The 57,671-nt window shown below is 36.9% G+C and carries 58 protein-coding genes and 1 other annotated feature (2 of these 59 cut by a window edge); of the genes, 6 read left to right on the top strand and 52 right to left on the bottom strand.

Translation table 11 applies throughout. The features are described from left to right. On the top strand, positions 1 to 225 hold the 3' end of the coding sequence (locus ACTWQB_RS08810; protein WP_443138815.1) for a hypothetical protein. 489 nt of this gene lie to the left of the window's left edge; 225 of the gene's 714 nt are visible here — the last part of the coding sequence; its start codon lies off the left edge, out of view; the stop codon is at positions 223 to 225. Between the two features lie 76 nt (positions 226 to 301). Here ACTWQB_RS08810 and ACTWQB_RS08805 read toward each other — a convergent pair whose 3' ends face one another. The 11 genes from ACTWQB_RS08805 to smc form a co-directional block, all read right to left on the bottom strand. After that, complete coding sequence (locus ACTWQB_RS08805) at positions 302 to 1,297, bottom strand: tyrosine-type recombinase/integrase (protein WP_443138814.1); 996 nt, start codon at positions 1,295 to 1,297, stop codon at positions 302 to 304. 166 nt (positions 1,298 to 1,463) lie between these two features. Next, positions 1,464 to 1,808, bottom strand: coding sequence for a 50S ribosomal protein L19 (gene rplS, locus ACTWQB_RS08800; protein ID WP_443138813.1), 345 nt, complete (start codon positions 1,806 to 1,808; stop codon positions 1,464 to 1,466). A gap of 100 nt (positions 1,809 to 1,908) precedes the next feature. After that, entirely contained in the window at positions 1,909 to 2,658 is a 750-nt protein-coding gene (gene trmD / locus ACTWQB_RS08795) for a tRNA (guanosine(37)-N1)-methyltransferase TrmD (RefSeq protein ID WP_443138812.1), read from the bottom strand. After that, positions 2,655 to 3,170: a ribosome maturation factor RimM gene (rimM, locus tag ACTWQB_RS08790; protein WP_443138811.1), complete on the bottom strand. Its 516-nt coding sequence runs from the start codon at positions 3,168 to 3,170 to the stop codon at positions 2,655 to 2,657. Before rimM ends, trmD begins: the two co-directional genes overlap by 4 nt. An 11-nt stretch (positions 3,171 to 3,181) precedes the next feature. Continuing rightward, positions 3,182 to 3,568 (bottom strand): YlqD family protein, encoded by a 387-nt coding sequence (locus ACTWQB_RS08785; RefSeq protein ID WP_443138810.1) that lies wholly within the window; start codon positions 3,566 to 3,568, stop codon positions 3,182 to 3,184. A gap of 155 nt (positions 3,569 to 3,723) precedes the next feature. Next, complete coding sequence (locus ACTWQB_RS08780) at positions 3,724 to 3,951, bottom strand: KH domain-containing protein (RefSeq protein WP_443138809.1); 228 nt, start codon at positions 3,949 to 3,951, stop codon at positions 3,724 to 3,726. A gap of 17 nt (positions 3,952 to 3,968) precedes the next feature. Beyond that, the gene (gene rpsP / locus ACTWQB_RS08775; protein WP_443138808.1) at positions 3,969 to 4,238 is read right to left on the bottom strand and encodes a 30S ribosomal protein S16; all 270 of its coding nucleotides are present in this window, start codon (positions 4,236 to 4,238) and stop codon (positions 3,969 to 3,971) included. Between the two features lie 79 nt (positions 4,239 to 4,317). After that, positions 4,318 to 5,661, bottom strand: a complete 1,344-nt coding sequence (gene ffh / locus ACTWQB_RS08770) for a signal recognition particle protein (RefSeq protein ID WP_443138807.1) — start codon at positions 5,659 to 5,661, stop codon at positions 4,318 to 4,320. Between the two features lie 12 nt (positions 5,662 to 5,673). Next, a complete protein-coding gene (locus ACTWQB_RS08765) occupies positions 5,674 to 6,000 on the bottom strand; it encodes a putative DNA-binding protein (protein ID WP_443138806.1) in 327 nt (108 codons plus the stop codon). A 12-nt stretch (positions 6,001 to 6,012) separates the two neighbouring features. Continuing rightward, a complete protein-coding gene (ftsY, locus tag ACTWQB_RS08760; protein WP_443138805.1) occupies positions 6,013 to 7,008 on the bottom strand; it encodes a signal recognition particle-docking protein FtsY in 996 nt (331 codons plus the stop codon). A gap of 19 nt (positions 7,009 to 7,027) precedes the next feature. Then, positions 7,028 to 10,597: a chromosome segregation protein SMC gene (gene smc, locus ACTWQB_RS08755; RefSeq protein WP_443138804.1), complete on the bottom strand. Its 3,570-nt coding sequence runs from the start codon at positions 10,595 to 10,597 to the stop codon at positions 7,028 to 7,030. Positions 10,598 to 10,709: 112 nt separating this feature from the next. On the opposite strand from smc, the gene ACTWQB_RS08750 reads away from it, so the two are divergent. Continuing rightward, complete coding sequence (locus tag ACTWQB_RS08750) at positions 10,710 to 10,931, top strand: DUF1128 domain-containing protein (RefSeq protein WP_443138827.1); 222 nt, start codon at positions 10,710 to 10,712, stop codon at positions 10,929 to 10,931. Between the two features lie 436 nt (positions 10,932 to 11,367). On the opposite strand, the gene rnc is transcribed toward ACTWQB_RS08750, so the two are convergent. From rnc to sdaAB, 9 genes are all read right to left on the bottom strand, one after another. After that, positions 11,368 to 12,042: a ribonuclease III gene (gene rnc / locus ACTWQB_RS08745; protein WP_443138803.1), complete on the bottom strand. Its 675-nt coding sequence runs from the start codon at positions 12,040 to 12,042 to the stop codon at positions 11,368 to 11,370. A gap of 66 nt (positions 12,043 to 12,108) precedes the next feature. After that, on the bottom strand, positions 12,109 to 12,342 hold the full coding sequence (gene acpP / locus ACTWQB_RS08740; protein ID WP_443138802.1) for an acyl carrier protein: 234 nt from the start codon (positions 12,340 to 12,342) through the stop codon (positions 12,109 to 12,111). A 51-nt stretch (positions 12,343 to 12,393) separates the two neighbouring features. Continuing rightward, entirely contained in the window at positions 12,394 to 13,134 is a 741-nt protein-coding gene (fabG, locus tag ACTWQB_RS08735; RefSeq protein WP_443138801.1) for a 3-oxoacyl-[acyl-carrier-protein] reductase, read from the bottom strand. Position 13,135: 1 nt separating this feature from the next. Beyond that, positions 13,136 to 14,080 carry an ACP S-malonyltransferase gene (gene fabD / locus ACTWQB_RS08730; protein ID WP_443138800.1) on the bottom strand — a complete coding sequence of 315 codons (945 nt, stop codon included), beginning with the start codon at positions 14,078 to 14,080 and terminating at the stop codon, positions 13,136 to 13,138. Continuing rightward, entirely contained in the window at positions 14,080 to 15,084 is a 1,005-nt protein-coding gene (gene plsX, locus ACTWQB_RS08725; protein WP_443138826.1) for a phosphate acyltransferase PlsX, read from the bottom strand. Before plsX ends, fabD begins: the two co-directional genes overlap by 1 nt. 15 nt (positions 15,085 to 15,099) lie before the next feature. Then, positions 15,100 to 15,660, bottom strand: coding sequence for a transcription factor FapR (gene fapR, locus ACTWQB_RS08720; RefSeq protein WP_443138799.1), 561 nt, complete (start codon positions 15,658 to 15,660; stop codon positions 15,100 to 15,102). Positions 15,661 to 15,732: 72 nt separating this feature from the next. Next, positions 15,733 to 17,769, bottom strand: a complete 2,037-nt coding sequence (gene recG / locus ACTWQB_RS08715) for an ATP-dependent DNA helicase RecG (protein ID WP_443138825.1) — start codon at positions 17,767 to 17,769, stop codon at positions 15,733 to 15,735. A gap of 21 nt (positions 17,770 to 17,790) precedes the next feature. After that, the gene (gene sdaAA, locus ACTWQB_RS08710) at positions 17,791 to 18,669 is read right to left on the bottom strand and encodes an L-serine ammonia-lyase, iron-sulfur-dependent, subunit alpha (RefSeq protein WP_443138798.1); all 879 of its coding nucleotides are present in this window, start codon (positions 18,667 to 18,669) and stop codon (positions 17,791 to 17,793) included. 15 nt (positions 18,670 to 18,684) lie between these two features. Continuing rightward, positions 18,685 to 19,347 carry an L-serine ammonia-lyase, iron-sulfur-dependent subunit beta gene (gene sdaAB, locus ACTWQB_RS08705; RefSeq protein WP_443138797.1) on the bottom strand — a complete coding sequence of 221 codons (663 nt, stop codon included), beginning with the start codon at positions 19,345 to 19,347 and terminating at the stop codon, positions 18,685 to 18,687. A 157-nt stretch (positions 19,348 to 19,504) separates the two neighbouring features. Here sdaAB and ACTWQB_RS08700 point away from each other — a divergent pair, with 157 nt between their 5' ends. Continuing rightward, a complete protein-coding gene (locus ACTWQB_RS08700; protein WP_443138796.1) occupies positions 19,505 to 20,770 on the top strand; it encodes an NCS2 family permease in 1,266 nt (421 codons plus the stop codon). A gap of 80 nt (positions 20,771 to 20,850) precedes the next feature. Here the strand turns inward: ACTWQB_RS08700 and ACTWQB_RS08695 are convergent, their stop codons facing one another. The 4 genes from ACTWQB_RS08695 to ACTWQB_RS08680 all read right to left on the bottom strand — a co-directional run bounded on the left by ACTWQB_RS08695 (position 20,851) and on the right by ACTWQB_RS08680 (position 24,436). Then, positions 20,851 to 21,036, bottom strand: coding sequence for a hypothetical protein (locus tag ACTWQB_RS08695; protein WP_443138795.1), 186 nt, complete (start codon positions 21,034 to 21,036; stop codon positions 20,851 to 20,853). A 47-nt stretch (positions 21,037 to 21,083) separates the two neighbouring features. Beyond that, positions 21,084 to 21,935 carry an alpha/beta fold hydrolase gene (locus ACTWQB_RS08690; protein WP_443138794.1) on the bottom strand — a complete coding sequence of 284 codons (852 nt, stop codon included), beginning with the start codon at positions 21,933 to 21,935 and terminating at the stop codon, positions 21,084 to 21,086. A gap of 428 nt (positions 21,936 to 22,363) precedes the next feature. Further along, entirely contained in the window at positions 22,364 to 24,043 is a 1,680-nt protein-coding gene (locus tag ACTWQB_RS08685) for a DAK2 domain-containing protein (protein ID WP_443138793.1), read from the bottom strand. 33 nt (positions 24,044 to 24,076) lie between these two features. Continuing rightward, complete coding sequence (locus tag ACTWQB_RS08680; protein WP_443138792.1) at positions 24,077 to 24,436, bottom strand: Asp23/Gls24 family envelope stress response protein; 360 nt, start codon at positions 24,434 to 24,436, stop codon at positions 24,077 to 24,079. 188 nt (positions 24,437 to 24,624) lie between these two features. Here ACTWQB_RS08680 and rpmB point away from each other — a divergent pair, with 188 nt between their 5' ends. Beyond that, positions 24,625 to 24,813, top strand: a complete 189-nt coding sequence (gene rpmB / locus ACTWQB_RS08675; RefSeq protein WP_377327872.1) for a 50S ribosomal protein L28 — start codon at positions 24,625 to 24,627, stop codon at positions 24,811 to 24,813. A 56-nt stretch (positions 24,814 to 24,869) separates the two neighbouring features. On the opposite strand, the gene spoVM is transcribed toward rpmB, so the two are convergent. The 14 genes from spoVM to ACTWQB_RS08605 form a co-directional block, all read right to left on the bottom strand. Then, on the bottom strand, positions 24,870 to 24,947 hold the full coding sequence (spoVM, locus tag ACTWQB_RS08670; RefSeq protein ID WP_443138824.1) for a stage V sporulation protein SpoVM: 78 nt from the start codon (positions 24,945 to 24,947) through the stop codon (positions 24,870 to 24,872). 37 nt (positions 24,948 to 24,984) lie between these two features. Beyond that, positions 24,985 to 25,623 carry a thiamine diphosphokinase gene (locus tag ACTWQB_RS08665; RefSeq protein WP_443138791.1) on the bottom strand — a complete coding sequence of 213 codons (639 nt, stop codon included), beginning with the start codon at positions 25,621 to 25,623 and terminating at the stop codon, positions 24,985 to 24,987. Between the two features lie 15 nt (positions 25,624 to 25,638). Next, entirely contained in the window at positions 25,639 to 26,289 is a 651-nt protein-coding gene (gene rpe, locus ACTWQB_RS08660; RefSeq protein ID WP_443138790.1) for a ribulose-phosphate 3-epimerase, read from the bottom strand. Between the two features lie 2 nt (positions 26,290 to 26,291). Continuing rightward, complete coding sequence (gene rsgA, locus ACTWQB_RS08655; protein ID WP_443138789.1) at positions 26,292 to 27,173, bottom strand: ribosome small subunit-dependent GTPase A; 882 nt, start codon at positions 27,171 to 27,173, stop codon at positions 26,292 to 26,294. Further along, entirely contained in the window at positions 27,174 to 29,234 is a 2,061-nt protein-coding gene (gene pknB / locus ACTWQB_RS08650) for a Stk1 family PASTA domain-containing Ser/Thr kinase (RefSeq protein WP_443138788.1), read from the bottom strand. It lies immediately after the preceding gene. Then, on the bottom strand, positions 29,231 to 29,977 hold the full coding sequence (locus tag ACTWQB_RS08645; protein WP_443138787.1) for a Stp1/IreP family PP2C-type Ser/Thr phosphatase: 747 nt from the start codon (positions 29,975 to 29,977) through the stop codon (positions 29,231 to 29,233). Before ACTWQB_RS08645 ends, pknB begins: the two co-directional genes overlap by 4 nt. Before the next feature lie 26 nt (positions 29,978 to 30,003). After that, a complete protein-coding gene (rsmB, locus tag ACTWQB_RS08640) occupies positions 30,004 to 31,341 on the bottom strand; it encodes a 16S rRNA (cytosine(967)-C(5))-methyltransferase RsmB (RefSeq protein WP_443138786.1) in 1,338 nt (445 codons plus the stop codon). Positions 31,342 to 31,345: 4 nt separating this feature from the next. Beyond that, positions 31,346 to 32,284 carry a methionyl-tRNA formyltransferase gene (gene fmt / locus ACTWQB_RS08635; RefSeq protein ID WP_443138785.1) on the bottom strand — a complete coding sequence of 313 codons (939 nt, stop codon included), beginning with the start codon at positions 32,282 to 32,284 and terminating at the stop codon, positions 31,346 to 31,348. A 12-nt stretch (positions 32,285 to 32,296) separates the two neighbouring features. Next, positions 32,297 to 34,708 (bottom strand): primosomal protein N', encoded by a 2,412-nt coding sequence (gene priA, locus ACTWQB_RS08630; RefSeq protein WP_443138784.1) that lies wholly within the window; start codon positions 34,706 to 34,708, stop codon positions 32,297 to 32,299. Continuing rightward, a complete protein-coding gene (coaBC, locus tag ACTWQB_RS08625; protein ID WP_443138783.1) occupies positions 34,705 to 35,910 on the bottom strand; it encodes a bifunctional phosphopantothenoylcysteine decarboxylase/phosphopantothenate--cysteine ligase CoaBC in 1,206 nt (401 codons plus the stop codon). Before coaBC ends, priA begins: the two co-directional genes overlap by 4 nt. 111 nt (positions 35,911 to 36,021) lie before the next feature. Then, positions 36,022 to 36,225, bottom strand: coding sequence for a DNA-directed RNA polymerase subunit omega (rpoZ, locus tag ACTWQB_RS08620; RefSeq protein ID WP_443138782.1), 204 nt, complete (start codon positions 36,223 to 36,225; stop codon positions 36,022 to 36,024). Continuing rightward, entirely contained in the window at positions 36,222 to 36,842 is a 621-nt protein-coding gene (gene gmk / locus ACTWQB_RS08615) for a guanylate kinase (RefSeq protein ID WP_443138781.1), read from the bottom strand. The genes rpoZ and gmk overlap by 4 nt, the downstream gene beginning before the upstream one ends. A gap of 11 nt (positions 36,843 to 36,853) precedes the next feature. Next, positions 36,854 to 37,114 carry an extracellular matrix/biofilm regulator RemA gene (gene remA / locus ACTWQB_RS08610; RefSeq protein ID WP_054751566.1) on the bottom strand — a complete coding sequence of 87 codons (261 nt, stop codon included), beginning with the start codon at positions 37,112 to 37,114 and terminating at the stop codon, positions 36,854 to 36,856. Positions 37,115 to 37,211: 97 nt separating this feature from the next. Then, positions 37,212 to 38,108, bottom strand: a complete 897-nt coding sequence (locus tag ACTWQB_RS08605) for a YicC/YloC family endoribonuclease (protein ID WP_443138780.1) — start codon at positions 38,106 to 38,108, stop codon at positions 37,212 to 37,214. Positions 38,109 to 38,236: 128 nt separating this feature from the next. On the opposite strand from ACTWQB_RS08605, the gene ACTWQB_RS08600 reads away from it, so the two are divergent. Continuing rightward, on the top strand, positions 38,237 to 39,943 hold the full coding sequence (locus ACTWQB_RS08600) for an Rqc2 family fibronectin-binding protein (protein ID WP_443138779.1): 1,707 nt from the start codon (positions 38,237 to 38,239) through the stop codon (positions 39,941 to 39,943). Between the two features lie 305 nt (positions 39,944 to 40,248). Further along, positions 40,249 to 40,641: a hypothetical protein gene (locus tag ACTWQB_RS08595; RefSeq protein WP_443138778.1), complete on the top strand. Its 393-nt coding sequence runs from the start codon at positions 40,249 to 40,251 to the stop codon at positions 40,639 to 40,641. A gap of 293 nt (positions 40,642 to 40,934) precedes the next feature. On the opposite strand, the gene pyrE is transcribed toward ACTWQB_RS08595, so the two are convergent. The 14 genes from pyrE to ACTWQB_RS08525 form a co-directional block, all read right to left on the bottom strand. Then, positions 40,935 to 41,537 carry an orotate phosphoribosyltransferase gene (pyrE, locus tag ACTWQB_RS08590; protein WP_443138777.1) on the bottom strand — a complete coding sequence of 201 codons (603 nt, stop codon included), beginning with the start codon at positions 41,535 to 41,537 and terminating at the stop codon, positions 40,935 to 40,937. Then, positions 41,512 to 42,228 (bottom strand): orotidine-5'-phosphate decarboxylase, encoded by a 717-nt coding sequence (gene pyrF, locus ACTWQB_RS08585; RefSeq protein ID WP_443138776.1) that lies wholly within the window; start codon positions 42,226 to 42,228, stop codon positions 41,512 to 41,514. Before pyrF ends, pyrE begins: the two co-directional genes overlap by 26 nt. Continuing rightward, a complete protein-coding gene (locus tag ACTWQB_RS08580) occupies positions 42,225 to 43,133 on the bottom strand; it encodes a dihydroorotate dehydrogenase (RefSeq protein WP_443138775.1) in 909 nt (302 codons plus the stop codon). The genes pyrF and ACTWQB_RS08580 overlap by 4 nt, the downstream gene beginning before the upstream one ends. Continuing rightward, positions 43,130 to 43,891: a dihydroorotate dehydrogenase electron transfer subunit gene (locus tag ACTWQB_RS08575; protein ID WP_443138774.1), complete on the bottom strand. Its 762-nt coding sequence runs from the start codon at positions 43,889 to 43,891 to the stop codon at positions 43,130 to 43,132. Before ACTWQB_RS08575 ends, ACTWQB_RS08580 begins: the two co-directional genes overlap by 4 nt. Then, positions 43,892 to 47,092: a carbamoyl-phosphate synthase large subunit gene (carB, locus tag ACTWQB_RS08570; RefSeq protein ID WP_443138773.1), complete on the bottom strand. Its 3,201-nt coding sequence runs from the start codon at positions 47,090 to 47,092 to the stop codon at positions 43,892 to 43,894. Beyond that, complete coding sequence (locus ACTWQB_RS08565; RefSeq protein ID WP_443138772.1) at positions 47,085 to 48,170, bottom strand: carbamoyl phosphate synthase small subunit; 1,086 nt, start codon at positions 48,168 to 48,170, stop codon at positions 47,085 to 47,087. Before ACTWQB_RS08565 ends, carB begins: the two co-directional genes overlap by 8 nt. Next, positions 48,163 to 49,437: a dihydroorotase gene (locus ACTWQB_RS08560; RefSeq protein WP_443138771.1), complete on the bottom strand. Its 1,275-nt coding sequence runs from the start codon at positions 49,435 to 49,437 to the stop codon at positions 48,163 to 48,165. Before ACTWQB_RS08560 ends, ACTWQB_RS08565 begins: the two co-directional genes overlap by 8 nt. Next, positions 49,421 to 50,311 (bottom strand): aspartate carbamoyltransferase catalytic subunit, encoded by an 891-nt coding sequence (locus ACTWQB_RS08555; protein WP_443138770.1) that lies wholly within the window; start codon positions 50,309 to 50,311, stop codon positions 49,421 to 49,423. Before ACTWQB_RS08555 ends, ACTWQB_RS08560 begins: the two co-directional genes overlap by 17 nt. Before the next feature lie 18 nt (positions 50,312 to 50,329). Continuing rightward, positions 50,330 to 51,706 carry a uracil-xanthine permease family protein gene (locus tag ACTWQB_RS08550; RefSeq protein ID WP_443138769.1) on the bottom strand — a complete coding sequence of 459 codons (1,377 nt, stop codon included), beginning with the start codon at positions 51,704 to 51,706 and terminating at the stop codon, positions 50,330 to 50,332. A gap of 356 nt (positions 51,707 to 52,062) precedes the next feature. Then, the gene (pyrR, locus tag ACTWQB_RS08545; protein WP_443138768.1) at positions 52,063 to 52,602 is read right to left on the bottom strand and encodes a bifunctional pyr operon transcriptional regulator/uracil phosphoribosyltransferase PyrR; all 540 of its coding nucleotides are present in this window, start codon (positions 52,600 to 52,602) and stop codon (positions 52,063 to 52,065) included. A gap of 172 nt (positions 52,603 to 52,774) precedes the next feature. Continuing rightward, positions 52,775 to 53,686, bottom strand: coding sequence for an RluA family pseudouridine synthase (locus ACTWQB_RS08540; RefSeq protein WP_443138767.1), 912 nt, complete (start codon positions 53,684 to 53,686; stop codon positions 52,775 to 52,777). After that, complete coding sequence (gene lspA / locus ACTWQB_RS08535; RefSeq protein ID WP_443138766.1) at positions 53,679 to 54,152, bottom strand: signal peptidase II; 474 nt, start codon at positions 54,150 to 54,152, stop codon at positions 53,679 to 53,681. Before lspA ends, ACTWQB_RS08540 begins: the two co-directional genes overlap by 8 nt. 116 nt (positions 54,153 to 54,268) lie before the next feature. Then, the gene (gene ileS / locus ACTWQB_RS08530; protein ID WP_443138765.1) at positions 54,269 to 57,010 is read right to left on the bottom strand and encodes an isoleucine--tRNA ligase; all 2,742 of its coding nucleotides are present in this window, start codon (positions 57,008 to 57,010) and stop codon (positions 54,269 to 54,271) included. 93 nt (positions 57,011 to 57,103) lie between these two features. Beyond that, positions 57,104 to 57,318: a binding site (T-box leader), on the bottom strand. 61 nt (positions 57,319 to 57,379) lie between these two features. Beyond that, positions 57,380 to 57,671 carry the 3' portion of a DivIVA domain-containing protein gene (locus ACTWQB_RS08525; RefSeq protein WP_443138764.1) on the bottom strand. It continues 224 nt past the right edge of the window, so only the last 292 of its 516 coding nucleotides appear in the window; its start codon lies off the right edge, out of view — the gene reads right to left on this strand; the stop codon is at positions 57,380 to 57,382.

Here is a 57,671-nt window from a genome sequence, read left to right as displayed (position 1 = left end):
TTAGGGATGATCGGCGAAAAAGAAATTAAAAAAATAATTAGTAAAATATCCAAAATAAACGATTCTAACAAAATCAAATATGCCTGTATTGTTGCTGAAAAATTCCCAATGCGAGCCGAAGTTATAAGAAATCAATTACAAAATAAACTTGGTTTGAAAGTGATGTTTGTACATAAATATCAAATAATTGAGTCAGGTTCAAAGTATAAAAGGACTATAAAATAACAATTCCATTATAGTAGCAAGTACAATAAAGAGAGCATCGAATTATTATTTAATTCAATGCTCTAAAATATATAAATTAATCCCAATCGATACCGAACTCTACACCCTTACGTAAATCTTCGCTATATAACATGACATATTGTCGTAGTTGGTCTAGGGAAGAATGCCCCATTAACGCTTGAACAGTAAATACGTCTACACCGCTTTGTATCTTCAATTTCGCAAAAGTTCGTCTAAAAGCGTGAGGACTCACGGAAACCTCTTCCTCTACTCGCGTTTGCCTCGCGTATTGTTTTAGTCTCTTTTGCATTTGCCTTGCGTCCATACGCTTGTCAAGTTGCGTAATGAATAGTGCCTCCGTTTCTAAGTCTAAACCACGGACCTTAAACCACGTCTGCATGGCTTTGCTAAGTTGTTTAGTCATTGGTATTCGTCTCACGTTGCCGTTTTTCGTCCTTGTGAACGTGATTGCATTCTCTTCAAAATTAACGGCTTGAATCGTCAAGTCAGCAACCTCATTAACCCTAGCGCCTGTGTGAGCGAAAGTAAGCATGAGGACATAATCACGTAAGCCTATGAACGTTGAAAGATCAGGTGCGTCGAGAAGACGTTTTAACTGACTTTTCGTCAAGGTGGCGCCGACTTGGTGTTTGATACGTGGAAGTCCGATGTCCTCCATAGGTGACTTAGCTAAAAGATTTTTACGTACGGCGAAATTAAAGACGGCTCTTAACGCTCTCATACGTGCATGAATTGTCATTTTCTTTAAACTACGCCTCTTCATTAAGGTTATGACCTCATAAACATTATCTTTTGTGACTAATTCTAGGTCGTTAAGATCGGCGCCCACTTCTATTAAATGTTGCCGTACTAGACCGATTTCACGCTCGTAGAACTTTAACGTATGGTGTGAATACTCTTTCATTTCACACTCACGCATGAAGTCCTTGACCGTCTCGTCAAACGACCACGCTTTCTTTGTTTTGGTTACTCGGCGGACTTCCTTTTGTAAGTCTTCGCCTAGTTTAATACTTCTACCTCGTGGTAGTAACTTCTTTCTCGCCTTGCCCATTATAAAACCTCCTTTAATATTAGGACGCACTATTAGGTCGCACTATTTTTAAAAATAACGACGTCAATTTTTAAGGAGGGAAAACGTAAAAAAGAGCGGTCCCTCCTCTAGGAGAAACCACCCTTTAGTGTCTTGTAAACGTTGTTATGACGCTACTTTTCGCTTATTAGCGAATTTCTTTAATTCTTGCAGCTTTACCACGTAGGTTACGTAAGTAATAAAGTTTCGCACGACGTACTTTACCACGACGAGTAACTTCAATCTTATCAAGACGTGGAGAATGTACAGGGAACGTACGTTCAACTCCTACACCGTATGATACCTTACGTACAGTGAATGTTTCACTAATGCCGCCGCCGCGACGCTTAATAACAACACCTTGGAATACCTGAATACGTTCACGGTTACCCTCAACAACTTTAACGTGAACTTTAACTGTATCACCAGCACGGAATTCAGGAAGATCTGTACGTAACTGATCTTGAGCTACTTTGTTTAGAAGTTCTTGCATTCTCTTTCACTCCTTCTCACTAATGCTCTTGCTTAATCCGCAGCGGAACATCGTTTTCAGCTTATAATCAACACATAAGCACTAGATTAATATATCATAATCAACTATCTGTTGCAACATCTTCTGCCTTAATTTTCTCTAGCATTTTATGTTCCGTTTCACTTAATTGGGCACTTTCTAATAAATCTGGCCTTCTATGGTAAGTTCGTTTTAATGATTCATAAGTACGCCATTCTTCTATTTTTCCATGATGACCTGATGTTAATACATCTGGAACCTTCATCCCTCTAAAATCATTAGGTCTTGTATAATGAGGATGTTCGAGTAATTGCATTGAAAATGAATCTTTAACAGCCGACTCATCATTACCTAATACTTCTGGTTGTAAACGAATAACGCTGTCTGTAATGACCATGGCGCCGAGTTCTCCACCTGTCAGAACATAATCTCCAATGGAAATTTCGTCTGTTACTAAATGTTGACGAATACGTTCGTCATAGCCTTCGTAATGACCACAAATAAAAATAAGGTGATCTTCCTTAGCCAATTCCTCTGCTTTCTTTTGAGTGAATCGTTCACCTTGCGGGCAAAGTAAAATCACTCTTGGCTTCTTCTTCTCGGCTTTAACTAAATCTTCAACAGCATCAAATATTGGCTGTGGTTTCAAGACCATCCCAGCACCGCCACCATACGGATAATCATCCACTTTATTGTGTTTGTCATCCGTGTATTCCCTAAAATCAATGAGTCTGTAATTAAACGCATTAACCTCTTGAGCTCTCTTTAAAATAGAGGCTTCAAAAACACCTCTAAACATGTCAGGGAATAGAGTTAATATATCAACCTTCATTCTAATAACCCTTCCATCTCCTCAATAATGACCCTTCCGTTTTGAACATCTACACTTTTAACAACTGATTCTATATAAGGGATTAGGGCATCCTTTTTGCCATGCCTTTGAACGACCCAAACATCATTGGCACCAGGCTGTAGAATTTCTTTAACTTTACCAATCAATTCTCCATCGACATTATATACTTCACAGCCAATGATTTCATGAAAATAAAACTCATTTTCTTCTAAATCATGCATGCTTGACTCAGGTATTTTTAAGTTTCCACCTTTTAATCGCTCAACATCATTAATATTATCCATGGATTCGAACGATAGAAGGTCAAATTGTTTATGTTTTCGATGTGTTTTAATAGTTAACTCTTCAGGCTGGTCCTCATTCTCTTTAAAGAAAAATAATGGATTGCCCGGAGAGAAGCGTTCCTCAAAATCTGTCACGGCAATTACTCTGACTTCACCTTTAACTCCGTGTGTATTCACAATCTTACCTACATTGAAATAACGTTCCATATATGTTCACCCTAATTAATATCTATAATTTGTCCGTCTTTGATGGTAATCGTTCTATTTCCAGTAACGGCATCCCATTGGTCTCCAACTTTAACCTCTACCAATTCATCAACTTCTCCCTCGATTAGCTCACTTCCATTTGGTATGCGATCGAGTTGATCAATTTGTTGTTCTAGCCACTGAATTGATTGTTTTCGTTTATTCTCTTCAACTGAAAATCGTTCCTCAACTTTTGATGAATTGAATTGCTTTTGATAGGTTAGTTTTTTCTTCTCAAATTGAAGTTGTTCTAACTCTTTTTTAGCCTGTCCTATTTTTTGATTAAATTTCTCTTTAATTAATTCTCGACTTTGATCAGTGATGACTTGTTTAACAGTTGTTTTTCTTAAAATCTTCACATTAAATCACCTTCTAATCTATAAATGCATTGCTGTAGGACAGAGCTGTTCACAACATTATGCAGTTGAAATACAATTTGTCTCTTAATCAGTCAACGTGTATTTCAACTGCAAAATATATGATTGTAAAAATGGGAAAGGTTAGACCTCTCCCATTACATAATATCAACAAATATTTTTTTATTAATATCTGATCCAGCGGCATGAACGACTGTTCGGATTGCTTTTGCAATTCGACCGTTCTTACCAATCACTTTGCCTACATCATTTTCGTTAACCGTTAAATGATAACGGATCTTTTCATCCGTTTCTTCAACAGTCACCTGAACTTCTTCAGGATAATCGACAAGTGGTTGTACAATCGTTTCAATTAAGGCTTTCATGATATCACTAACCTTTACTATTTAGCTTTTGATTCGTGAAACTTCGTCATGATGCCTTCTTTAGAGAATAGGTTACGAACTGTGTCGCTTGGCTTAGCGCCTTTAGATAACCAATCTAACGCTTTATCTTCATCAATTGAAACTTCTGGAGTTTCACTTAAAGGATTATATGTGCCAATCTGTTCAATAATGCGACCATCACGTGGAGAACGTGAATCAGCAACTACTAAACGATAGTATGGTTTTCTTTTAGAACCCATTCTTTTCATACGGATTTTTACTGCCATTATTTACACCTCCATCAAATTTCCTTCTCACAAGAATAAATTGTATCAGATGTCTAAAAGTGTGTAAAGTATTTTTCCATTACATAAAAGGAAAATTCATTCCACCTTTTTTCTTACCCTTCTTGCCGCCCATCATTTGCTTCATCATTTTCTTCATTTCATCAAATTGTTTTAATAGACGGTTCACTTGAGAAACTGACGTACCAGAACCTTTTGCTATACGCTTTTTCCTGCTTGCATTGATCACACTTGGGTTCGTACGTTCTTCTTTAGTCATAGACTGGATAATGGCTTCAACATGATCGATCTGTTTCTCATCAAGTTGCATGTTTTTCATGCCTTTCATTTTATTAGCTCCAGGCATCATATTGATGAGTTCATCTAATGGCCCCATGTTACGTACTTGCGCCATTTGTTCAAGGAAGTCCTCAAACGTGAAGGACATATCCTTCATTTTCTGTTCCATTTCTTTAGCTTTCTTTTCGTCGACTTCAGTTTCAGCCTTTTCGATTAAGCTTAAGACATCACCCATTCCAAGAATTCTTGATGCCATGCGATCAGGGTGGAAAGCTTCTAACTGATCTAATTTTTCACCCATACCAGCAAACTTAATTGGTTTACCTGTCACAGCTCTAATTGATAGTGCTGCACCACCACGAGTATCACCGTCAAGCTTTGTTAAAACAACTCCAGAAATGTCTAATTTTTCATCAAAACTTTCCGCAACATTAACAGCATCTTGACCTGTCATGGAATCAACAACTAGGAAAACTTCATCCGGATTCACGGCCTCTTTAATATTATGAAGTTCATCCATCAATCCTTCATCAATGTGTAGACGACCTGCTGTATCGATTAAAACATAGTCTTTATGTTGTTCTTTTGCTTCAGCAAGTGCTTCTTTGGCAATATCCACTGGGTTTGCGTCTGTTCCTTTTGAGAAAACAGGCATATCCAATTGCTTACCTAATGTTTCTAATTGGTTAATGGCAGCTGGACGGTACACGTCGGCCGCTACTAACATCGGGTTACGGTTATACTTTTTGCGTAAATGGTTCGCTAATTTTCCAGTTGTCGTTGTTTTACCGGCACCTTGTAAACCAACCATCATAATAACAGTTGGTGGCTTGCTAGCAACAGCAATTTTGCTTTGCTCGCCACCCATTAACTCAGTCAACTCTTCTTTGACGACTTTAATAACTTGTTGTCCAGGGTTTAATCCTTCTAATACGTCCTGTCCAATTGCGCGTTCTTTAATTCGCTTAATCAGATCTTTAACGACCTTAAAGTTAACATCGGCTTCAAGTAGTGCTAATCGAACTTCACGCGTCATTTCTTTGACATCTTGTTCGGTTACTTTACCTTTACCGGTAATTTTCTTAATCGTACCTTGTAATCGGTCGGCTAATCCTTCAAATGCCATTTGACCGTCCTCCTAATCTAGGTTTTCCATCTCTGTTACTAAAGATTTTAACTGATTATAGTCTTTATTAGAGAGTGCTTCTTTCATATCTTCTAATAAACGGTTTTGTTGCTCAAAACGTTTATATAAACCTAATTTATCTTCATATTCTTCAAGCATAGCCTCTGTACGTTTTATATTATCATAAACTGCTTGTCTACTAACATCATAAGTCTCTGAAATTTCCCCAAGAGAATAATCTTCCAAATAATATAATTCCATATAATTCTTCTGTTTGGGTGTTAGTAATTCTTGATAGAAATCAAATAAATAATTAATCCGTGTCGTTTTCTCTAACACAAGCAGCCTCCTCTATTCATCGGATTCCTCAGTAATTAAGTCTCCAAATAATCCGTATACAAATTGATGTGCATCAAATGGTTGTAAGTCTTCCATTTGTTCTCCTAATCCAACAAATTTAACGGGAATATCTAACTCATTTCGAATTGCTAACACGATTCCACCTCGTGCTGTCCCATCCAACTTAGTTAAAACAATTCCAGATACATCCGTTGCTTCTTTAAACGTTTTGGCTTGGCTTAAGGCATTCTGTCCAGTTGTCGCATCTAAGACTAGAAGTGTCTCGTGTGGAGCACCTTCAATTTCTCGAGAAATCACTTTTTTCACTTTCGCCAATTCGTTCATTAGATTAACTTTATTTTGTAAACGACCTGCAGTGTCACAGATTAAGACATCTGCACCACGTGATTTAGCTGCTTGTATGCCATCATAAATAACAGCAGCAGGGTCACTTCCTTCCGAGTGTTTAATGACATCAACACCTGTACGCTCCCCCCATACTTCAAGCTGATCAATGGCACCAGCTCTAAACGTATCACCAGCTGCTAGTAGGACGGATTTACCTTCTTGCTTTAATTGGTGGGCCAATTTACCAATTGTCGTCGTTTTACCAACACCATTCACACCTACTGTCAAAATAACCGAAAGTCCATTCTCATTTAAGTGTAATTCCTCAATTGAAGAATCATCGTCTCCATAATAAATCTCTACTAATTTTTCAGATATGACTTCTTTGACCTCTTCAGTATCTTGAATGTTACGACGCTTTACTTCCATTTCTAATTCTTCTATTAGCTCCATAACAGTTGAGACGCCAACATCTGCAGAGATTAAGATTTCTTCTAGTTCTTCGAAAAACTCTTCATCAACTTTGCGATATCGGGCAACTAGATCATTCACTTTTGACGTAAATGAATCTCTCGTTTTAGACATTCCATCTTTAAATTTATCTGTAACTTGTTCAGTTTGATTGTTAATTTTATCTTTAAGCTTTTTAAAGAATCCCATATACGTCTTCCTTTCGCAATTAGTTTAGTACCATCTCTTCTGTTTCTTCTAGCTTAACAGATACAAGTTTAGATACACCTGATTCTTGCATTGTAATTCCATATAGCACATCAGCGTTTTCCATCGTACCTTTACGGTGGGTGATCACAATGAATTGTGTATGCTGTGAGAATTCCTTCAAATACTTACCGAAGCGCATAACATTGGCTTCATCAAGCGCTGCTTCAACTTCATCCAGCACACAGAATGGTACTGGGCGAACTCTTAAAATCGCAAATAACAAGGCAATAGCTGTAAGAGCTCTTTCTCCACCTGATAAAAGACCAAGGTTTTGAAGCTTCTTGCCTGGTGGCTGTGCGATAATATCGACTCCTGTTTCGAGTAGATCATCTGGGTTCGTTAATTTTAATTCTGCACGTCCTCCACCGAATAATTCTTTAAATACAATTGCGAATTGTTCTTGGATTTGACTAAACGTCTCACTGAAGCGACGTACCATTTCTTCATCCATTTCTTGAATAATTGAGTGTAACGTATCTTTTGCATCCAGTAAGTCTTGTTGTTGTTCCGTTAGAAATTCGTAACGTTCTTGAATTCGCTCATACTCTTCAATAGAACCTAGGTTTACCGTACCAAGTTCATCAATTGAGCGTTTAATTAGTTTAACTTTCTCTCTCGTCTCATCAATTTCTTCAGTTAGACCGAAGTCTTTTTTAGCTTTTTCAAATGTAAGCATATACTCTTCACGTAAATGATTCAAACGATTTTCTAAGTCAACATCAAGTCTGTTCGCTTTGACCTCAAGTTGTTGCATATGACTGTTTCGTTGTTGATATTGTCTGTTACGTTCTTTTAATTCTCTTTCAAGATCTTCTCTTGTTTGAGTTACTCTCTGACGCTCTTCACGAGATTGACCTAGTTGATCATTAATCTCGATTAATTGAGTTTGAGCTTCTTTAATGTTGTCAGATAAACTATCAACCGTTTGCGCATTTTGATGTGATTCCTCTAATCGATTTAATTCATCTTGATATTGTTGTTTAGTTTGGCGAGCCTCGTTTAAGCTTTCTTGAATCTGATTTAAACGCTCTTTCTGATTTCTGACTTCACTTTCTTGTTCCGCTAGCCTAATTTGCATATGGTTTAATCGTTCTTTATGCTTTTCAATATTGGCCTTAAAGTCTGATTGATTCGAAGATAAATTGTCAATCTTTTTTCGAAGCTTGTCAGACTGAGTTTCTTGAGTTTCTAAATGTTCTGTAATACTTGATAACTGTTGTGTTAAAGAATTCATTTCTTCTTCATGCTGATGGTTCTCTTGATCATAAACGGAAAGTTGGTCATTAATATTAGACAGTCTTGCCTGTAATGCTTGATAATTTTCCTTTACCATTTGATATTTGTCATATAATTCATCTTTTTTGACCTGTTGCTGCTGTAAATCTTCTTGAATGTTCTTATGACGGTCTTTTTTCTCGCTTAGTTTTCGTTCAAAATCTAAACTCTTTGTTTCAAAATCATTCAGCTTAGTTTGAACTTCCTCTAACTCGCGGTCTCTAGTAAATAATGACGTTTGGTTTGAGCGTTTTTTAGCACCACCACTCATTGAACCACCTGGATTAACAATATCACCTTCTAACGTCACAATCCGATAACGATGATTCGTTGAACTAGCTAATTCGTTCGCATCTTTAAGCGATTTTGAGATTAATACGTTCCCTAATAAATTTTTTACAATCCCGTCATAAGAAGCATCATATTTCACTAATTCGCTTCCTACACCTATAAAGCCACCATGGTTTTCAATTTGTTGAATATGTCTTGAATCAACTTGGCGAGGTCTAATCGTAGACATTGGTAAAAATGTCGCACGCCCACTATTTGTTTTCTTTAACCATTGAATCGCTTGTCTCGCCTCATGATCTTTACCAACGACAATATGTTGAGCTTGTCCACCTAATGCCGTTTCCATAGCTGTCACATAGTCATTTGGTATATCCATTAATTGAGCGACTGCTCCATGTATTCCATCTAAATTGCCTTTTTCTTTTGCTTGCAACACTGCTTTAACACCATGAAAAAAACCACTATAAGACTCTTTCATGTCTTCAAGCATGTCTTTTTTAGAACGTAGCTGTTCAATGATTCGATATCCTTTATAAAGCTTTTCTTCATCTTGGCGAATCTCTTCAGATAAGCTTTGGTTTGTCTCTTGTAACTCACTTAATTGATTATTAATTGAATTAAGTTTTTCTTCTAAAGCGACTTTCTCTTTCGCTTGTGCTGATTGGTCTTCTTCCAAAGACTCTCGCTCTTCAATTAGTTTTTCAAATCTCTCATCTAAGCGTTGTTTACGAGCTTTTGTTTGTTCAATTTGTTTTTCAATTGATGCTTTTTCGTTCCTGTTTGCTGCTTGTTCATTAAGAATCTCAATATATTCAGCTTTCATTGATTCAATTTGCTCTTCAATATCTTCACCTGAGTTAGCAATATCTTTATTAATATTACTAATTGTTTTCTTTGTTTCATCCCTTTGAGATTCTAATGATTTTAACTTCATTTCTTGATCTTCATAATCAAGTTCAAATTGTTCTATTTGATCTTGACTTTCTTTAATATCATGATTAAGTTTCTCTTTACTTTCATCATAATGTTTTAGACGTTCTACTAGTAGATTTTTTTGCCCGTCTAGCTGTTCAATTTGCTGAGTTAATGTTAGTTTTTGATCTTGAAGGCCTTCGATTTTTTGATCTAATCCTTGAATATGTTGTCCATATTCTTCAACCTTAGATTCATCAGCCTGTATAGTCGTTTTCTCTTCCATTAATTGTTCTTTTAAAGAATCAATTTCCTTAAGCAACTGACCCCATTCGGTATGAATGTTTTCAATTTCTGTAACGATTAAAGATACTTCATGTTGTTCAAGCTCTTCTTTCTTCTCTAAATATTCTTTAGCCACTGCCGCTTGTTCCTTTAACGGTTCCAATTGGCCCTCAATTTCATGAATGATATCTTCAACACGACTTAAGTTATCCTCGGTTTCAGTTAACTTTTTAACAGCCTTATTCTTACGTTGCTTATATTTTAATACTCCAGCGGCTTCTTCAAAAATTGACCGACGTTCTTCTGATTTTGAGCTTAAGATCTCTTCTACTTTACCCTGACTAATAATTGAAAAAGCTTCCTTACCTAACCCAGAGTCCATAAATAAATCGACAATGTCTTTTAACCTACATGGTTGCTTATTTATTAAATATTCACTTTCACCAGACCGATACACGCGACGAGTAACAGCAACTTCTTCATAATCTATTGGTAAACGTTGATCTTTATTATCTAAAGTTAGCGTTACTTCTGCTACGTTTAATGCGCGTCTTGAATCACTACCCGCAAAAATGATGTCTTCCATTTTTGCTCCACGTAGTGATTTTGCTGATTGTTCGCCTAATACCCAGCGAATAGCATCCGTAACATTTGATTTCCCACTTCCGTTAGGCCCAACAACTGCTGTAACACCTGGCACGAAATCCACCGTAATGCGTTCAGCAAATGATTTAAAGCCTACAGATTCTAATTTTTTTAAAAACATATGTAAACACCTACTCAATTTTTCAGTTCTAATCTTAACATCTGAACTTTTTTATTTTATCATAAAATCAGTGGCTGAAGAAGGTTGCGAATAAATCGAAGGAGTGAACGGAATGAATTTAAACGAAGCTACAGAAGAAAATTTGAAATATATCATTGATGATATGTCTAAACAATTGCAAGTATTAAACCCTACAATCATGAATCACGAAAACTTTAGCTTAGATGATTATGATGAAATTAAGCAATTACATGATATGGTTAAAAGTAAAAATCAGGTAAGTGTACCTGAGATTCATGCTATTATTGATGAATTAAAAAAGTTACGTAAATAAAAATAGATAATTATTATTTAAAGGCCATTTTATTATTGAGAATTAAAGGTTAATTTAAAAGTCAAAAATAGAATGTTGATGTTATGTTGAATAGTGATGAGCGAAGGTGGCGACTCCAGGTCGGCTAAAAGCGGCCACGTCCTGCGCCTACGATTACTCTGCGCAAACTTAGGCAAAGAAGTAATGCAAGTAACATTTGTGGCCAACGCCGACACTAGATCGTCCTGTTCGTCGCGGGAACAGCACGAACTGAAAATCCTTTTTGAGAAAATGAATTTTTTCTCAAAAATAGTTGAAGCCATGCCCGTGGAAAGCGTCCACCGAAAGCGAATCACTATATCAAACAAACTCAATCATTAATTAATAGGCTTTAAATTAAAATACTCCCTTTTAGTAACAGTTTTTAATGCTGTCTACCAAAAGGGAGTATTTATTTTTATAATTCATTCAATGCCTTTTCTGCAGCTTCTTGTTCTGCTTCTTTCTTAGTGCGGCCGGTACCTTGGCCTTTCATTTGTTCACCAACGAAAACATTGGCAACAAACTTTCTATTGTGTGCGGGACCAATTTCATCAACTATTTTATAATGGACCTGCTTTCCATCTTGTTGGACTAGCTCCTGTAGTTGAGTTTTATAATCCATCGCATGTGAAAAAGCACCTGGTTCGATTTTCGAATACATAAACTCCGTTAAGAATGAAATAACTTGATCAAATCCTTGATCTAAGTATATTGCACCGATTAAAGCTTCATAAGCATCAGCAAGTAGTGAAGGTCGTTCACGTCCGCCCGACTTTTCTTCACCTTTACCTAACAAAAGATATTCATTCAAATTTAGATCTTTAGCAAACCTTTCTAATGATGGTTCACATACTATATTGGCGCGAAATTTTGTTAATTCTCCTTCACTCATCTGCTTATACTCGCGATACAAATACTGAGAAACAGCTAGTTCAAGCACAGCGTCTCCTAAAAATTCTAAACGCTCATTGTCTTCAAGTTGTTGTTCTCGGTGCTCATTCACATACGATGTATGCATAAAGGCTTGTTTTAATAAATCTTCGTTATTAAATTGAATGTTGATATCGTTTTGTAATTGTTTGAAATCCATTTCTCTCACCCGTTTAAATAAGATGAGGATGGCTATAAATTTTAAAGCCACCCCCTATAAATTTTATTATTGGTTGCTGTTTATGTAATCAACAGCATCACCAACTGTTTGAATTTTTTCTGCATCTTCATCAGAAATTTCCATGTCGAACTCATCTTCTAATTCCATTACTAATTCAACAACATCTAATGAGTCCGCCTCTAAATCGTCTTTAAATGAAGCTTCTTTCGTAACTTTAGCTTCATCAACATCTAAACGTTCAACAATGATATCTTTTACTTTATCAAATACATCTGCCATTTATTTCACCTCCCTTCAAAAGGTTCTTACCACCTATTAAATTAGGTGTAATTACATGACCATACCACCATCAACATGAATTGTTTGACCAGTAATATAATCAGAATCCTCTGTTGCTAAAAAGCGTACCACTCTTGCTACATCTTCTGGCTCTCCTAGTCGGTTTAACGGGATCATGTCGTACATACCTTGTTTAGCTTCATCAGATAACGCATCTGTCATATCAGTCGTGATGAAACCAGGCGCAACTGCATTCACATTAATATGACGAGCAGCTAATTCTTTAGCAACTGACTTCGTCATACCAATAACTCCTGCTTTTGCAGCAACATAATTCGTTTGACCAGGGTTTCCTGAAACGCCAACGACTGAAGCGACATTAACAATTTTACCACCACGTTGCTTCATCATTGGGCGTGTGACAGCTTTAATGCAGTTAAAAACACCTTTCAAGTTCGTGTCAATGACATCATCGAACTCTTCTTCTTTCATTCTCATTAGTAAGTTATCACGAGTAATTCCTGCGTTATTTACGAGAATATCAATAGACCCAAAATGATCAGTTGTTGTCTTTACCATTTCTTTGACATCACTTGCATCTGCCACATTAGCCTGAACAGCAATGGCATCTTGTCCCATGCCTTTAATCTCTTGGACAACTGATTCTGCACGTTCTGTACTTCCAGCATAGTTCACGACAACATTAGCACCTTTACTCGCTAATTCAAGCGCAATCGCTCTACCGATTCCACGTGAAGCTCCTGTCACTAAAGCCACTTTCCCGTCTAACATATTATTCTTCCTCCTTTAACCAACTTTTAAAACTTTCAAGAGCTTCAACTTCATTAATTGTAAAGATTTTAGCTCTTCTATGAACTTTCTTGACTAAACCAGATAAGACTTTTCCGTTTCCTATTTCAACAAATGCATCAACATTTTCTTTTAGTATGTTCTCAATCGTTTGTGTGAATTGAACTGGTGAATAAAGTTGTTCTACTAATAGCTTTTCAATTTCGTTTGAATGTTGCACAGCTTCGGCTGTTACATTAGCGTAAACAGGAATGTCAGCATCATTTATCTTCACATGTCCTAATTCATTCTTGAAATCTTCACTAGCTGGTTTCATTAAATCGGAGTGGAAAGGACCACTTACGTTCAATGGTAAGACCCTCTTTGCACCACGTTCTTTTAGGATTTCAGATGCTTGTTCAACTCCGGCAACAGTTCCAGAAATCACAATTTGGCCAGGACAATTATAATTTGCAACGTTAACTGTTTCACCTTGATTAGATACGTCTTGTGTAACCTCCTCGATTACGTCTGCATCTACACCTAAGACAGCTGCCATCGTACCTTGCCCAGTTGGTACAGCTTTTTCCATGTATTTTCCTCTTTTATGTACGAGTTGAATGGCATCTTCAAAGGATAATGCTCCAGCAGCATATAATGCACTATATTCTCCCAGGCTATGACCGGCTACCATAGCAGGCTTAATACCCTCTTCTTTCAAAATATCAAATATAGCTGCACTATTTAGAAGTAAAGCAGGTTGAGCATTCTCTGTCTTAGTCAGTTCATCGCTAGGACCATCTAACATAAGGTCAGTTAACTTATAACCTAGAACTTCATTTGCTTGATGATATAATTTTTTTACAGAATCAAATGAATTATAAAAGTCTTGTCCCATCCCTACACTTTGAGAGCCTTGACCAGGGAATAAAAAAGCTACTTTTTTCATTAGGACCCCTCCCGTTCTTGTAATGCTCTAACTTCTTTGCCGATTAAATCTACAACATCGGCTTCTACTAAATGATATGTCTGTTTAATAGCATTAAATACTGCTCTTTCATTCGAAGAACCATGCGCTTTAATAACTGGTGCAGCTAATCCAAACAGGCCTGCACCACCATATTCTGAATAGTCTAGTTGATCTTTAATATCTTTTAAATCTGATTTAACTAGTGCTGCTGCTAGTTTTGTCTTTGTATTTTTCATGAATGTATCTTTAATCATTGAAAATAGGTTCATTGCTGTACCTTCAATAGATTTAAGCGCAATATTTCCGGAAAATCCATCGGTAACAACAACGTCTGCTACTCCATCTAACAAATCACGCGCTTCTACATTTCCAATAAAATTAACTGGTGCTTGTTGGAGCAATTGAAAGGTTTCTTTAACTAATTCAGACCCTTTTTGATCTTCTGTTCCTACGTTCAGTAAACCAACTCTTGGATTATTTACCCCTCTTACATTTTCAACATAAATTGAACCCATAATCGCATATTGTAATAAATGATTGGGTTTTGCTTCTACGTTAGCACCTACATCTAACAATAAGAAGCCACTACCATCAATGGTCGGTAACGTTGGACTTAGTGCTGGTCGATCAATCCCTTTTATACGACCTACCTTAAATAATCCTGTACTCATGAGAGCTCCAGTATTTCCTGCAGATATACACGCATCCGCTTCTTGATTTTTAACGGCTTCTGCCATTAAAACCATTGAAGCATTTTTCTTTTTTCTAACAACACGAGCAGGTTCATCGGTATTTTCAACTTTTTCAGTTGTATGGTGAATTTGAATACGAGAATGTTTAGAACTTAAAAATTGTTTAATCTGTTCCTCATCACCATATAGTGTAATTTCTAAATCTGAATAATGTTCAACTGCCATTAAAGCCCCTTTAACTGGCGCTTCAGGGGCATTGTCTCCACCCATCGCATCAATTGCAATTCTCATCATTTCGAACCCCTTTTACTTTTCAGTACTTCGATACATATAGAAGGTACCTTCAAACACTACTTCATCTTGAACATAACTTCTTACGTCTACTATAGTTCTTTTCTGATCACGACCAGTAACGGAAGCTTTAGCAACCACACGCTCCCCTACTTTTACCGGCCTTGTAAAACTTATTTCTGCATTAGCTGTTAAAGCTAGTTCGTCATTAATTACAGCTACAGCTAAAGAGTTAGCTTGCGCAAATAAATGATGCCCTCTAGCAATTTGGTTCCTAGAGAATACATGTTCTTCTTTAATATCTAAGATTGAGATTGCAAGGTTGTCTAATTCCAGGTTAACAATCTCACCAATTACTTCATCAATTGGTAAGGCTTTAACCGTCTCATTCCAGTTTTTATTGGCAACATGTTTGATTCGTTCACGTAATTCCGGAATAGATAATTCTAAACGATCGAGCCGAATGGTTTGGATACTAACTTCAAACTTTTTCGCTAATTCTTCATCCGTAATAAAAGGCGTTTCTTCTATCATCTCAACTAGTTTTTCTTGTCGTTCTTTCTTCTTATATTTCATATTTTACACCGCCCACTATTATGACTAGGTCCTAATAGTAATATATAATACCTTTAGACTTCTTGCAATCCTTTAATCAAAAATTCGTTCTTGAATTTTAGGATCTGACTCAATTAAGACTTTCAATTGTTTATATTCTGGGTCATTTTCAAGTAAATTATGTTTCAACACATCAACAGCATCACGTCTTGCAACTTCTAAGGCTCTATAGTCTTCAACAAGGTCTGCGACTTTAAATTCCGGTAGACCACTTTGTTTTTTACCGAAAAAGTCCCCGGGTCCTCTAATTTGAAGGTCATGCTCTGATAATGTAAACCCATCAGTTGTTTCCGTCATTACTCTCATACGTTCCTTACCAGTATCACCTTTAGGGTCAGCTAATAAGATACAATAACTTTGGTGATAACCACGACCAACACGTCCTCTTAATTGGTGTAATTGTGCTAACCCAAACCGTTCAGCATCATATATAACCATTAATGTTGCGTTAGGTACATTAACACCTACTTCAACAACTGTTGTTGATACTAGAACTTGGGTTTCATTTTCAGCAAAACTTCTCATCACTTCATCTTTTTCATGAGCATTCAAACGTCCGTGCATCAGCCCTACATTTATATGGTTAGGAAGCTCTTCTTGAAGTTCTTCATATACATCCACTGCGTTTTGAATATCAAGTTGATCCGACTCTTCGATTAGCGGACAAATAACATAAGCTTGATGCCCATTATTCACTTCGCTGACCATGAATTGGCGCACTCTGTCCATCATATTTTCTTTTACCCAATAAGTCTCTATTGGTTGTCGACCTTTTGGCAGCTCATCAATGACAGAAACATCCATATCACCAAAAGTCGTGATTGATAACGTTCTAGGAATTGGAGTTGCTGTCATAAATAATACATCCGGGTGTAGACCTTTATCTCTTAATGTTTTACGTTGCGCGACTCCAAATCGATGTTGTTCGTCAACAATAACTAAGCCTAAATCTTTAAATAACGTATCATCTTGTATTAATGCATGTGTCCCAACTACAATATCAACGTCACCATTATTAATACTTTCTAACCGTTCTCGACGCTTTTTTCCTTTGACTGATCCAGTTAATAGCTCAACATTGAGAAGGTCACCAAAAAGTTCCTTCAAAGATTCTTCGTGTTGTTCGGCAAGAATTTCTGTTGGAACCATTAGAGCACCCTGTTGTCCACTTAAATATGTAGCATACAACGCAACTGCAGCAACAATTGTTTTACCAGAACCAACATCCCCCTGCAGCAATCGGTTCATACGATAGGGTTGCTTTAAATCATTTAGAATTTCCTCTAATACTCTATTTTGGCTGTTAGTTAAAGTAAAACCTAAAGATCTAATAAACTGTTCTACTAATTGTTTATCGTAAACTTTAGATGAACCTTTTGATTTTGCTCGGTTATGTGATTTAATCCATTGCATTTTCAGTTGAAAAATAAACAACTCTTCAAAAATAAATCGCCTTTTGGCATGCTTTAAAGCAGTTTTTGAAGAAGGCTGGTGTAGTTCTTTGATTGCTTGTCTTCTAGAAGGTAGTTTATATTCGATTAAATATTTCTCTGGAAGCATTTCTTCAACTTCTTCTAAAGATGACTTCAAAGCATAAGACACTAATTTCTTTATTTGTTTAGTCGTTAAATTACCTTTCGAGTGATAGATCGGTTGAATTGTTTGATCTTCATTAAAAGATTTAGGTTGTAGTTGTTGAACAGTAATCTGAAGTCGATGCATATCCCACTTTCCTGTTACTGTAATTGTTTCACCTTTTTTAATACGATCTTTTAGAAATGCTTGATTAAAAAACACTGCTTTAATAGCAACAACACCGACTTGAAGTGTACAGGTTAACCGTGATTTCTTTCTTCCAAAATAACTAACATTAGGTTCTGATACGACTTGGCCTTGAATCGTCGCTGTTTCGTCATGTTGTATTTCATTAATCGGTTTTAATTCAAAAAAATCATAACGAAAAGGAAAGTGGAAGAGTAAATCTCCCACTTTCGTAATGTCTAATAATTCGAGTTGTTCTTTTGTTTTATCACCGACACTCGGTATAACGTCGACCGGATCATGAAACAACTTAATCACTCTTTCTCTTTTCTATTCAGCAGCAGAACCGAAAATTTTAGCTGCTAAAGCTTTACCTGTAGGTGTTGCAGCTAAACCACCTTCTGCTGTTTCTTTTAATGTAGAAGACATTTTCTGTCCAATTTGGTACATAGCTCCTATGACTTCATCACAAGGTATACGACTTGTTACCCCTGCTAGTGCAAGGTCAGCAGACACAATTGCTTGAGATGAACCCATTGCATTACGTTTAACGCACGGTACTTCAACTAAGCCTGCTACTGGATCACAGACTAGTCCAAGCATATTCTTAAGTGTAATGGCCATAGCTTCAGCCGATTGTTGTGGCGTTCCACCAGCCATTTCTACCGCCGCTGCACTCGCCATACCTGCTGCAGAACCAACCTCGGCCTGACAACCACCTGCAGCACCTGAAATAGACGCGTTATTAGCGATTACTTGCCCGAAAGCACCAGCTGTGAATAAAAACCTAACCATTTCTTCACGCGTTGGATTTAACCGATTTTTTATCCCAAACAACACTCCTGGAACACAACCAGCACTTCCAGCCGTTGGTGTTGCACAAATTGTGCCCATAGCAGCGTTAACTTCATTAGTTGATACTGCCTTAGCTACGACATCTAATAACAATTCTCCTGAAAGCGGTTGCTTTTCTTCGCGATATTTATTAATGAGTACCGCGTCACCACCTGTTAAACCAGAAGTTGATTTTACACCTTTAAGCCCGTCTTCTACAGCTTTTTCCATAACATCTAAATTGCGTTCCATCTCTGAGAATATGTCTTCTCTAGTTTTACCACTTTCTTCGATTTCTTGAAGAATCATAACTTCTGAAATCGGAATATTCTTTTCTTCTGTTATTTGTAATAGTTCACTTACGCTTCTAAACATTTCTGTCACTCCCCTCTAGTCAGCGATCGTTACAACTTTCAAGATGTGATCACAAGTTTTAAGTTCACTCATCATCTCATCAGGGATTGGTTGATCAGTCTCAATAACCATCATGGCATCTTTACCTTGCTCTTTTCGCACGACTTCCATGTGACCAATATTAATCTCTTTTTCTGCTAAAACTTTTGTTACCGATGCAATGGCTCCATAACGATCATTATGCATTACCAATATCGCAGGAGACCCACCTGATAACCTTAATTCAAATCCGTTTAATTCAGTGATTTCAGCTTTACCGCCACCTATAGAAATACCGACTAATTCAAAATCACCGTCGTCATCTCCTATTTTGATACGGGCTGTATTCGGATGGTCTGATGAGCCTTCCTCTTCTATAAACTCAACCTCCATCCCCGCTTCTTCAGCGAAACGGAATGCATCTTTAATTCTATCGTCAAATGTATCGTAATTTAATAATCCACCAATAATCGCTACATCCGTACCGTGTCCTTTATACGTTTTAGCAAAAGAACCGTACAAATAAATCTTAGCCCAATTCGGTTGTCGTCCAAATAATTGACGTGCCATCTTTCCAATCCTAGCTGCACCAGCTGTATGTGAGCTAGACGGACCAATCATAACTGGACCAATAATATCAAACACTGATCTGTATTTCATGAAATACACCACCTTAATATCTTTCTAGTTCTATTCTAAATGGAAATAGAATAAAAGCCAACCAGTTATTTGAAAGTAACACCTATTTATCGTTATAATACGTTTTGGGTAAACTACCTGGGTGGGTGAGGGCTAACAACATAAAGAAGGAGTTTAAATGAAACAACTTAATAATCAACAGTTGCCTACTGAGGTAATCGCTGGCATTATCGGCTATTTAACGACAGTTTACATCGTAGCTGTTAATAGCTCGATCCTATCAGAAGCAGGTATAGGAAGAGAGCAAGCGATGATTGCCACAATTTTAGCTAGTTTTATCGGAAGTATTTTAGTCGGACTCTGGGCTAAAGTTCCGGTTGTCATTATCCCAGGCATGGGTGTGAACGTTTTATTTACGTTTTCAATTGTCCAACAATATGATTTCACCTATGCAGAGGGGTTAGGCATTGTAGTCGTTTCCAGCTTAATATTCTTAATCACGGCTATTACACCTTTAGGAGATCTTTTTAAACAAGCCGTACCAGATTCACTTAAACACGGAATCACTATAGGGTTAGGTCTGTTCTTAGTACTAATAGGACTAGAAAATGGTGGCCTTATCGTAAGTGGTGACTATTCCATTATCACACTAGGAGACTTTTCTTCACCAACCGTGATTGTGAGCCTATTATCTTTAACCGTGGGAATATTATTATTCGTTAAGAATGTTCCAGCAAATTTTTTAATTACAATGATTATTGGTTCATGGTTCGCCTCAATTTTTGGGGTATTGGACACGAAGAAAGGTGAAAGCTTAAGTGTAAGTGGGATTTCCGATTTATTTATCATGCCTGAATTTGGGCATATCGGTGAACTAGCTTTTTGGATAGCGGTTCTTCCTTTATCAATCGTATTAATTTTTGAAAGTATGGGATTAATACACGGCCAGCTAAACATGCTAAACCGCCCTGATGCATTCCAACGCACTAATCGCAGTAGTGCACTTTCAGCACTATTAAGTGGTTTTTTCGGAACATCTCCGACAATTCCAGCAGCTGAGACAGCGGCAGTTATTGCTTCTAAAGCTCGCACAGGAATCGCAAGCATTGTGACAGGAATCTTGTTTTTACTAACATTTTTCTTCATACCTTATATATCAATGATTCCATCTAGTGCCATCAGTCCAATATTAATTATAGTTGGTGTTCTTATGATGCAGAACATTAAATATATTAAAATTGACGACCTGACTGAAGCATTTCCGACGTTTTTAATTATGTTTATGATCCCATTCACTTATAGCATTGCTGATGGTATGGCGTTCGGTTTCATTGCTTATCCGATAATAAAACTTGTCACTAGACAGAAGGATCAGCTATCACCAATACTCATAATTATTTCAAGTTTATTCTTAATTGAATTCTTTATAAAAGCATTACTATAGATACGTTCCTTAACCCGAATGACGGCTTAATAACTTACCGTTTATTCGGGTTAGTTTTTTAATTTACTATAGAAAGCAAATCAAAAAGTGTCAAAAATGTTTCTTGTTATTCCCCTAAATAACCAAAATATCATTCTTAAGGGTAAAAGAATAACCTCCGGCAACCATAAAATGATATCCAAAATAAAATCTAAAAATGTATATTGCTCACGGCCTTTTTTGTGTTTCCTACTCTTCTTTTTCTTTCTTTCCCACCAATCTTTCACAATTCGCCACTCCCAACTATGTAAAAATTTACCTAAAATCGACTTTTTTATAACAAGTTTTTATCCTCATGCCTAATAAAATAAATAACTTCTTTTGAAAATTCATCTATATTTTCAATGTAAGGATGGTGACTTGTTTTCAAAACTTTGGTGATAGACTGATTAAACTGAAAATTATCGTGATGGCTTGGCCCGACAGAATGGTCAAACTCTCCACCTATAATAAATGTCGGTTGTTCAATCGTTTTTGTTAGAGGTGTGAAGTCTTGGAAATATTCTTCTGATGAGAATACTTCCTGTTGAAAGTTTGGATCAGTACTAAATTCTTCATCTATGATATTCATATGTATTTTGTTTTCTATGTTAATAAATTGCAATTGGTCAAACAACTTGTTTTCAATCATATCATTAACAACGTCAAAGTAAGCGTTAAGCAAGTCTTCAAGATTCTTAGAGTTAAATTCAACGTTCTTTCGACCTAACAGTTTATAAGATTGATTAATTTGATGTTCAAAAGACTTTTTCATATGTAAGGTCACATTAGACAGTATTAACGATTTAGTATGTAAAGGATATTGTTTAGCATAATTAACAGCAATGATGCCACCAAAAGAATGAGCCAAAACAATCCATTGTTCAATGCCTAAATGTCTTCTTAACTCTTCAAAGTCATTGATAAGTCTATTTAGTGAATAATCTTGGTTTGTACAAGCCCCTGATCGCCCACATCCTCGTTGGTCAACATAAATCATTTTTAATTCATTTTCTAATGAATTTTCGACATAATGTTGGAAAGATTTACTCCAATATCCTGGACCACCATGCATAAAAACACAGGGAATCCCGTGACCACTTACTTCATAGTAAATCGATTCCCCATCACTCGTATTAAACTTCATACTTATACCACCTGTTAATATTTGTTTTTCATTTTACCATATAATTAGAAAAATTTAGAAATCATTTTTGGCTGTGGCGGCCGGATTTTACTTCTATTATAAGAAAACTAAAGTGATTAAGCTTAATGCCTTTGGATTTAAACGATAGGATCGTTTTATATAGGTTAAATTTTTCTAGAGAAATCCAGGTAGGCCTGACACTCCTACGGGAGAAGCGAGCCAGGCGAGACCCAACAGAAAACGTTAGTGGAGTTCGAGGAGGCTCGCGGATCGCCCGTGGAAAGGGAAGGCCTAACTGGAAGGTTATCCTCAAAGACTTATAGTTAATTATCAGAAAATATTCCCCCAACAAATATTATAGAGATCACAAAAAAACTCAGTTTAAGGAGATCACCTCAAACTGAGCTTGTTATGTTATTAGATATATATTATTCCACTGAAAAAATGAATGAGTAAATTGGTTGTTTTCCTTCTACAACTTCAATTTCAATATCTTCAAAGTTTTCTTCGATGTATTGTTCAATTTGATCAACTTCTTCACTCGTACCGTCTTCACCTTGAAGAATCGTTACGATTTCATCTTCTTCATCGTCAATCATTTGTTGTAGCAAGTCATAGATTGTTTTCATTTTATCTGTATGAACAGATTCAATGCTTCCATCTAAGATGCCCATGAAGTTTCCTTCTTCAATAGTTTTCCCATCGATTTGTGTATCACGAACGGCATACGTAATTTGACCAGTTTTAACGAATTGTAATGCCTCAGACATTGCTTCATGATTTTCGTCTAAACTAGCCTCTGGATTATAAGATAACATAGCAGTCATACCTTGAGGTACTGTTTTAGTTGGAACTACTTTTACTTCACAATCAACTAACTCTTCTGCCTGCTCCGCCGCCATAATAATGTTCTTATTATTTGGAAGTACTAAAACGTAATCCGCATTAGCTTGGTTAATCGCCTCAACGATGTCTTGAGTACTTGGATTCATGGTTTGTCCGCCTTCAATGACAATATTTGCATTCAGGCTTTCAAACATTGTTTTAATTCCTTCACCCATCGCAACGGTTACAACTGCCATTTTAGAACGTACTTGATCTTGTGCAGGTGCTTGAGCTGCACTAGGTTTTGAGTCATCTACAATAGCAGAATGCTGTTCACGCATATTTTCAATTTTAATATTAATTAAGCTTCCGTAGCGTTGACCAATGGACATTACCTCACCCGGATACTCAGCGTGAATATGAACTTTAACTACTTCATCGTCTGCAACGACTAATAATGAATCACCATGTTCACTAAGCTCTTCGCGATACTGCTGTTCATCAAATGGATTTTTAGTCAGTTTCTCTTCTTCAAATTTAACCATGAATTCAGTGCAATATCCGAATTCAATTTCTTCTGTGTTCATAAAATCTTGGTGCATTTTATGGTGTTCAGCGTTCACCATTTCATCAATTGAAGGCTGTGATGAATTAGCAGGTAATTCTTCACCTTTTAAAGAAGCAATAAAGCCTTCATATACTGTTACTAAACCTTGTCCACCACTATCAACAACGCCTACCTCTTTTAATACAGGTAATAATTCAGGTGTGCGTTCAAGTGATTGCTTAGCTTCTTCTAAAACCGCTTCAAACCACTCAACCACCGTTTCAGATGTTTTGGCTGCTTCAGTACCTACTTTTGCCGCATCTTTAGCAACTGTTAATACCGTTCCCTCTACTGGTTTCATAACAGCCTTATATGCTGTATCTACACCAGATTGTAATGCATCTGCTAAATCATCCAGCTCTAAAGATTCCTTGTCCTGTACACTTTTAGAAAAACCTCTAAATAACTGGGATAATATAACGCCAGAGTTTCCTCTTGCACCCATTAATAATCCTTTAGCAAATGAATTGGCAACTTCCCCTATGTGATTAGAAGTAACCTTCTCGACTTCTTTCGCACCAGAAGTCATCGTTAAATTCATATTAGTACCTGTATCACCATCAGGTACTGGAAAAACATTCAAAGAATCAATCATATTTGCCTGATTAGACAAATGATGCGCACCAAGTAAGATCATTTGCGCAAACTGTTCACCATTTAGCGTTCGATTAGACACTCTCTTTTTCCTCCTTCAACAAGCGATGTTCACCTAAGAAGTAACTCGCACTCCATGGATATAAATATTGACGGTGTTAACATCTAAACCAATCATTTTCTTTAGTGAATACTTTACTTGATTTTGTACGTTATGTGCCACTTCTGACACTTTTGTTCCATATCCCACTATAATGTACATATCAATATCGATATTGCCCTCTTCGTTTCTTACGACAACACCTTTAGAGAAGTTTTCTTTACCTAGTATTTCAGATAAGCCATCTTTTAACTGTTTGCGTGATGCCATACCTACAATACCATAACATTCAACGGCGGCACCACCCGCAATTGTCGTAATGACTTCTTTTGAGATCGAAACCGTTCCATATTCATTACGTACTTCAATCGACATATCCATCCTCCTCGGTTCATGACTACGGTTATTTTACTATAAGGATAATAAAATGAAAAGGTATACAGCCCTGTCAAGTTAAAAAACTTGATAAGATTTACAACAATTATTGAAAACATTGAATCCATATGGTAAATTAGTTAAGTAAAGATTATAGAGATTTGTTTGAATGCTAGGAGGGAATTATAGTGGCACGTAAATGTCAAGTAACTGGTCGTAAAACTAGAACTGGTAACCACCGTTCTCACGCTATGAACGCTTCAAAACGTAAATGGAAATCTAACGTCCAAAAAGTACGCATTATGGTTGACGGTAAGCCTAAAAAAGTTTACGTATCAGCTCGCGCACTTAAATCTGGTAAAGTTGAACGCGTTTAATTAATTAAAATGATATATACAAAAAAGCTACCTGAGTTAATCAGGTAGCTTTTTTGTTATTTTTTAAAAAGACTCATAATGCCGCGGACTAGGCCACCTATAAATCTAGGAAGCTTCACAGTATAAAATCTCATCTTCCCCCTCCTATACTACACTTACGATGTTAAAAGATTAATCACGACTCTTTATAACTAATAATATGCCTGAGGTAAAAAAATAAGTACCTTTTTTTTCTGACCATTCATTCGAAATGGTTAAAGATGAGCCTTGAACAATAGTTGTATCAACTAGAGGATAACGGAAGCCAGATAGATTTAAGTTTGTCACTTTACTAGAAAACGGTAAAAATGAAACAAATGGGAAAGATGAATCTTTCATGATACTGTAAGTCCCCGGCAATTTTAAGGTCATTTCATTTTGGTTATTAATTAACCAAGCATCAATGTTATGATCAGCAAACATCTTCATCAACTGGACATTCATCCAAGCATGATCTAATCTGCCACCTGTAGCTCCGAATACAAGAACTTGTTCAGGTGACAGGTTAATTGCTTCTATAAAAGCTAATTCCAAATCAGTTTCATCTTTTATAGAAGAAAATTCTTTATTAGATTGAGCACAGGCTTTTATATGTTCAACCAAGTCTTCATCTAGTGAATCAAAATCTCCCATCACTAAGTTTGCTTGAATTCCTGAATCATATAAAATTTTTGATCCTTCATCTACACCAATCCAATAATTAATGTCTGTATATTGATTTAAGTCTGGTATTTCATCTGTTGGTCCTGCCGCTACTATTCCAATTTTCATCGACATACCATCACCTTAATTAACAGAGTCTCTAATTACTTGGATTGCTTTTAAGCGATCTGGTTGATTATAAATGGCACTCCCAGCTACTAATACTTCAGCACCAGCATCAACACATTTTTTCGCTGTTTCTTTTTTCACTCCACCATCTACTTCAATTTCATATTGATATCCATGACTCTCTTTAAATGCTTTTAATTCTTCTATTTTTGATAATGTTGAGTCTATGAATGATTGTCCACCAAATCCAGGATTGACAGTCATAACTAGAACTAGATCAACATCATCTAAGACAGGTTTAATGGACTCTACTGGTGTTCCGGGGTTAATAACTACACCTGCTTTAACACCTTCGGCTTTAATTTGTTGTACGACTCGATGCAAGTGTGGGCAAGCCTCTTGATGAACGGAAATAATATCTGCTCCTGCTTTAGCAAATTGAGGTATATAATTTTCAGGACTTTCTATCATTAGATGTACATCTAATGGCAAATTTGTAATTGGTCTAATTGATTCAACAATTAAAGGACCAATGGTAATGTTGGGTACAAAATGGCCATCCATAACATCTATGTGGATGTAATCTGATCCTGATTCTACGTCTTTTACTTCTTCAGCTAATTTTGAAAAATCAGCGGATAAAATGGATGGTGCGATTTTCGTCATATTTAATACCTCGGCTTTCTTTGTTTTATTTCTTCAAAAAAGTTCTGATAATGGTCATATCTAAATTGTGCAATGTCACCATTCTCAACACCAGACTTTATAGCACATTTAGGTTCATTCATGTGTAAACAACCGCGAAACTTACATTCATCTTGATAGTCTAGAAACTCTCTGAAACAAAAACGTAAATCTTCAAGTTCAATTTCATTAAAGTCTAATGAGCTAAACCCTGGTGTATCTGCAACATATCCATCACCTATAGAATATAACTCAACATGACGGGTTGTATGTTTCCCACGCCCTAAACTCTTAGATATATTAGCAGTTTCAATATCCAATTCTCCATCTAACTTATTTAGTAGAGTTGATTTACCAACACCGGATTGTCCAGCAATAACTGATAATTTATTAGCTAAATGAGGGTAGATTTTTTCATCTAAATCATCCATTACTTTTGAAACAATTAACACCTCATAGCCAATTTTACGATAAATAGTAGCATAAAGATTAAGCTCATCTAGCTGATCGTCTGTTGTTAAATCCTCTTTAGTTAAGACAATTAACGGTTCTATGTCCTTGTACTCAATCAATACTAAAAATCGATCAAGTAATAGTGGATTAAATTCCGGTTCGACTACTGAGCTTACGATTATAGCCTGATCAATATTTGCAATAGGTGGTCTTACGAGCTCATTTTGGCGCTCTTTAATAGATACAATTGTACCTGTTGTATCAGATTGAGGGTCTACTTTAACATAATCACCTACTAGAGGGGTGATTTTCTTTTTTCTAAATAATCCTCTGCCCTTACATGTATAGACTTGGTTATCCGCTAATACATCATAAAACCCGCTCAATGCCTTAATTATTATTCCTTGAATCATTTATGGATTCTCTCCTGCTTCTTCATATGAAATTTCATCCTCATCATATAATTCTCCATCTCGATACACTTTATAAGTAGCACTTCCATTAGGTTCAATAATTAAATCTATATTAAATACTTCATCGCTACTAATCGCTTTTTCCAAATATAGATCGTCACTTCGATTAGCATCACTTACATAAATTTGTACAAACTGTTCTTGGTCTTGATTATTTCCATTTCCATTTCCGTTTCCATTTCCGTTTCCATTTCCGCTTCCATTTCCGTTTCCATTTCCGTTTCCGTTGCCGTTACTGTTACCATTATTACCCTCATTTGATGGTTCATAAGCAACCATCACTTGAACAGTGTGTTCAACTGGCTTTGGCTCTGGACCTTTAGAAATATAAACTTTTACGTCGTCCCCTTTTTGAAGTTCAGCATTAGCACCTGGTTCCTGTCTAATAACTTCCCCTTCCGGAACATTGTCTGAGAATTCTTCTTCAGTAGATAGCGTTAACTCTTGATCTTTAATGTATTGCTCAACCTCAGTAAGGGACCAACCCCTTAACGACTGTAGTGATATTGTTGGAGGGCCTGAACTAACATTAAAGATTACTTTTGTCTCCTCAGGTATAATTTGTTCTCCAGGATCTGGTTGAACTTGAGAAATGATCTCACCTTCAGGACGTTCTGAATTCTCATAATATGAAATAACCTCTTGATAACCACGCGACTCTAAATATCTTTTTGTCTGTTCAAATGAACGGCCAACGTAATCATCAAACTCGATTTTCTCGCGCCCCATACTTGTGTAGAGTGTCACGGTTGAACCTTCCTTAACCGTTGACCCGTTACTAGGAGATGAACGAATGACATAGTCTTCTTCGACTTCTTCAGAATAAATAGATTCTCTTTCAACCTCCAGCCCTAGCTCCGTAAGCTGTTTTAAAGCTTCATCATATCTTTGTTCAGAAACATCTGGTAATACAACATCGTTTGGTGCAAGCCATTTTGGTAAAAAGAAAAGTGCTATAATAACAGCCGTTAATATTAATGCAACAGCTGTTAATGTAATCGGAATCCACTTTTTCTTCTTTTTAGCTTGTTTATCTGCTTGCTCACCTGTATCCATGACTTTAGTGGTATCACGATTGGATGTATTCGAATCAAATGATTGGTCATCCTTAATTACGGGTATTGCCTTTGTTTCCTCACCATCTTCAAAAGGTACAATAAAGGGTTCTTCATCTTCCCTCTCTGGATCTAGCACAGTTTCTAAATCACGTTGCATTTCCTCTATGGATTGATAGCGTTGTAGTGGATCTTTAGCGGTTGCTTTTAACACAACGTTTTCTAAACTCTGTGGTACTAATGGATTAAATTCTCTAACTGATGGTGTATTTTCTTGCATATGCATTAAAGCAATTGACACAGCCGACTCACCGGAAAAAGGTAGCTGTCCAGTCAATAGTTCATATAAAACAATTCCTAATGAATAAATATCTGATTTCTTCGTGGCAGTTCCTCCACGTGCCTGTTCTGGTGACAAATAATGAACTGAACCTAATACATTATTTGTCTTAGTTAAAGACGTCGAGCTTAAGGCCATCGCAATTCCAAAATCGGTTATTTTAACTTGTCCATCTTGGTTTACCAATATGTTTTGCGGCTTGATATCTCTATGAATAATTCCATTCTCATGTGCATGAGCAATCGCAGAAGATAATTGCTTCATAATATGTACAGCTTCATCTACTGACACTGGACCGTGTTGTTGAATTTGTTGTTTCAATGTCATCCCTTCAACATATTCCATGACAATATAATAGATATCATCTTCTTGTCCGACATCATATAAATTAACTATATGATTATGAGAAAGACTAATCGTAGATTCGGCTTCTCTTCTAAATCGTTCAATGAACTCTCGATCATTCGAATATTCTAATCTTAAAATCTTCATCGCTACATTTCTTTGAAGTATTAAATCTCTTGCAAGGTATACTCTTGCCATTCCACCTCCACCAATTGGGCGGATTAGTTTGTAGCGATCATTGATGATTCTTCCTACCATCATTGTGTGTCACCCGCTTTACGTTGAACGAGAACGACTGAGATGTTATCCTCTCCACCATTCTCATTTGCAATCGAAACAAGTTTAGCTACTTGTTCTTCAATTGATAGATCCATGTTTAAAACTTCTAAGATATCATCTGTTGATAGCTTATTAGAAAGGCCATCTGAGCACGATAAAACGTAATCTTGATCATCCCATTCAAATAGATTTACATCAATACGTATATCTGATTCAGTACCAATAGCTTGCAACAAAACATTTTTCTTAGGATGGAATTCAGCTTCCTCTTCCGTGAGTTCCCCGTTATTAACTAACTGTTGGACAAAAGAATGATCTTCGGTTACTTGAACCGCTTCTTCTTTATTAACATGATATAAACGACTATCTCCAACATGAGCAACTATGACGACATCACTAAAATAAACCGTCGCAACTATTGTCGTCCCCATTCCATCACAATCATGATTTTCTTTGGAATAAGTATATACATGTTGGTTGGTTTCTTGAATTGAATCGATTAACCAAGTTTTTACCTCTTCAGGGCTATCAAACAAAACTGTTTGCTCCCATAATTCTTTCATATAATTAGAGGTTAATTCGCTAGCTATATCACCAGCCTTATGACCACCCATTCCATCAGCAATAATTGTCAACATCTGATTGGCTTGATTATAGAATACACCACCTGAGTCTTCATTGACTTTTCTAACTTTACCTACATCTGATACAAAACACACATTCATTCAAAGTTCACCTCATTTCAGACGAATTAGACTTTGACTAATCTCGTCAAGAAGAATCCGTCTGCATTAAAATCTTGTGGAAATATTTGAATTCCATAATCAGAAATTCCATCAAGCGATTGGCAACTTTCTGGTAACTGTTCGAAGAAAGTTGAATCGACCTTAAGCTCTGGATGCTCGTCTAAAAAAGATTTAATTTGTTCTTCATTTTCATGACGATCCACCGTACACGTACTATATACCAATGTTCCATTAGACTTTAATAATGGAAAAACTGATTCTAGTAACTCTCTTTGAATTTTGGCTAAGTCATAGATGTCATTTTCGGATTTATGATACTTAATGTCAGGCTTACTTCTTAGAACTCCTAGCCCTGAACATGGTGCATCCAACAATATTCTGTCAAACATTCCTTCCTCATGTACTTCATGTAAATGACGACTATCTTGGGAAGAACTATTAATAATTGTTAAATCTAGTTGCTCTGCTTTTTCCTTAACAAGCTTAACTTTTTTGTCATGTAAATCATATGCAAATATGACACCATCATTTCGCATTTTTTCTGCCAAATGAGTTGTCTTTCCTCCAGGTGCACTACACGCATCTAACACCATCATACCAGGTTGAGCATCTACCATTTCGGACACAAGCATTGACGTTTCATCTTGTATCGTAATCTCATTCGGAAACAGCTGACTATGTAATGGATTACCTGAAAGAATATTTAAACCTTGTTGGCTTAATTCGGAACGGTTTGTCTCTATTCCTTCTTCTTCAAGAATCTTTTCTACTTTTTCAACTGAGTTTTTTAATGGTTGTACTCTAATTGATATCTTCTTAGAGTCAAGATTCGATTCACACATATCTCTTGTAATGGATTCGCCGTACATGTTAACCCAACGCTTAACTAGCCAATAAGGATGGCTCGTTTCGACAGCGATTTTCTCAATCGGATCTTTTACTTCGTCTGTTTTTGGAACACCTTGACGTTGGACATTTCGAAGTACACCATTTACAAATCCACTCGTTCCTTTACCCCCACGCTTTTTCGCAATGGTGACTGATTCATTAATAACAGCATGGTCGGGCACTCTTTCTAAGTAAACCATTTGGTAAATAGACATATACAAGAGCCACTTAACCCAAGGCTTAGTTCTTTTCTTAACAAATGGATTTAAATAGTATTCAAGTGTTAGCTTTCTTTGTAACGTACCATAAACAATCTCTGTCAATAAGCCTTTATCTTGATTTGATAAATCATTATTAGAAATTGCTTGGTTAATTAAAATGTGGCTAAATCCACCACTTTCACCAACTTGATTAAGTAGTTTCAAAGCTATTTCTCTTACACTTTTCTTTGACATGAGATCATCCTAACTGTTTTCCTTCTTGGAAGTAATCACTTGATCCACGAAGGAAATCCTCTGCTTTGATTCGTTTTTTACCTGGTACCTGCAATTCAGTTATTTTAATCACTTTCTGATCACCTGTTGCAACTAATATGCCGTCATCTTCGATTTTAATAATAGTTCCTGGTGTTTCCTTTGCTTCTTCACTAATTTTAGTTACCCACCAAATTTTTATGTTTTGCTCTTCATATACGGTATAAGCAACTGGCCATGGATGAAGGCCTCTAACATGGTTATAAATTTCTTGTGCACTCTGATTCCAGTCAATTTTTTCTTGTTCACGTTTAATATTATATGCATAAGTAGCCTCATCATCATTTTGTTTTTGAGGTTTGATTGTTTCGTCAAACAATTCAGGTAGCGTATCGATTAATAATTCAGAGCCTATTGTTGAAAGTTTGTCATGTAGTGATCCGACATGATCTTCTTCATCAATTTTAATTGAACGTTGAGAAATAATATCTCCTGCATCCAGCGCTTCAGCCATATACATAATCGTAATTCCTGTCTCATCTTTACCTTGCATAATGGCATAGTGAATAGGTGCCCCACCTCGTAATTCAGGTAGTAGCGATGCATGAACATTCACGCAACCATATTTAGGACCTTCAAGAATTTCTTTAGGTAAAATTTGTCCATATGCTGCTGTTACAATTAAGTCAGGATTATAAGACAATAGGTCCTCATAATTATGTCTAATTTTTTCAGGTTGTAACACTGGTAGATTATATTTCAATGCTGTTTCTTTGACAGGTGGTGCTGTTAATTTTCTTTTCCTGCCTTTTGGTCGATCTGGTTGTGTGACAACCGCTACAACTTCATATTCAGATTTTATTAAAGCTTCAAGAACCGGCACACTAAAGTCAGGTGTGCCCATAAAGATAATTTTCTTCGTCATAATAATCCCTTCTTACATAAAATGATATGGTTCAAAATCAACGGTTAACTGCAATTGGTTTTGATTAATTTGTTTTTGAAAATGTTTCAGGACCTCTTCTAAGGCGCCGTTGACGTCTTCTCTTCTTTTATATTTTAACATGCATTGATAACGGTAGCGATCTTTAATCCGCAACATAGGCGAAGGTGTTGGGCCCATAAGCTGGCAATTCCCAGTCGTATGTTTAGAAATAATCGTAGCTACTTCATTAGCCACCTGTACAGCTTCAACATGGTTTTCATGAGAGATATTAATAAGTGCCAAATAATAATAAGGAGGATATTGAAATTGCCTTCTCACTTGCATTTCTCTATTAAAGAATGACTCATAATCATATTGGCTAGCATATTCTACACTGTAATGTTCAGGTGAGTACGTCTGAATCACTACCTCACCTGGTAATTCATGACGACCCGCTCGGCCACTTACTTGAGTTAATAATTGAAATGATTTTTCAGAAGCTCTGAAATCTGGTAAATGTAACATCGAATCAGCGGCAATCACTCCAACTAATGTGACATTTTCAAAATCCAACCCTTTAGCAATCATTTGAGTACCTAATAAAACATCAGCTTCACGGTTCCCAAACTTTTGAAGTAATTTTTCATGAGCACCTTTTCGGCTTGTTGTATCTACGTCCATACGGATTACTCGCGCATCAGGGAATTGTAAATTTAATGCTTCCTCAACCTTTTGTGTACCCGTTCCAAAAAATCGAATCGCATCACTCTCACAATTAGGGCAAATATTAGGCATTGGTCGCTCATCACTGCAATAATGGCATTTAAGCTTATGATGCTGTTGGTGATAAGTCATCGAAATATCACAATGGTCACAAGTAATCGTTTCACCACATTCACGGCACATTACAAATGTAGAATAACCTCTTCTATTCAACATAAGGACAACCTGCTCATTTCGATCTAATCTTTCATTTATTTTCTCCGTTAGTTGATCAGAGAACATAGAGCGATTACCATGAAGCAGTTCTTTTCTCATATCGACAATTTCAACTTCTGGCATGGCTTGTTCATTAACACGTTCTGTTAACTCCAACAGATGATAAACACCTTTTAGAGCACGAGCATAAGATTCTAGCGTTGGGGTCGCACTTCCTAATACAACTGGGCATTGATGCTCTGATGCGCGCTTTTTTGCAACTTCTCTTGCATGATATTTAGGATAATCTTCTTGTTTATAAGTCTGTTCATGCTCCTCATCAATTATAATAATACCTATATTTTCAAACGGTGCGAATATAGCAGACCTTGCACCCACTACGACTCGAACTTCTTTACGATGAATTTTTCGCCATTCATCATACTTTTCTCCTTGTGATAAACCACTATGAAGGACAGCTACGTCAGAACCAAATCTCGCTTTAAACCTTGAAACCATTTGTGGTGTTAACGCAATCTCAGGTACTAATACAATCGCTTCTTTCCCTAAATCGAGTACTCTTTGTATGGATTGAAGATAAACTTCTGTTTTACCACTTCCAGTCACACCATGAAGCAAAAATGTTTGATAGTATGTTTCATTAATTGAGTCAAGTATTGGTTCGATTGCTTTTTGTTGTAACTTAGTTAATGGTAATGGTTCGGTTGGCGATTGGTTTTTAGTCTCAAACGGGTCACGATAGACTTCTTTTTTAACAAGTGTTAATAAGCCCTTTTTGACTAGGGACTCAACTGGAGCTCTAGTCGTATTCAAATCATTCGTTAGATCTTTTAAGAATACAGATTCCTCTTGATGCAACATATAAGTCAAGACTTCACGTTGTTTTTTTGCTTGTAAACTCATATTCTCAAGCTCTTCGAGAATATGCATATCGTCTACGGCTTTTTCAACCGCAGTATAAGTTTTAACACGATTCTTCCCTTTTACAACATATTTAATATCAATCAGTTGTTCTTTTATGTATTGTTTAACTTGAGAATCCGTAATATGACTATCACTTAAATCAGAGAAAGGAAAAACCTCTCTTCCCTCAGCCACTTCTTGTAAAGGCTTAGGAAGAGAGTCAAGTTCATCCATAATCCAAACCTCTTTATCATATGATGCTTTAAATACAGCAGGAAGCATTGCTTGTAAAGCGGAAATTCTAAAGCATAAAGTTTCCTTTCTTAACCAAGAAGATAAATTTAATAATTCCTCAGTTAAGATAGGTGTATAATCCATCACCTCTTGGATTGGCTTTAACCGATCAAATTCGCTATGGTTGCTTAGGTCGACAACAAAGCCCATTACTTTTCTAGGTCCAAGTGGTACAATCACACGAACTCCAGGCTGAACAATGTCTAATAGGTGATTTGGTATTTCATAATCTAGTGCAGAATCCATTGGTGAAGCTGCAACATCTACCACAACTTTAGCAATTCTCAATTTGTTTCCCCCACCATATCATCAAGAAATATTTCGAATAGTTTCTTTGCTATCTTATGTTTTGGTCCTTTTGAAATGGATAAGTCTAATCCACTCTTTGTTATGACATGGACCTCATTTTGTTCTGACTTAAATCCAATTTCTTTATTGCCTATATCATTGATTACAATAGCATCTAAGTTTTTCTTAGTTAATTTTTTCTTTCCATACTCCTTAAGATGATCCGTTTCGGCTGCAAAACCAACTAAATATTGATTTTCTTTCTGCTCACCTAAAGTTTTCAATATATCTTTTGTTCTTTCTAGTTCTAGAACTAGAGGTCCATCTTGTTTTTTTAATTTCTTATTAGTAATTTCTTTAGGACGATAATCTGCTACAGCAGCTGATTTAATTACAATATCTTGATCTTTAAAACGCTCGTTAACAACTTCAAACATCTCATCAGCCGTTGTCACCGTGATTATATTCACACCCGAAACAGGGTTTTGGTTAACTGGACCTGAGACAAGCGTTACATTGGCACCTAATTCGTTTGCTACTTCAGCGAGTGAATACCCCATTTTTCCAGAAGAATGATTAGTAAAAAACCTAACCGCATCAACTGATTCCTGTGTAGGTCCCGCTGTTATTAATACGTTTTTGCCTTTTAAAGGTTTTGCTTGTGATTCGTTATTCTCTATTACTTTAATAATATTTTCAGGTTCTTCTAATCGACCTTTACCAACGTAACCACACGCTAAATAGCCATCTCCTGGTTCAATAAAGCGATAACCATATTTCTCTAGTGTTAATAAATTTTGTTTAACAGCAGGATGGTCATACATATGTACATTCATTGCAGGTGCAATATATACTGGTGCTGTCGTTGCTAGTAGTGTTGTTGTTAACATATCATCAGCAAGTCCATTAGCAATACGACCAAGTAGGTGGGCTGTAGCCGGAGCTAAGATGACAATGTCAGCCCAATCAGCTAAATCAATATGAGCAACTTTTTGTGGATTCTTTTCATCAAATGCATTTGTATAAACTGGATTTCGAGATAATGCCTGAAATGTTAAGGGTTGTACAAATTCTGTTGCGCCTTCTGTCATAATGACTTTAACTTCGGCACCACTTTGCACAAGCTTACTTGTCAGTGCACATGCTTTATAGGCTGCAATTCCACCTGAAACCCCTAGTAAGACTTTTTTTCCGTTTAACATAACTTGCTCCTCCAATAAACGATCGTTATATACCTATAGTTTAACACGAACGGTTATTAAAAAGAAAAACAACCTGACTGATCAGGTTGTTATCTTTACGACCTTATAAATTTAGACAACTTCTTCGTCTAATGTTAGTTTTTCATCCATGATTTCTTCAAGTGCAACACCAACATTTTTAGAAGACTTATGTTCTTCTACTAATGCTTGACCTTCTTCTTGAAGTTCTCTAGCTCTTTTAGCTGAGACAATTACAAGAGCATATTTAGAATTAATCTTCGTTAATAAGTTATCAACTGAAGGTTCTAAAATCACGACAATTCACTCCCTAATGCTTTTTTATACTGTTTAGAAACGCGTTCACGTTTACAGTGTTCACTAATCACAATAGATTGTATACGATGAACAGCTTTCTCGATTTCGTCATTTACCACTACGTAATCATAAGCATCCATCATCTCAATTTCTTTCCTAGCTTCTAACAGTCGATTACGGATTAAGTCCTCCGATTCCGTTCCTCTGTTAATAATACGATTCTTGAGCTCTTCTAAGCTTGGTGGGAATAAGAAAATATATACGCCTTGAGGAAAGCTTTCTCTTACTTTTAATGCTCCCTGTACTTCAATTTCAAGAAATACATCTTTACCTTCTTTTAAGGTATCTTCTACATATTGCTTAGGTGTGCCATAATAATTTCCCACATACTCAGCATACTCAATTAGTTCATCTTGTTCAATCATCTCTTCGAAGTGTTCTCGTGATTTAAAGAAATAATCAACACCATCTTGTTCACCTTCTCGAGGATTTCGAGTTGTAACAGAAATTGAATATTGTAAGTCTGAGTCTTCTTCGAATAACCGTTTTCTAACGGTTCCCTTCCCTACACCAGAAGGGCCAGATAAAATAAATAAAATCCCTTGCTCGTCCTTCAAAACTAGTCCTCCTAGTTATCAATGTTCATATCTTCATTAACGACACGTTGTCCAACAGTTTCTGGTTGAACTGCCGATAAAATTACATGATCGCTATCAGTTATAATAACTGCTCTTGTACGTCTTCCATATGTAGCATCAACTAACTTATTATTATCCCTTGCAACAGTAATAATTCGTTTGATCGGGGCTGACTCGGGTGACACAATCGAAATAATACGATTGGCTGAAACAACATTTCCGAACCCGATATTGATTAATTTTAAATTCATTCTATACTCCCCTAACTATAGATTTTATCATGATAAATTATCATATGTTTTTTCTATAAATACTATTATAGTCTAAAAATCATTAAAATCTCAAATATTATTCAATATTTTGTACTTGTTCTTTAATTTTCTCTATTTCACTTTTTAATGCTACTACAATCTGACTAATCTGAATATGGTTAGATTTAGATCCAATTGTGTTCGTCTCTCTTAATAGCTCTTGGGTGATAAAGTCAAGCTTTCTACCGATAGGCTGGTGCATTGCTAACGTATCTTCAACCTGTTCCACATGTGATAATAAACGTGTGATTTCCTCTGATATATCTGCTTTATCAACCAAGATCGCGACTTCTTGTACCACTCTTGATTCATCATGTTGGCCATCTTTCATATGTTCTTGAATACGATCTTGAATCTTAATTCTATATTCCTCTTGAAATGCTGGAATGTGATCTTTTAACTCAATTGTTAATCGTTTAATCTCACTAATCCTAGTAAGAACATCTTGCTTTAGCGCTTTGCCCTCTTCTTGACGCATTGCTTTAACTTGCTGTAGGACTTGTTCTAATGTATGAAGGACTTTCTCTTTTAATAATTCATCAACTTCACCTTGTTCAGTTTCTATGAAAATTCCTTCAAGTTGTAAAATATCTTCAAATTCAAGATCACCTGAAATAGATTTGCGTTCCTTTATGTCATCCAAGGCACTTAAATACTGATTAAGTAGATCCCAGTTAACTTGAATAGATTTACTCCTTACTCCTTCACCAGAAATATTTATGTAAAGCTCGACACGGCCACGGTTAAAATATTGACGAATCTTCTTCTTCATTGAGTCTTCTAACCTCAGAAATTCTCTTGGCATTTTAAATGAAAAATCTAAGAAACGATGGTTTACTGTTTTAACCTCAATGGAAATAGTCGTTTGATCAATCTTCTCTTCTATTTGACCAAATCCCGTCATGCTATTAACCAATTCATTCACCCACTTCACGATTTTAACAAAAATTACTACTTATACATTGTTTCACGAAATCATATAATTTTTCAATAGTTTTCCTTAATGCCTAACGTTTTAATTCTCATTCATGCTATACTATTCTTCGTATAGAGGTGATTATTATGGCATTCGACGGAATTGTCACTCGTGCCGTTTCTCATGAATTACATCATGAGCTCTCGAGTGGACGTATAACGAAAATTTACCAACCAACAGATACAGAACTTATTTTTACAGTACGTAAAAATGGTCAAAACAAACAACTCTTAGTATCTATTCATCCGAATTACTCTAGAGTTCATTTAACAGATGAGAAATTTAACAATCCTAAAGAGCCACCAATGTTTTGTATGGTACTGCGAAAACATTTAGGTGCGGGTTTTATTGAATCAATTGAACAAGTTGAACTTGAACGAATCATTCATATCTCAGTCAGAAGTAAAGATGAGATTGGTGATGACAAGAATAAAAAAATTATAATCGAAATCATGGGAAAGCATTCTAATGTCATCCTAGTCGATCCAGAACGCGACCTGATTTTAGACAGCTTTAAGCATATTAGTTCGTTACAAAATAGACACAGAGCCATTTTACCCGGCCAACCATACATCGAACCTCCAGAACAAGGTAAGATTAATCCTCTTAAATTAGATGGAGACAATTTTGTAAAAAAGTTAGATTTCAACCAAGGACGTATGGACAGGCAAATCCTTAATACTCTTATGGGTGTTTCACCAGCTGTAACAAAATCACTCGCAGACTTGGCGTATTTAGGAAATGAAGAAACGTACCAGAACGTCTTCAACGAATTTAAGTCGCAGCTCATGAATCACGATTATCAGCCGTTCATCACTATGGGTCAAAAAGATGATTTTCATGTACTTGATCTAGTTGCTGAAGGTGACGACAAATCCTATTTCAAGAGCACGAGTGAGATGCTGAATGAATTCTATAAAGGAAAAGCTGAACGTGACCGCGTTAAAGGTATGTCTCATGACTTGATGAGATATCTAAAGAATGAGCGAGACAAAAATGTTCGTAAAATTAAAAAGCACGAGAAGACACTAAAGAAAGCCGAGAAAGCAGATCGTTATCAAAAAAATGGCGAGTTACTCACGGCGCATATGCATATGGTGAAACCTGGTGACACCAGTGTGACGGTTGTGGATTATTACGACCCTGACCAAAAGGAATTAACCATTGAACTTGACCCAAATAAGACGCCAAGTCAAAATGCTCAACATTACTTCAAAAACTATCAAAAGCTTAAAAAGTCCAAGGAAGTTGTTTTAGTTGAAATTGATAAAGCTAAAGAAGAAATCGAATACTTCGAACGCCTGATCCAGCAATTAGAGCAAGCACGCGAAGAAGACCTTGAAGACATTCGTGAAGAACTCCAAGAACAAGGTTACTTTAAAGCCAAAACATCAAATAAAAAGAAGAAGAAAAAGAAAATTCAACCTGATTATTATCAAGCAACAGATGGTACTGAAATTGTTGTGGGACGTAATAATAAACAAAACGAATATGTCACTAATCGTTTAGCGAGTAAAGAAGATGTCTGGCTACACACGAAAGACATTCCTGGTTCACATGTGATTATTCGTTCAAAAGAACCAAGCGAAGAAACGGTTATTGAAGCAGCGACTATTGCCGCATTTTATAGCAAAGCAAAACTATCTTCATCCGTTCCTGTTGATTTCACCCAAGTCAAGCATGTGAGAAAACCCAACGGTGCAAAACCCGGTTACGTCATTTATGACAATCAACAAACTGTTTATGTCACACCTGATGAACAGATCGTTAAACAACTGAAACAAGATAATTAATCAAGAAGAAGACGATTATTAGGCAAATACACCTAATAATCGTCTTTTATTTTTTGTTAAGGAATATTGTCTGGCAAAACGCGTTAGTTGTACATGAAAAGCGGCGGTGTGTACGTGAAATCTCGTGAAGTGTAAGTCAAATGGGCCCAAGTGTACGTGAAATGCGGCGATGTGTACGTTAAACGAGCGTAAGTGTAATTGAAAAGCAAGGATTGACTCTCTAAACATGTATAATGTTTTTCATTTTATTATTATTGATAAACGATAAAAATATTGTATAATATAATAAAATGGGAGGTTGTGTTATGAAACGAATTATTGTTTTAATTATGTTTTTACTATTAATTGCAGGTTGCGCTTCAAATCAGGGAAAAGTTGAAACGCCCGAGGTTGCAATTAATGTGAAAAACGAGTCTTCTCTTCTTTTTAACGAAATTAGACTGATTATTTTTCAAGAGGGACATTTAAGTTCTACCCAGGGAGCAATGTTTGCAGATCAATCACCAATTGAAAAAGGTGATACGATGAATTTTTCTTTATATAAAGAAGACCCTATTAATTTTGAAGAAAAAATCAATGTAGATATGATTTTCTATCATAACAATAGTGAAGTCGCTAGTCGCGAATTAACCATTGACCTCAGTGATTCAAAAGAAGTTACGATTGAATTTAACGATTACCAATTGGTTGTAAGGTAAAGGGTTGTGACTATGAACTAAAACTAGAATAAGCCGTGTGTTAGGAGTAAAAATGGTATCCTAGCACTCGGCTCAAAATTCACACTAATTCCATAAGCACAACGATTGCTTAAGACTTGAATGTCGAGATCACACTCCTCTTCAGCGAAATCTCATCCCACTTCAGAAATCACATTCCGCTTCGGCGAAAATTCACCCCACTTCGGCGAGATCACACCCACTTCGGCGAGATCTCACACCGCTTTGGCGGAATCTCAATCAGCTTGTTGACCATATACTTAGATAAGTAACGTTTATAGTGAATCGCGCCAGTCTAGTAATTCGTCAACTTCTGTTTGACTAAATTGTCCTTCTACAGTTAATTCATCCAACAATCGATCAAACGTTAACAAACTATCCGACACATACCCTTCCTGATCCATGCTATCTAGACTCTTTTTCAGATTGTATGAAAAAATAGACACGATGCCTAACACATTTCCTCCAGCCTCTTTTACAGCGTTTGCTGCTTTTATGGAGCTTCCGCCGGTGGAGATTAAGTCTTCAATCACAAGTACTCGTTGTCCGTGTTCAATCTTGCCTTCAATTTGGTTGTTCATACCGTGGCTCTTTGCCTTACCTCTAACGTAGACCATAGGTAAATTCAACCGGTCAGCGACCCATGCTGCATGTGGGATTCCAGCTGTTGCGCAACCTGCAATGACCTCAACCTGTGAATACTCAGCTTTTATCCTCTCTACCATTTGATCGATTACTTCATTTCTAACGTCTGGATAAGATATAATTAAACGGTTATCACAATATATTGGAGATTTAATACCTGATGTCCAAGTAAAATAATTCTCTGTATCTAGTTTTAATGCTCCAATCTTAATTAATTGTTTTGCGATGCTCATAGTTCCACTCCCTTAAAGCTCGTTCATAAGCAGATTTTGGATCCTTCGCTTTTGTAATGCTACGCCCTATTACTAAATAGTTAGAATAGGTGGCTTCAGAAGGTGTTGAGACGCGCTTTTGATCGTGTGCATCGTCATCTTCTAATCGAATACCTGGTGTAAGAGTCAGAAACGATTCGCCACAAGATTCTTTTATCTGCTTTGCTTCCCAAACAGAACATACAACACCATCTAAACCCGCTCTCTTAGCTGATAAAGCATAAGAATCTACCACTTGTTCCATAGGGCGATCTATTAATAGTTCTTTTGATAACATTTCCTTACTAGTAGACGTTAATTGTGTCACCGCAATTAATTTAGGTGCTCGTTCACCACACACACCCACTAGACCGTCTTTAGCAGCTCTCATCATGTCTAAACCACCAGAAGCATGAACATTAACTAGATCGATTTCTAAAGCAGCTAAACTTTTCATCGATTGATAAACAGTATTGGGGATGTCGTGCAACTTCAAGTCTAAAAATATCGGATGACCTGAACCTTTTAACTCTTTTATTAATTCAGGCCCTTCTCTATAAAATAATTGCATGCCCACTTTTACTGGTACACCCTGCAATTGATTTATTTTCAAAAAACGGATCGCGTCATCTTTTGACTTAACATCTAATGCAATATAAATCTGCTTCTTCACGACATAACGGCCTCCCTTACCTCTTCAATTGAATGATAGCCGTACTTCTTTAAAACGGAAGGCAACTCCTCAATAATTTCTTTACATATATAAGGATTTTGAAAGTTGGCTGTCCCAACGGCAACTGCATTTGCACCTGCCATTAAAAATTCAAGCACATCTTCAGCCGTACAGATTCCTCCCATGCCGATAATTGGAAGAGACGTGTGTTGGCGTACTTGATGAATCATTCTAATCGCAATTGGTTTAATAGCTGGACCAGATAACCCGCCAGTTTCATTAGCTATTAATGGCTTTCTTGAGTTCAAATCTATTCTCATACCAGTTAATGTGTTGATCATGGCGAAACCGTCAGCACCCGCTTCTTCAATGGCTTTAGCAATACTAACAATATCCGTCACATTAGGTGATAATTTAACAAATAATGGTTTAGTGGTTGCACTTCTGACTCTGTTAGTAAGTTGATAGGCTAATTCTGGGTCTGTGCCGAACTGGATGCCACCTTCTTTAACGTTCGGGCATGATATATTTAACTCTAACGCCTTAATAGACTCTTCATTCGTTAATTTTTCAGTAACCTCTAAATATTCCTCTTCAGTACTCCCAGCAACATTTGCTATGACTGGTGTGTCAAACGACTTTAAGAAAGGTAATTCATTTTGAATAATTCCATCTACCCCAGGGTTTTGTAGGCCAATCGCATTAAGCATGCCTGACGGAGTCTCTGCAACACGTGGTGTCGGGTTCCCAAAGCGTGACTTTCCTGTAGCCGCTTTAATCACAATCGCACCTAACTCGTTTAGGTCATAAAATTCACTAAACTCTTTACCAAATCCAAAACAACCTGACGCAGGCATAATCGGATTTTTCAACTCTAGTCCACTGAAGTTCACTGATAGATTCATAAGGTCACCTCGCTTGATGAAAATACTGGGCCATCTTGGCATATTTTCACATATCCTTTATCATTATCGGCCTGGCAAACACAGGCAAAACACGCACCAACTCCGCACCCCATCCGTTCTTCAACTGATAAATATCCATGATGCTTATCTAATTTATGTTGTACCGCTCTTAGCATTCCTAGTGGTCCACATGAATAGTAAGAGTCAATTGGCAATTCTAACTGATCGATGGCTTCTGTCACTAGACCTTTAAAACCATATGTTCCATCATCTGTCGCAATATATGTCTCGGCAAATCTATTAAAATTAGTTTCATAAAATACTGCCCCCTTAGATTGGTAGCCTAGAATGGCAGTCACTTTATTAAAAGAACTCAGTTGTTTCACTAAATTATATAATGGTGGAACGCCAACACCGCCACCGACCACTAAAATGTGTTGATGTTCTACCGTTTTAATGTCAAAGCCATTTCCGATAGGTCCTAATACGTTAAGGAGTTCGCCTTTGTGACGTTCACTCAGCCATTTCGTGCCGTCACCAATTACTTTATAAATGATCACTAATTCGTTCGTTTCATAATCATAGTCAGCTATGGAAAAAGGGCGGCGCAGCATATGCGCGTTCCCTTCTCCAATTTTCATATGAACGAATTGTCCAGGCTGTTGAATCTGTTGAACCAGTGCACCTTCCACAATCAGTTCATAAGTTTCAAACGCAATTAATTGATTGGATTTAATCTTCATCAATTCTTGAATCATCTAAACTAACACCACCGATTCTGACTTAGGCATAGGTTTTGCAGTGAAGGTCATTGACTCAATGACACTTAGAATCGCCTTAGCAGTATCCAATGACGTTAGACAGGCAACACCATGTTCAACCGCTTCACGTCTAATTCTAAATCCATCAGTGTGTGGTTGCTTACCACGCGATAGTGTATTGATGACAAACTGAACTTTGCCTGATTCTATTAAATCGAGCAAGTTATTTTTCGTACCAATTTTATTGACTGTACGTACTGGGATGCCCATTGCTTCGATCACCTTCGCAGAGCCTTCTGTTGCATATAATTCAAATCCGATGGCATGAAAGCGACTCGCAATCGACTGCATTTCTCTTTTATCAGGATCTGCAACAGTAATGAGGACTGCTCCTTCAGTTGGAACTTTTAATCCTGAAGCAATAATCCCTTTATACAGTGCCTTTTCCAGTTGACGGTCTCGACCAATCACTTCTCCCGTTGACTTCATCTCTGGCCCTAACGTAATGTCGACACTTCTTAATTTCTCAAAAGAAAACACCGGAACTTTAACAGAGATTAAATCCTTCTCTGGGACAATACCGTCATCATATCCTAATTCTTTAAGTGACTTACCAAGCATGACTTGAGTCGCGATATTTGCCATCGTCACCCCTGTAATTTTACTTAAAAATGGAACCGTACGACTTGAGCGTGGATTAACTTCTAAGACATATACCTCGCCTTGATGATATACAAATTGAATGTTAATTAAACCAACAATTTGTAGCTCTTGAGCAATTTTTTTAGTGATATTTACACAACGGTCTTTAACCTCTTGTGTTATGTTTTGAGTTGGGTAGACAGCAATTGAATCACCCGAGTGTACACCTGCTCGTTCAATATGTTCCATGACTCCAGGAATCACAACCGTATGTCCATCACAGATCGCATCGACTTCTAATTCGGTTCCCGTTAAATAGCGATCGATTAAAACTGGTTTATCTTTATGAACCTCAACTGCGTATTTCATATAATGTCTTAAGTCGCTTTCATCGTATACTATCTCCATAGCACGACCACCGAGTACATAAGAAGGCCTTACTAATACTGGGAAACCCAGCTCCTTTGCTAAGCTAACGGCTTCTTCTTCACTTGTTGCAATTCGTGCCTCAGGTCTTGGTATGGATAATCCTTCTAGCATTTGTTCAAATTGATCACGGTCTTCAGCCATATCAATCGATTGTTTTGTTGTTCCTAAAATTGGAACGCCATACGCTTCAAGCCCATTGACTAATGAGATGGCTGTCTGCCCTCCAAACTGGACAATGACCCCTTCAGGCTGCTCTAAATCAATGACATTTAAAACATCTTCTAGTGTTAATGGTTCGAAGTAGAGTTTATCGGACACTTGAAAATCTGTTGATACGGTTTCAGGGTTATTGTTCATAATGATTGCTTCATATCCCGCTTCTTTAAGTGCTAAAACAGAATGAACCGTTGCATAATCAAATTCAATCCCTTGACCAATTCTGATTGGACCAGAGCCAATAACTAATATTTTCTTGCGTTTTGTAACGACAGATTCATTTTCGTCTTCATATGTGCTATAGAAATATGGTGTTTCGGATGTAAACTCAGCTGCGCAAGTATCAACCATTTTATAAACTGGTGTAAAGTCATTCATCACTCTAAACGAGCGAACCTCTTCTTCATTCGCCTGCCATAGCCTTGCAATCGTTTCATCCATAAACCCTTTTTGTTTCGCTTCATGTAAAAGGTCTAGATTCCAATGATTGTTTTCTAGTTTTTTCTCTAAGTCGATCATCCCTTTGATCTTGTATAGGAAGAACAGGTCAATTTCCGTATAATGATGCACATCTTCTAACGTAAAACCTCTTCTAAATGCTTCAGCAATTAAAAATAATCGTTCATCATCAGCCTTCTTGAGACGCTTCATTAAGGTTTCCATTGAGATCTGTTCAACTTTAGGTAAAGATAAATCATTCGTACAAATTTCTAATGAGCGAACAGATTTTAATAAGGATTCTTCTAAGTTACGCCCAATCCCCATCACTTCACCTGTTGCCTTCATCTGAGTTCCAAGTGTTCGGTTTGCAGCATGAAATTTATCAAATGGCCAACGAGGAATTTTAGTTACAACGTAGTCTAGAGCTGGTTCAAAGTGAGAATATGTAGACCCCGTAACTGGATTAATCATTTCATCTAAGGTTAGACCAACCGCTATCTTAGCTGCAATTCGTGCGATCGGATAGCCTGTTGCTTTTGAAGCTAATGCAGATGATCTGCTTACACGTGGATTAACCTCAATGACATAATAGTCAAAGCTGTTAGGATCTAAGGCTAATTGAACATTACAACCACCCTCAATTTGAAGTGCGCGAATAATTTTTAGTGAGACATTTCTAAGCATTTGATATTCCTGATCACTTAATGTTTGAGATGGAGCTACAACAATAGAATCGCCTGTATGAATACCGACCGGATCAATATTTTCCATGTTACACACAACAATTGCATGGTCTTCTCCATCACGCATAACTTCGTATTCTATTTCCTTAAAACCTGCGATACACTTTTCGATTAAACATTGATTAACTGGTGAAGCATCTAAACCATTTCGTACAATTTCAATTAGTTCTTTTTCAGTCTCACAAATACCTCCTCCTGTTCCACCCATCGTATAAGCAGGACGAATGATGACAGGATAACCAATCGAATTAGCGAATTGTCTTGCTTCATCTATTGATTGAACTATATCACTTTCTGGAACAGGCTGATTTAACTCGTACATCAAACTTCTAAACGAATCTCGATCTTCAGCTTGTTGAATGGCACTTAGCTTCGTACCTAATAACTCTACGTCATATTCTTCTAAGATTCCACGACGATCAAGCTCCATCGCCATATTCAACCCAGTCTGGCCCCCTAACGTTGGCAAAATAGCATCAGGTTGTTCTTTACGAATAATTTTTGTTAAAAATTCTGGCGTTAACGGCTCCATGTATATTTCATCTGCCATCGTATCATCCGTCATAATGGTAGCCGGATTTGAGTTAGCCAATACCACTTTGTAACCTTCTTCTTTTAATGCCTGACAAGCTTGAGTTCCTGCATAATCAAATTCTGCCGCTTGACCAATGATAATAGGGCCAGATCCGATGACGAGAATTTTTTCGATGTCTGTACGTTTAGGCATGAATAACTCCTCCTTTAATCTTGTCTAGAAATTGATCAAATAATGAGTTAGAATCATGTGGGCCAGGAGAACTTTCCGGATGATATTGAACTGAAAACACATCATATAGTTCATGCTCTAGGCCTTCGATTGTATTATCATTTAAAGCAATTTGAGTAACTGTTAGACTTGTTTGTGATAACGATTCTTTCGTTACTGAATAACCATGGTTTTGAGACGTCATCCAAACTTCCCCTGTTAGTAAGTCTTTAACTGGGTGATTGCTCCCCCTATGACCAAACTTCATTTTATGCGTATCCGCTCCAAACGCTAACGCAATTAGTTGGTGGCCTAGACAAATTCCAAACAATGGAACTTTCCCCATAAGGCCTTTCACGAGCTCAATACCTTCTTTCACATCTTTCGGATCTCCTGGACCATTTGATAACATCACACCGTCTGGTTTTAACTGGAGAATTTCGTCAGCCGTTGTGTTATATGGAACGACTGTGATATGACAATGTCGTTGCGTAAACTCTCTTAAGATTCCATGCTTCATACCAAAATCAACTAATACAATACGTTCACCCTTACCAGGTACGACATATGGTTTGACAGTTGAGACACGTTTTACTTGGTCACTTGGAAACTCATAAAGATTAAGTTGCTCTAACGCGTTATTAAAGTCTTCAATTGAATCAACCATGAAGCCTTTCATTGTACCTTTTTCTCGAATTTTTTTAACAAGACGTCTTGTATCAATGTTTGCTAAGCCTGGTATATTTTTATGCTTCAAATAATCATCTAGAGCCCATTCATTTCTAAAGTTGGACGGATATTCTGTACATTCTCTTACAATTAATCCCGAGATTGCTGGATTTATTGTCTCAAAATCATCTCGATTCACTCCGTAATTACCGATTAAAGGGTACGTCATGACAACAAACTGATCGCAATAAGAAGGGTCAGATAATGTTTCCTGATATCCTGTCATACCTGTGTTGAAAACCACTTCTCCATATTGCTCACAAACTTCAGCCCCAAAAGCTTTACCTTCAAATAATGTTCCATCTTCTAATAATAAGTATCGTTTAGACATGGATCTCATCCTTTCTATATACAACTTCACCTTCCACGATCGTTACCACTGGTAGCCCTTTAACTTTCCAGCCTTCAAATGGTGTATTGCGTCCCTTTGAGGCAAATTGAGATTTATCTATGGCTACTTCTTGATCTAAATCTATTAATACTAGATCGGCCGGTGCGCTAATAGATAACTTGCCATATGGAAGTCCGAAAACTTGAGACGGTTTTACTGTTAACCAATCAACGAGTTGTTTTAAGCTAAAAATTTTCTTTTTCACTAAATGTGTATATAAAAGTGGAAATGCCGTTTCTAAACCAACGATTCCAAAAGGAGAATTAAGGAATCCATTTGATTTTTCCTGCTCTGTATGAGGAGCGTGGTCAGTAGCGATACAATCAATTGTACCGTCTAATAAACCATCCACTAGAGCTTGACGATCGGCTTCTGATCTTAATGGTGGGTTCATTTTATAATTGGCATCATCAGATGGGATATGATCTTCAGACAACAATAAATGATGAGGGCTAACTTCAGCTGTTACAGGGATACCTGCGCGTTTAGCATCTCGAATCACACGTACCGCTTCTTTAGTGCTAACGTGACAAACATGGTAATGACAACCTGTTGCTTCTGATAATAAAACGTCTCGTGCTATTTGAACAGACTCACTAATAGAAGGAATACCAGGTAAGTTTAATTCTTGATTTTTCTCACCATCATGCATAACACCGTTGTATACAAGAGAGTTCTCTTCACAATGCGCAACAATTGATGCGTTAGAACGTTTTGCTTGTTTCATAGCTTTATACATCATATCTGCTGATTGAACTCCCACTCCATCATCAGTAAAAGCAAAAGCACCTTGATTTTTTAGAGCTTCAAAGTCTACTAATGTGCCTCCTAGTTGTTTTTTAGTAATAGCAGCATAAGGTAATACTCGAACATGGGCAGATTCGTTAATTCGATCTAATACGTTTTGTAATGTCTCTTGAGAGTCAGGTACAGGATTAGTATTAGGCATCGAACAAACAGTGGTAAAGCCACCACGAGCCGCTGCACGCGTCCCGGAAGCAATGGTTTCTTTAGACTCGCCACCTGGTTCACGTAAGTGAATGTGTACATCAACAAAGCCTGGGAATAAGTACTGTCCGTTCGCATCAATTATTTCATCAGATGTTTCACTTAAGTTTTTACCAATTGAAGCGATCTTTCCTCTTTCAATAAATACATCAACAGCTCCATGATCTAATAGATTTGCGTTTTTAATGAGTAAGGTCATACGATATTCCTCCTTTATTTAGGCAAGCATGAATAATTGCCTGTCGAACTGCAACACCATTGGTCATTTGCTTAAAAATTCTTGAACGTTTACATTCAACTAATGATGAGTCAATCTCCATTCCACGATTAATCGGCGCAGGATGCATAATAATGGCATTGGGCTTCATGAGCTTCTCTCGTTCGACTGTTAAACCATAGTGTTTTAGGTAATGTTGATCATCCTTATATTCTTCATGTCGTTCTTTTTGCACTCTTAGAAGCATTAACACATCTGCTATTTCCACCGCTTCATTCATACTAATGTAATCAAAAGATAAGGAGTGATCTTGCCATTCGGGTTTAGATACTAGTAAGACTTTAGCTCCCAACCTCTCAAGTGCATATGCATTAGATCTTGCAACCCGGCTATGAAGAATATCTCCACAAATTACAACTTGTAATCCTTCAAATGAGCCAAACTCCTGTTGAATTGTCAATAAGTCTAGTAAACTCTGTGTCGGATGTTCACCTGTCCCATCACCTGCGTTAATAACGGGAATTGAAAGGTTCATTAGCTCTTCATAATAGCGCTCTTTATGGTGCCTAATGACAACAAAATCCGCACCAATTGCTTCCATTGTTTTAACAGTGTCATATAAAGATTCACCCTTAGTGACACTAGAAGTCTCAGGGGTAAATGTTAATAGGTCTACCCCTGACTTCTTACAAGCCATCTCAAAGCTCATTTTCGTTCGTGTTGATGGTTCATAAAATAACAGAGCGGCTGTCAGGTCCAAAAAAGGGGGGTGTCGCTGCTCTTGTATTACTTGTGCTTCATCTAGAATTCTAAAAATCTTTTCATTCGATAAATCGTTGATAGATAATAAATTCATAGAAACACTCCTTGTTAACTAGCTTACTTGACGCTCATCTTGATCTGCTTCAAACATCTGGTCAGGGTTATTCGTCACTTTATCTCGACCAGGTAAAATTAAGTTCAGAACGACACCGATAATTGCTGATAATGCCATTCCAGATAGTTGCAAGTCAAAATCAGGAAGTTGCACTTCAATGTACATACCGCCAATCCCAATGACAAGAATGACGGATGCAATAATTAGGTTTCTGTTCTTACCTAAGTCAACATTGTTGTCAATTAACATTCTTAAACCACTCGATGCAATAATCCCGAATAGTAAAATGGATACGCCACCCATAACTGGCGTTGGAATCGACTCAATGACAACTGCGATGATATCGATAAACCCAAAGAAAATCGCAAGCACTGCTGCTCCACCGATGACAAACACACTAAATACTCTTGTAATCGCAAGTACACCAATGTTTTCTCCATAAGTTGTATTCGGTGGGCCACCAAGCATTGATGCTATTACTGTGGCAATTCCATCACCCAGTAAAGAACGATGTAAACCAGGCTTCTTAATAAAGTTTTGACCTGTCACTTTAGATAACACCATTTGATCACCAATGTGTTCGGTAATCGTAACTAATGCTATTGGCACCATAATTCCCACAATGGATAAACTAATGACACTAAATGGTGAGAAATCTACAAATGGAATTAAAAATTCTGGTTTAGTAAAAACGGCTGAGAGAAACTCTCCTATAGACGAAGCGCTTGTTAACTCATTCCAGCTAGCTTTGATATCTTGAGTATTTACAACACCAGCAAAGAGTGCAACCAAGTATCCTCCAACTATTCCAAGTAAAATCGGGATGATCTTCCAAAAACCTTTAAAGAAAACTGATGCAACGATGGTTATGGTTAAAGTAATAGCTGCTACACCTAAAAATGTAAGACTATAATTTCCGTCTGCGTCATTCATCGTCATATCAATCGCTGTTGGTGCTAAACCTAAACCGATGACCATAATGACAGGTCCTACTACAACTGGTGGTAATATATTGAGTAACCAATCTACACCCGCTAGGTTTATCAATAATGCAACGATTCCGTAAACAATCCCAACTAAAAATGCTCCTACCATTGCTCCTGCTAAGCTTTCAACCTGTGTTGCCACTATAATTGGCGTGATGAATGCAAAGCTCGAACCCAGGTATGCTGGAATTTGTCCTTTGGTGATGATTAAATAGCTTAACGTTCCAAGTCCACTTGTAATCAATGCGACACTCGGAGACATTTCTGTTAAAAATGGAACTAAGATGGTTGCACCAAACATCGCAAATAAATGCTGTAAACTTAAAATCAACCACTTATTCCATTTTGGTACGTCCCTAACATCTAACACTTTTTCGTTTGCGTTCATTTTTTATCCCCCTACAGAAGGTTTTACCTTCAGAAATTTTTATAAGCTTTGAAAAGTTAGTTTTATGGTGAGCGAAGTTGGCGACTCCAGCATGAACAGCACGAGCTGAAAATCCTATTTGAGAGGAAAAGGAATTTTCTTCTCTAAAGATAGTTGAAGCCGTACCCGCGGAAAGCGTCCACCGAAAGCATGTTTCACAATATCCAACTTCCAGTTTTTTGCATAAAAAAACCTCTTTGCGAAAGGTCGCAAAGAGGTACACTTGTACATACTACTCTTCGAGTAATATAAAACAAGCTCACGTTCACAACCTTTCTAGCCTCTCTGGACTAACTTTTAAAGGTTTATATATTTAATTATTCAAAAATACTAACTTGATCAACTGCATCAGATTCTTCTAGCTGAACCTTAATCACTTCATCCTGGGAAGTCGGAATGTTCTTACCGACATAATCAGCTCTTATTGGTAATTCTCTGTGCCCTCGATCGACCAATACAGCAAGTTGAATGATTTTCGGCCGACCTAAATCCATAATCGCATCCATCGCTGCTCTCACTGTACGTCCCGTATACAAAACATCATCTATTAATATAACGGTCTTTCCAGCAATATCTTGTGGAATGTTACGTTGGTTAACAGTCGGCTCATCGACTGTATCACGGTTAGATAAATCATCTCGATAAAGTGAGATATCAAGTTCCCCTGTTTCAATCGTAACACTTTCGATTTGCTCAATATTTTTCTGAATTCGTTTAGCTAAAGGTAGCCCTCTCGTCTTAATCCCAACTAAAATTAAATCATCGGTTCCTTTATTACGCTCAATAATTTCATGGGATATCCGTTTGATCGCTCTTGCTATAGCTGATTGGTCTAACAATTGTATTTTTTCCTGCATGACATCCCTCCTCAGGTAACATAAAAAACCTCTTTTGGCACACAAGGTGACAAAAGAGGTTGTTGTATACACTAATCCCCTATATATTTAACCGTCACCTTGATAGCCTCTCTGGACTATGTTTAAAGGTTTTATATTCTAATTGTTTATTTTAAAGGTTTATTTGTGAAAGTCAATACATTTTTGAGACATTTTCTAAAGTATCTTTAAAAATGTCTGGCGGCTCACAAGTAAAGCTCATTTGTTCACCTGTCATAGGATGCCTAAAAGATAGCTTTCTAGCGTGCAGTGCCTGTCCTTGAACATCTAATGTCTTACGCCGTCCGTATTTCGGGTCACCTACAAGTGGGTAATCAATATATTGAAAATGCACCCTGATTTGATGAGTTCTACCTGTTTCTAAATCACAATAAACGTGTGAGAACTTTTCAAATCGATCAACTACGGAAAAGTGGGTAACTGCTGGCTTACCATTATCAACCACTGCCATTTTCTGACGATCGTTTGGGTCACGCCCAATTGGAGCATCAATTGTCGCCTTGTCATGATCGATGACACCATGCACAATGGCTTCATATGAACGTTTCACTTCTTTATTTGACAATTGCTCTGATAGTATTTCGTGAGCTTGATCGTGCTTGGCAACAACTAATAATCCGCTAGTGTCTTTATCAATACGGTGAACGATTCCAGGACGATACACTCCATTAATTCCAGATAAATCATCACAGTGATAAAGTAAAGCATGAACTAATGTACCTGTACGATGACCATGTGATGGATGAACAACCATTCCTTTAGCTTTATTAACCACCAGCAAATGCTCATCCTCATATCGTATATCTAACGGAATATTCTCAGGTTCAATTTCAAGCTCTTGTACTTCAGGTTCTTCCCATACAACTTGGTCATTCAACTGGCATTTATAATTACTCTTTACTTGTTCGCCATTGACCTTAACGTAACCATCCCTAATCCATGATTGAATTTGGCTTCTTGAAGACTCTTTGTTTAGGTCTGTTAATACTTTATCAATCCGTTTATTTTGATACTCTTTTGTTATGATAAAATCTTGTTTACTCATTAACGTTCTTTCCTTTGTTTTTCATTTCATCTATTAACATGATTATAATAACTAAAGTTACTCCTACTGTCAGTGCTGAGTCAGCTACATTAAAGATTGGAAAGTCATAACCAAATATATTTAAATCAATAAAATCAATGACCTTTTGTAAAAATATACGATCAATAAAATTACCAATTGCTCCACCTAAAATAGAAGCAAATCCAACCATTAACCAAGGGTAGCTGTCCTTATACAACTGCATATAATAAACAATGATCCCAATTACAATGACAGTAACGATATAAAATAGCCACATTTGCCCTTCTAATATTCCCCATGCAGCACCAGTGTTTCTGTGAGATGTAATCCAAAAGAAACCAGGAATTACTTCCACAGAATCATATAGATTCATATTAGAAGCAACTGTCCATTTTGTAGCTTGGTCAAAAATAATGATTAATAGTGTTATGATATAGTATTTCACTTTGCTACCTCCATAAATAGCTATCCTATTGCATTTTACCACAAAAATTAAAAATTAACGATTTAAAATACAACAAAACACTAAGCTGTTCACTTAGTGTTTTGTTAAGTAAATATTTAACCTACAATATCTGCACAACGTTCACATAGTTCTGGGTGTTTGTCGTTGTTACCTACTGTGTGAGATGCTACCCAGCAACGTTGACACTTCTCACCATCATGTTTCTCAACCGCAACTGACACTCGATCATAGGATTTAGCCAAGTCGTGATTCTGAGCTAAATTCACTTCAGATACGATTAAATACTGATGTAAGTGTTCCATTGATTCTAATAAGTCCATTGTTGCTTCATCTTTTGGAACAATAGTTAATTTAGCCTCAAGTGACTTACCAATGATTTTATCAGCGCGAGCTTCTTCTAATGCTTTTAAAACATCTTCGCGGATATCCATAAATTGTTCCCATTTTTCTTTAATAGTAGCTTCTTCTTCAACTGCTCTACCCTTAGGCATATCTGTTAGTTGAACACTTTCTTCTTCTACACTTGGGATATACTTCCACACTTCCTCTGTAGTATGTGAAAGGATCGGTGATAAAAGCTTACTCAAGCTTACAATCATTTCATAGTAAACTGTTTGAATACTGCGACGGCGATGATTGTCTGCCTGCTCAATGTATAAGATATCTTTTGCGAAATCTAGATAGAATGAGCTTAAATCAACCGTACAGAAGTTGTTAATTGTATGGTAAATCGTTGAATACTCATATTCATCATATGCTTTACGCACTTTGCGGATTGTCTCTTGAAGACGGATCAGCATATAACGATCCACTTCTTCTAATTCTGCATCGGCAACAGCGTCTTGTGCTGGATTGAAATCATGTAAGTTACCAAGTAAGAAACGGAACGTGTTACGGATCTTACGATAGACTTCAGCAACTTGCTTCAAGATATTATCTGACACTCGAACATCAGCAGAATAGTCAGTACTTGCAACCCAAAGGCGTAAAATATCTGCCCCTAACTGCTTCATAATCTTAGAAGGTACCATAACGTTACCAAGAGATTTACTCATCTTACGTCCTTCACCATCTAAAGTGAATCCGTGACTTAAGATTCCTTTATAAGGAGCTTTACCTGTTACAGCTACAGATGTCGTTAGAGATGAGTTAAACCAACCACGATATTGGTCAGAGCCCTCTAAATATAAATCAGCTGGACGGTCTAAATCGTCACGCTCAACTAACACACCTTGGTGCGTTGATCCTGAGTCAAACCAAACATCCATGATATCAGTTTCTTTTGTAAACTTTCCGTTTGGACTTGATGGATGAGTGAACCCTTCAGGTAATAAATCTTTTGCTTCTCGCTCAAACCAAACGTTTGAACCATGTTCTTTAAACAGGTTAGCTACGTGTTCAATGGTCTCTTCTGTGATAATAGGTTCACCATTTTCACCATAGAACACTGGAATTGGTACACCCCAAACGCGTTGACGAGAAATACACCAGTCTTCACGGTCTTTTACCATGTTGTGCATACGAACTTCACCCCAGTGCGGGTGCCAATCCACATCCTTAACGGCTTGTAGAAGTTGCTCTCTGAAATCTTTAACAGAAGCAAACCACTGTGATGTCGCGCGGAAAATCGTTGGCTTCTTTGTGCGCCAATCATGTGGATATGAATGTGTAATAAACTCAAGTTTTAGTAATGCTCCAACTTCATCTAACTTCTGTGTAATTTCTTTATTGGCTTTATCATAAAATTGTCCTTCAAAACCTGGTGCTTCTTCAGTAAATACACCTTTTTCATCAACTGGGCATAAGACATCTAAACCGTATTGTTTACCAATCCAGAAGTCATCTTCACCATGACCAGGTGCTGTGTGTACACAACCAGTACCCGATTCAGTGGTTACGTGATCACCTAAAATGACTAATGAGTCGCGATCATAGAAAGGATGTCTTCCCACAACTTTTTCTAATTCTTGGCCTTTTAAAGTTTTAACAACAGTTGGGTTTTCCCATTCAACTTTTTGTGCGACTTCTTCAAGTAAGTCATGAGCAATGACATACTTTGAACCATTTGCATCCACAACTACATACTCCAGGTCAGGATGTACAGCAATGGCTAAGTTTGCTGGAATTGTCCAAGGCGTTGTAGTCCAGATTACAATCTTCTCATCTCCATCTAATACGCCTTTACCATCTGTAACATCAAAACCTACATAGATGGAAGGAGAGCGTTTATCTTGATATTCAATTTCAGCTTCAGCTAAAGCTGACTCCGAAGATGGTGACCAATAGACTGGTTTTTTACCTTTATAGATATAGCCACGTTTTGCCATATCTCCAAAAACGCGAATTTGTTGTGCTTCGAATTCTGGCTTTAATGTAATATAAGGGTTATCCCAATCACCGCGAACACCTAACTGTTTGAACTGCTCACGTTGACGATCAATTTGATCAAGGGCATATTCTTCACAAAGTCTTCTAAACTCAGCAATGCTTAGTTCTTTACGTTTAATTTTCTTCTTCTTTGTAAGGGCAACTTCAATTGGCAGTCCGTGAGTGTCCCACCCAGGTACATATGGTGCATGAAAGCCTGCCATGGATTTATAACGAACAATAAAATCCTTTAAAATTTTATTTAAAGCATGCCCCATGTGTAGGTCACCGTTTGCATACGGTGGTCCATCATGTAAAACAAATAATGGGCGCCCTTTAGTACGATCTTGAACTTTTTGATAAATGTTTTCATCTTCCCATTGTTGTTGCATTTCTGGTTCGCGTTTCGGTAAATTACCACGCATTGGGAACTCTGTTTTCGGCATTAAAAGCGTATCTTTGTAGCTCATGCAAATCCTCCTTAGAAATAACCTTTTTACAAACGTTCATATACATTCTTGACTACTAAACGAAGAGATAAAAAAAGAGTTTTCTCATCCCAAAATAGGGACGAGAAAACTCGCGGTACCACCCTCATTGAATAGCTTATTAAAACTATTCCACTCAGCATTCTTAACGTGAATGACCCGTCCTCTTCTACTTCATTCAAAAAGGAACTCCGGGATGATCTTCCTTAAGAAATCGTTACTAGGCTCACACCATCCCTAGCTCGCTTGAACGACTAACACTTAAGTACTGTTCCCATCTTCGTTTTAAATTTATAATATGCTTATACGATATGAAATTATATGGAAAAATGCGAATTTCGTCAAGAAAAATTAATCAGAAGTTGAATATTCACCGATATGATGATTTTCTTCTTCACCTGTCTCCACTTGAAATAAGTCTTCCCAATCATCATTATCAATAATATCTAATTGTGCTTCAACTAACATTTTTAATCTTGTACGGAATACTTTTGCTTGTTTTTTCAACTCTTCAATTTCCATCGCAACCGTTCTAGATTTTGCTAATGCTTCGTTAACAATACGATCAGCATTCTTTTCAGCTTCCTTAATAATTAATTTAGCCTCTTTATTGGCATTGTTTTTCACTTCATCTGCCGTCTCT

This window comes from Piscibacillus sp. B03 (assembly GCF_052246295.1).
In the GTDB taxonomy this organism is placed as follows: domain Bacteria; phylum Bacillota; class Bacilli; order Bacillales; family Alkalibacillaceae; genus Piscibacillus.
This window is presented reverse-complemented; position numbering and strand designations above follow the sequence as displayed.

Excerpts from the sequence above, each read along its gene's own strand:
- ACTWQB_RS08805 (WP_443138814.1), bottom strand. The coding sequence starts at position 1,297 with ATGGGCAAGGCGAGAAAGAAGTTACTACCACGAGGTAGAAGTATTAAA.
- rplS (WP_443138813.1), bottom strand. The coding sequence starts at position 1,808 with ATGCAAGAACTTCTAAACAAAGTAGCTCAAGATCAGTTACGTACAGAT.
- trmD (WP_443138812.1), bottom strand. The coding sequence starts at position 2,658 with ATGAAGGTTGATATATTAACTCTATTCCCTGACATGTTTAGAGGTGTT.
- rimM (WP_443138811.1), bottom strand. The coding sequence starts at position 3,170 with ATGGAACGTTATTTCAATGTAGGTAAGATTGTGAATACACACGGAGTT.
- ACTWQB_RS08780 (WP_443138809.1), bottom strand. The coding sequence starts at position 3,951 with ATGAAAGCCTTAATTGAAACGATTGTACAACCACTTGTCGATTATCCT.
- rpsP (WP_443138808.1), bottom strand. The coding sequence starts at position 4,238 with ATGGCAGTAAAAATCCGTATGAAAAGAATGGGTTCTAAAAGAAAACCA.
- ffh (WP_443138807.1), bottom strand. The coding sequence starts at position 5,661 with ATGGCATTTGAAGGATTAGCCGACCGATTACAAGGTACGATTAAGAAA.
- ftsY (WP_443138805.1), bottom strand. The coding sequence starts at position 7,008 with ATGGGATTCTTTAAAAAGCTTAAAGATAAAATTAACAATCAAACTGAA.
- smc (WP_443138804.1), bottom strand. The coding sequence starts at position 10,597 with ATGTTTTTAAAAAAATTAGAATCTGTAGGCTTTAAATCATTTGCTGAA.
- ACTWQB_RS08750 (WP_443138827.1), top strand. The coding sequence starts at position 10,710 with ATGAATTTAAACGAAGCTACAGAAGAAAATTTGAAATATATCATTGAT.
- rnc (WP_443138803.1), bottom strand. The coding sequence starts at position 12,042 with ATGGATTTCAAACAATTACAAAACGATATCAACATTCAATTTAATAAC.
- acpP (WP_443138802.1), bottom strand. The coding sequence starts at position 12,342 with ATGGCAGATGTATTTGATAAAGTAAAAGATATCATTGTTGAACGTTTA.
- fabG (WP_443138801.1), bottom strand. The coding sequence starts at position 13,134 with ATGTTAGACGGGAAAGTGGCTTTAGTGACAGGAGCTTCACGTGGAATC.
- fabD (WP_443138800.1), bottom strand. The coding sequence starts at position 14,080 with ATGAAAAAAGTAGCTTTTTTATTCCCTGGTCAAGGCTCTCAAAGTGTA.
- plsX (WP_443138826.1), bottom strand. The coding sequence starts at position 15,084 with ATGAGAATTGCAATTGATGCGATGGGTGGAGACAATGCCCCTGAAGCG.
- fapR (WP_443138799.1), bottom strand. The coding sequence starts at position 15,660 with ATGAAATATAAGAAGAAAGAACGACAAGAAAAACTAGTTGAGATGATA.
- sdaAA (WP_443138798.1), bottom strand. The coding sequence starts at position 18,669 with ATGTTTAGAAGCGTAAGTGAACTATTACAAATAACAGAAGAAAAGAAT.
- sdaAB (WP_443138797.1), bottom strand. The coding sequence starts at position 19,347 with ATGAAATACAGATCAGTGTTTGATATTATTGGTCCAGTTATGATTGGT.
- ACTWQB_RS08700 (WP_443138796.1), top strand. The coding sequence starts at position 19,505 with ATGAAACAACTTAATAATCAACAGTTGCCTACTGAGGTAATCGCTGGC.
- ACTWQB_RS08690 (WP_443138794.1), bottom strand. The coding sequence starts at position 21,935 with ATGAAGTTTAATACGAGTGATGGGGAATCGATTTACTATGAAGTAAGT.
- ACTWQB_RS08680 (WP_443138792.1), bottom strand. The coding sequence starts at position 24,436 with ATGTCGATTGAAGTACGTAATGAATATGGAACGGTTTCGATCTCAAAA.
- spoVM (WP_443138824.1), bottom strand. The coding sequence starts at position 24,947 with ATGAGATTTTATACTGTGAAGCTTCCTAGATTTATAGGTGGCCTAGTC.
- ACTWQB_RS08665 (WP_443138791.1), bottom strand. The coding sequence starts at position 25,623 with ATGAAAATTGGAATAGTAGCGGCAGGACCAACAGATGAAATACCAGAC.
- rpe (WP_443138790.1), bottom strand. The coding sequence starts at position 26,289 with ATGACGAAAATCGCACCATCCATTTTATCCGCTGATTTTTCAAAATTA.
- rsgA (WP_443138789.1), bottom strand. The coding sequence starts at position 27,173 with ATGATTCAAGGAATAATAATTAAGGCATTGAGCGGGTTTTATGATGTA.
- pknB (WP_443138788.1), bottom strand. The coding sequence starts at position 29,234 with ATGATGGTAGGAAGAATCATCAATGATCGCTACAAACTAATCCGCCCA.
- ACTWQB_RS08645 (WP_443138787.1), bottom strand. The coding sequence starts at position 29,977 with ATGAATGTGTGTTTTGTATCAGATGTAGGTAAAGTTAGAAAAGTCAAT.
- rsmB (WP_443138786.1), bottom strand. The coding sequence starts at position 31,341 with ATGTCAAAGAAAAGTGTAAGAGAAATAGCTTTGAAACTACTTAATCAA.
- fmt (WP_443138785.1), bottom strand. The coding sequence starts at position 32,284 with ATGACGAAGAAAATTATCTTTATGGGCACACCTGACTTTAGTGTGCCG.
- coaBC (WP_443138783.1), bottom strand. The coding sequence starts at position 35,910 with ATGTTAAACGGAAAAAAAGTCTTACTAGGGGTTTCAGGTGGAATTGCA.
- remA (WP_054751566.1), bottom strand. The coding sequence starts at position 37,114 with ATGAATTTAAAATTAATCAATATCGGGTTCGGAAATGTTGTTTCAGCC.
- ACTWQB_RS08600 (WP_443138779.1), top strand. The coding sequence starts at position 38,237 with ATGGCATTCGACGGAATTGTCACTCGTGCCGTTTCTCATGAATTACAT.
- ACTWQB_RS08595 (WP_443138778.1), top strand. The coding sequence starts at position 40,249 with ATGAAACGAATTATTGTTTTAATTATGTTTTTACTATTAATTGCAGGT.
- pyrE (WP_443138777.1), bottom strand. The coding sequence starts at position 41,537 with ATGAGCATCGCAAAACAATTAATTAAGATTGGAGCATTAAAACTAGAT.
- ACTWQB_RS08580 (WP_443138775.1), bottom strand. The coding sequence starts at position 43,133 with ATGAATCTATCAGTGAACTTCAGTGGACTAGAGTTGAAAAATCCGATT.
- ACTWQB_RS08575 (WP_443138774.1), bottom strand. The coding sequence starts at position 43,891 with ATGATTCAAGAATTGATGAAGATTAAATCCAATCAATTAATTGCGTTT.
- carB (WP_443138773.1), bottom strand. The coding sequence starts at position 47,092 with ATGCCTAAACGTACAGACATCGAAAAAATTCTCGTCATCGGATCTGGC.
- ACTWQB_RS08565 (WP_443138772.1), bottom strand. The coding sequence starts at position 48,170 with ATGTCTAAACGATACTTATTATTAGAAGATGGAACATTATTTGAAGGT.
- ACTWQB_RS08560 (WP_443138771.1), bottom strand. The coding sequence starts at position 49,437 with ATGACCTTACTCATTAAAAACGCAAATCTATTAGATCATGGAGCTGTT.
- ACTWQB_RS08555 (WP_443138770.1), bottom strand. The coding sequence starts at position 50,311 with ATGAATTTATTATCTATCAACGATTTATCGAATGAAAAGATTTTTAGA.
- ACTWQB_RS08550 (WP_443138769.1), bottom strand. The coding sequence starts at position 51,706 with ATGAACGCAAACGAAAAAGTGTTAGATGTTAGGGACGTACCAAAATGG.
- pyrR (WP_443138768.1), bottom strand. The coding sequence starts at position 52,602 with ATGCAGGAAAAAATACAATTGTTAGACCAATCAGCTATAGCAAGAGCG.
- ACTWQB_RS08540 (WP_443138767.1), bottom strand. The coding sequence starts at position 53,686 with ATGAGTAAACAAGATTTTATCATAACAAAAGAGTATCAAAATAAACGG.
- ileS (WP_443138765.1), bottom strand. The coding sequence starts at position 57,010 with ATGAGCTACAAAGATACGCTTTTAATGCCGAAAACAGAGTTCCCAATG.